The 55,579-nt window shown below is 74.5% G+C and carries 62 protein-coding genes and 1 pseudogene (2 of these 63 only partly in view); 33 read left to right on the top strand and 30 right to left on the bottom strand.

All coding sequences use genetic code 11. The annotated features are described in order from the left end of the window. The 7 genes from mshB to D0Z06_RS03705 form a co-directional block, all read right to left on the bottom strand. Positions 1-780: the 5' portion of an N-acetyl-1-D-myo-inositol-2-amino-2-deoxy-alpha-D-glucopyranoside deacetylase gene (gene mshB / locus D0Z06_RS03735; protein WP_117376007.1), read on the bottom strand. It extends 117 nt beyond the left edge of the window; 780 of the gene's 897 nt are visible here — the first part of the coding sequence; its start codon is at positions 778-780; the stop codon falls past the left edge of the window. A gap of 148 nt (positions 781-928) precedes the next feature. Next, complete coding sequence (locus D0Z06_RS03730; protein ID WP_304999743.1) at positions 929-2,029, bottom strand: ABC transporter ATP-binding protein; 1,101 nt, start codon at positions 2,027-2,029, stop codon at positions 929-931. Continuing rightward, on the bottom strand, positions 2,022-3,074 hold the full coding sequence (locus D0Z06_RS03725) for an ABC transporter ATP-binding protein (RefSeq protein WP_117376006.1): 1,053 nt from the start codon (positions 3,072-3,074) through the stop codon (positions 2,022-2,024). Before D0Z06_RS03725 ends, D0Z06_RS03730 begins: the two co-directional genes overlap by 8 nt. Continuing rightward, positions 3,071-4,048 carry an ABC transporter permease gene (locus D0Z06_RS03720; RefSeq protein ID WP_117376005.1) on the bottom strand — a complete coding sequence of 326 codons (978 nt, stop codon included), beginning with the start codon at positions 4,046-4,048 and terminating at the stop codon, positions 3,071-3,073. Before D0Z06_RS03720 ends, D0Z06_RS03725 begins: the two co-directional genes overlap by 4 nt. Then, the gene (locus tag D0Z06_RS03715; protein ID WP_117376004.1) at positions 4,041-4,964 is read right to left on the bottom strand and encodes an ABC transporter permease; all 924 of its coding nucleotides are present in this window, start codon (positions 4,962-4,964) and stop codon (positions 4,041-4,043) included. The genes D0Z06_RS03720 and D0Z06_RS03715 overlap by 8 nt, the downstream gene beginning before the upstream one ends. 137 nt (positions 4,965-5,101) lie before the next feature. After that, on the bottom strand, positions 5,102-6,757 hold the full coding sequence (locus D0Z06_RS03710; protein WP_199522109.1) for a peptide ABC transporter substrate-binding protein: 1,656 nt from the start codon (positions 6,755-6,757) through the stop codon (positions 5,102-5,104). A gap of 336 nt (positions 6,758-7,093) precedes the next feature. After that, positions 7,094-7,840 carry a (deoxy)nucleoside triphosphate pyrophosphohydrolase gene (locus tag D0Z06_RS03705; protein ID WP_199522108.1) on the bottom strand — a complete coding sequence of 249 codons (747 nt, stop codon included), beginning with the start codon at positions 7,838-7,840 and terminating at the stop codon, positions 7,094-7,096. A gap of 34 nt (positions 7,841-7,874) precedes the next feature. Here D0Z06_RS03705 and D0Z06_RS03700 point away from each other — a divergent pair, with 34 nt between their 5' ends. The 6 genes from D0Z06_RS03700 (at position 7,875) to D0Z06_RS03675 (ending at position 12,174) form a co-directional block, all read left to right on the top strand. Continuing rightward, positions 7,875-8,348, top strand: coding sequence for an RrF2 family transcriptional regulator (locus D0Z06_RS03700; RefSeq protein ID WP_117376003.1), 474 nt, complete (start codon positions 7,875-7,877; stop codon positions 8,346-8,348). A 59-nt stretch (positions 8,349-8,407) separates the two neighbouring features. Then, complete coding sequence (gene cysC / locus D0Z06_RS03695) at positions 8,408-8,986, top strand: adenylyl-sulfate kinase (RefSeq protein WP_117376002.1); 579 nt, start codon at positions 8,408-8,410, stop codon at positions 8,984-8,986. Positions 8,987-9,199: 213 nt separating this feature from the next. Further along, on the top strand, positions 9,200-10,888 hold the full coding sequence (locus tag D0Z06_RS03690; RefSeq protein ID WP_199522107.1) for a nitrite/sulfite reductase: 1,689 nt from the start codon (positions 9,200-9,202) through the stop codon (positions 10,886-10,888). Continuing rightward, a complete protein-coding gene (locus D0Z06_RS03685) occupies positions 10,885-11,055 on the top strand; it encodes an Insertion element protein (protein WP_117376001.1) in 171 nt (56 codons plus the stop codon). The genes D0Z06_RS03690 and D0Z06_RS03685 overlap by 4 nt, the downstream gene beginning before the upstream one ends. After that, on the top strand, positions 11,052-11,762 hold the full coding sequence (locus tag D0Z06_RS03680) for a phosphoadenylyl-sulfate reductase (protein ID WP_117376000.1): 711 nt from the start codon (positions 11,052-11,054) through the stop codon (positions 11,760-11,762). Before D0Z06_RS03685 ends, D0Z06_RS03680 begins: the two co-directional genes overlap by 4 nt. Positions 11,763-11,880: 118 nt before the next feature. Next, positions 11,881-12,174, top strand: a complete 294-nt coding sequence (locus tag D0Z06_RS03675; RefSeq protein ID WP_117375999.1) for a 4a-hydroxytetrahydrobiopterin dehydratase — start codon at positions 11,881-11,883, stop codon at positions 12,172-12,174. Positions 12,175-12,250: 76 nt separating this feature from the next. Here the strand turns inward: D0Z06_RS03675 and D0Z06_RS03670 are convergent, their stop codons facing one another. Next, a complete protein-coding gene (locus D0Z06_RS03670) occupies positions 12,251-12,643 on the bottom strand; it encodes a DUF3037 domain-containing protein (RefSeq protein WP_117375998.1) in 393 nt (130 codons plus the stop codon). Next, positions 12,640-13,494, bottom strand: coding sequence for a HipA family kinase (locus D0Z06_RS03665; protein ID WP_117375997.1), 855 nt, complete (start codon positions 13,492-13,494; stop codon positions 12,640-12,642). The genes D0Z06_RS03670 and D0Z06_RS03665 overlap by 4 nt, the downstream gene beginning before the upstream one ends. A 38-nt stretch (positions 13,495-13,532) precedes the next feature. Between D0Z06_RS03665 and D0Z06_RS03660 the strand changes: the two genes are divergently transcribed. Next, positions 13,533-14,081 carry a DUF1990 family protein gene (locus tag D0Z06_RS03660; RefSeq protein WP_117375996.1) on the top strand — a complete coding sequence of 183 codons (549 nt, stop codon included), beginning with the start codon at positions 13,533-13,535 and terminating at the stop codon, positions 14,079-14,081. Between the two features lie 6 nt (positions 14,082-14,087). On the opposite strand, the gene D0Z06_RS03655 is transcribed toward D0Z06_RS03660, so the two are convergent. Further along, positions 14,088-14,891: an SDR family oxidoreductase gene (locus D0Z06_RS03655; protein WP_117375995.1), complete on the bottom strand. Its 804-nt coding sequence runs from the start codon at positions 14,889-14,891 to the stop codon at positions 14,088-14,090. Between the two features lie 201 nt (positions 14,892-15,092). Between D0Z06_RS03655 and D0Z06_RS03650 the strand changes: the two genes are divergently transcribed. The 4 genes from D0Z06_RS03650 to D0Z06_RS03635 all read left to right on the top strand — a co-directional run bounded on the left by D0Z06_RS03650 (position 15,093) and on the right by D0Z06_RS03635 (position 18,843). Continuing rightward, positions 15,093-15,935 carry a mycofactocin-coupled SDR family oxidoreductase gene (locus tag D0Z06_RS03650; RefSeq protein WP_117375994.1) on the top strand — a complete coding sequence of 281 codons (843 nt, stop codon included), beginning with the start codon at positions 15,093-15,095 and terminating at the stop codon, positions 15,933-15,935. 27 nt (positions 15,936-15,962) lie between these two features. After that, entirely contained in the window at positions 15,963-17,153 is a 1,191-nt protein-coding gene (gene mftD, locus D0Z06_RS03645; protein ID WP_117375993.1) for a pre-mycofactocin synthase MftD, read from the top strand. 95 nt (positions 17,154-17,248) lie between these two features. Beyond that, positions 17,249-18,463 carry a serine hydrolase domain-containing protein gene (locus tag D0Z06_RS03640; RefSeq protein WP_117375992.1) on the top strand — a complete coding sequence of 405 codons (1,215 nt, stop codon included), beginning with the start codon at positions 17,249-17,251 and terminating at the stop codon, positions 18,461-18,463. Further along, positions 18,460-18,843, top strand: a complete 384-nt coding sequence (locus D0Z06_RS03635) for a DUF6958 family protein (protein ID WP_147331973.1) — start codon at positions 18,460-18,462, stop codon at positions 18,841-18,843. Before D0Z06_RS03640 ends, D0Z06_RS03635 begins: the two co-directional genes overlap by 4 nt. 7 nt (positions 18,844-18,850) lie before the next feature. On the opposite strand, the gene D0Z06_RS03630 is transcribed toward D0Z06_RS03635, so the two are convergent. Then, complete coding sequence (locus tag D0Z06_RS03630) at positions 18,851-19,663, bottom strand: formate/nitrite transporter family protein (protein ID WP_117375990.1); 813 nt, start codon at positions 19,661-19,663, stop codon at positions 18,851-18,853. A gap of 135 nt (positions 19,664-19,798) precedes the next feature. On the opposite strand from D0Z06_RS03630, the gene D0Z06_RS03625 reads away from it, so the two are divergent. Further along, on the top strand, positions 19,799-20,497 hold the full coding sequence (locus D0Z06_RS03625) for a monooxygenase (RefSeq protein ID WP_117376117.1): 699 nt from the start codon (positions 19,799-19,801) through the stop codon (positions 20,495-20,497). 40 nt (positions 20,498-20,537) lie between these two features. Here D0Z06_RS03625 and D0Z06_RS03620 read toward each other — a convergent pair whose 3' ends face one another. From D0Z06_RS03620 to D0Z06_RS03610, 3 genes are all read right to left on the bottom strand, one after another. Further along, positions 20,538-21,053: a GNAT family N-acetyltransferase gene (locus D0Z06_RS03620; protein ID WP_117375989.1), complete on the bottom strand. Its 516-nt coding sequence runs from the start codon at positions 21,051-21,053 to the stop codon at positions 20,538-20,540. Between the two features lie 55 nt (positions 21,054-21,108). Continuing rightward, positions 21,109-21,747 carry an FAD-binding oxidoreductase gene (locus D0Z06_RS03615; protein ID WP_117376116.1) on the bottom strand — a complete coding sequence of 213 codons (639 nt, stop codon included), beginning with the start codon at positions 21,745-21,747 and terminating at the stop codon, positions 21,109-21,111. A gap of 106 nt (positions 21,748-21,853) precedes the next feature. Further along, a complete protein-coding gene (locus D0Z06_RS03610) occupies positions 21,854-22,462 on the bottom strand; it encodes a molybdopterin-dependent oxidoreductase (protein WP_117375988.1) in 609 nt (202 codons plus the stop codon). A gap of 126 nt (positions 22,463-22,588) precedes the next feature. Between D0Z06_RS03610 and D0Z06_RS03605 the strand changes: the two genes are divergently transcribed. The 4 genes from D0Z06_RS03605 (at position 22,589) to D0Z06_RS03590 (ending at position 26,749) form a co-directional block, all read left to right on the top strand. Beyond that, entirely contained in the window at positions 22,589-23,293 is a 705-nt protein-coding gene (locus tag D0Z06_RS03605; RefSeq protein WP_233517425.1) for a succinate dehydrogenase cytochrome b subunit, read from the top strand. Positions 23,294-23,305: 12 nt separating this feature from the next. After that, complete coding sequence (locus D0Z06_RS03600) at positions 23,306-25,252, top strand: fumarate reductase/succinate dehydrogenase flavoprotein subunit (protein WP_117375986.1); 1,947 nt, start codon at positions 23,306-23,308, stop codon at positions 25,250-25,252. Further along, positions 25,249-26,064 carry a succinate dehydrogenase/fumarate reductase iron-sulfur subunit gene (locus D0Z06_RS03595; RefSeq protein WP_233517424.1) on the top strand — a complete coding sequence of 272 codons (816 nt, stop codon included), beginning with the start codon at positions 25,249-25,251 and terminating at the stop codon, positions 26,062-26,064. The genes D0Z06_RS03600 and D0Z06_RS03595 overlap by 4 nt, the downstream gene beginning before the upstream one ends. A gap of 133 nt (positions 26,065-26,197) precedes the next feature. Continuing rightward, positions 26,198-26,749: a PaaI family thioesterase gene (locus tag D0Z06_RS03590; RefSeq protein WP_233517423.1), complete on the top strand. Its 552-nt coding sequence runs from the start codon at positions 26,198-26,200 to the stop codon at positions 26,747-26,749. 17 nt (positions 26,750-26,766) lie between these two features. Here the strand turns inward: D0Z06_RS03590 and D0Z06_RS03585 are convergent, their stop codons facing one another. Next, positions 26,767-27,084, bottom strand: coding sequence for a hypothetical protein (locus D0Z06_RS03585; RefSeq protein ID WP_117375985.1), 318 nt, complete (start codon positions 27,082-27,084; stop codon positions 26,767-26,769). Between the two features lie 206 nt (positions 27,085-27,290). Between D0Z06_RS03585 and D0Z06_RS03580 the strand changes: the two genes are divergently transcribed. The 6 genes from D0Z06_RS03580 (at position 27,291) to D0Z06_RS03555 (ending at position 33,679) form a co-directional block, all read left to right on the top strand. After that, positions 27,291-29,591, top strand: coding sequence for a putative bifunctional diguanylate cyclase/phosphodiesterase (locus D0Z06_RS03580; RefSeq protein ID WP_117375984.1), 2,301 nt, complete (start codon positions 27,291-27,293; stop codon positions 29,589-29,591). 65 nt (positions 29,592-29,656) lie between these two features. Further along, the gene (locus tag D0Z06_RS03575) at positions 29,657-30,499 is read left to right on the top strand and encodes an acetoacetate decarboxylase family protein (protein ID WP_158579867.1); all 843 of its coding nucleotides are present in this window, start codon (positions 29,657-29,659) and stop codon (positions 30,497-30,499) included. A 194-nt stretch (positions 30,500-30,693) separates the two neighbouring features. Then, the gene (locus tag D0Z06_RS03570; RefSeq protein ID WP_233517422.1) at positions 30,694-30,882 is read left to right on the top strand and encodes an ANTAR domain-containing protein; all 189 of its coding nucleotides are present in this window, start codon (positions 30,694-30,696) and stop codon (positions 30,880-30,882) included. Between the two features lie 79 nt (positions 30,883-30,961). Continuing rightward, positions 30,962-32,332: a TrkH family potassium uptake protein gene (locus D0Z06_RS03565; protein ID WP_199522106.1), complete on the top strand. Its 1,371-nt coding sequence runs from the start codon at positions 30,962-30,964 to the stop codon at positions 32,330-32,332. After that, a complete protein-coding gene (locus D0Z06_RS26860) occupies positions 32,325-32,987 on the top strand; it encodes a potassium channel family protein (RefSeq protein WP_117375981.1) in 663 nt (220 codons plus the stop codon). Before D0Z06_RS03565 ends, D0Z06_RS26860 begins: the two co-directional genes overlap by 8 nt. A 68-nt stretch (positions 32,988-33,055) precedes the next feature. Then, positions 33,056-33,679, top strand: a complete 624-nt coding sequence (locus D0Z06_RS03555) for a dienelactone hydrolase family protein (RefSeq protein ID WP_117375980.1) — start codon at positions 33,056-33,058, stop codon at positions 33,677-33,679. Positions 33,680-33,697: 18 nt separating this feature from the next. On the opposite strand, the gene ppk2 is transcribed toward D0Z06_RS03555, so the two are convergent. From ppk2 to D0Z06_RS03540, 3 genes are all read right to left on the bottom strand, one after another. After that, positions 33,698-34,537, bottom strand: coding sequence for a polyphosphate kinase 2 (gene ppk2 / locus D0Z06_RS03550; RefSeq protein WP_117375979.1), 840 nt, complete (start codon positions 34,535-34,537; stop codon positions 33,698-33,700). A gap of 103 nt (positions 34,538-34,640) precedes the next feature. Further along, the gene (locus tag D0Z06_RS03545) at positions 34,641-36,077 is read right to left on the bottom strand and encodes a DUF2252 domain-containing protein (RefSeq protein ID WP_117375978.1); all 1,437 of its coding nucleotides are present in this window, start codon (positions 36,075-36,077) and stop codon (positions 34,641-34,643) included. Positions 36,078-36,151: 74 nt separating this feature from the next. Next, positions 36,152-37,192 carry an aldo/keto reductase gene (locus D0Z06_RS03540; protein ID WP_117375977.1) on the bottom strand — a complete coding sequence of 347 codons (1,041 nt, stop codon included), beginning with the start codon at positions 37,190-37,192 and terminating at the stop codon, positions 36,152-36,154. A 269-nt stretch (positions 37,193-37,461) separates the two neighbouring features. On the opposite strand from D0Z06_RS03540, the gene D0Z06_RS03535 reads away from it, so the two are divergent. From D0Z06_RS03535 to D0Z06_RS03525, 3 genes are read left to right on the top strand one after another with little or no spacing between them, the layout of a single operon-like run. Then, positions 37,462-38,292: a hypothetical protein gene (locus tag D0Z06_RS03535; RefSeq protein ID WP_117375976.1), complete on the top strand. Its 831-nt coding sequence runs from the start codon at positions 37,462-37,464 to the stop codon at positions 38,290-38,292. Between the two features lie 46 nt (positions 38,293-38,338). Continuing rightward, complete coding sequence (locus tag D0Z06_RS03530; protein WP_117375975.1) at positions 38,339-40,162, top strand: fumarate reductase/succinate dehydrogenase flavoprotein subunit; 1,824 nt, start codon at positions 38,339-38,341, stop codon at positions 40,160-40,162. Further along, positions 40,159-40,914 (top strand): succinate dehydrogenase/fumarate reductase iron-sulfur subunit, encoded by a 756-nt coding sequence (locus tag D0Z06_RS03525; protein ID WP_117375974.1) that lies wholly within the window; start codon positions 40,159-40,161, stop codon positions 40,912-40,914. Before D0Z06_RS03530 ends, D0Z06_RS03525 begins: the two co-directional genes overlap by 4 nt. Before the next feature lie 71 nt (positions 40,915-40,985). Here the strand turns inward: D0Z06_RS03525 and D0Z06_RS03520 are convergent, their stop codons facing one another. The 8 genes from D0Z06_RS03520 to D0Z06_RS03490 all read right to left on the bottom strand — a co-directional run bounded on the left by D0Z06_RS03520 (position 40,986) and on the right by D0Z06_RS03490 (position 46,646). Continuing rightward, positions 40,986-41,564, bottom strand: a complete 579-nt coding sequence (locus D0Z06_RS03520; protein WP_117375973.1) for a gamma carbonic anhydrase family protein — start codon at positions 41,562-41,564, stop codon at positions 40,986-40,988. Positions 41,565-41,705: 141 nt separating this feature from the next. Next, complete coding sequence (locus D0Z06_RS03515) at positions 41,706-42,212, bottom strand: SixA phosphatase family protein (RefSeq protein ID WP_117375972.1); 507 nt, start codon at positions 42,210-42,212, stop codon at positions 41,706-41,708. 10 nt (positions 42,213-42,222) lie between these two features. Next, complete coding sequence (locus D0Z06_RS03510; protein WP_117375971.1) at positions 42,223-43,623, bottom strand: nucleotidyl transferase family protein; 1,401 nt, start codon at positions 43,621-43,623, stop codon at positions 42,223-42,225. A gap of 38 nt (positions 43,624-43,661) precedes the next feature. Then, positions 43,662-43,868: a hypothetical protein gene (locus D0Z06_RS03505; RefSeq protein ID WP_117375970.1), complete on the bottom strand. Its 207-nt coding sequence runs from the start codon at positions 43,866-43,868 to the stop codon at positions 43,662-43,664. 108 nt (positions 43,869-43,976) lie between these two features. Continuing rightward, a complete protein-coding gene (locus D0Z06_RS03500; protein ID WP_117375969.1) occupies positions 43,977-44,729 on the bottom strand; it encodes a hypothetical protein in 753 nt (250 codons plus the stop codon). After that, positions 44,726-44,896 carry a hypothetical protein gene (locus tag D0Z06_RS25215; RefSeq protein WP_158579866.1) on the bottom strand — a complete coding sequence of 57 codons (171 nt, stop codon included), beginning with the start codon at positions 44,894-44,896 and terminating at the stop codon, positions 44,726-44,728. Before D0Z06_RS25215 ends, D0Z06_RS03500 begins: the two co-directional genes overlap by 4 nt. Before the next feature lie 141 nt (positions 44,897-45,037). Next, positions 45,038-45,529 carry a DUF4231 domain-containing protein gene (locus D0Z06_RS03495; RefSeq protein WP_199522105.1) on the bottom strand — a complete coding sequence of 164 codons (492 nt, stop codon included), beginning with the start codon at positions 45,527-45,529 and terminating at the stop codon, positions 45,038-45,040. Between the two features lie 91 nt (positions 45,530-45,620). Then, entirely contained in the window at positions 45,621-46,646 is a 1,026-nt protein-coding gene (locus D0Z06_RS03490; protein ID WP_117375968.1) for a toll/interleukin-1 receptor domain-containing protein, read from the bottom strand. Positions 46,647-46,890: 244 nt separating this feature from the next. On the opposite strand from D0Z06_RS03490, the pseudogene D0Z06_RS27065 reads away from it, so the two are divergent. The 8 genes and pseudogenes from D0Z06_RS27065 to D0Z06_RS03450 all read left to right on the top strand — a co-directional run. Further along, positions 46,891-47,112, top strand: a pseudogene (locus D0Z06_RS27065) (aminotransferase class V-fold PLP-dependent enzyme); the annotation flags it as partial. Between the two features lie 49 nt (positions 47,113-47,161). After that, positions 47,162-47,359 carry a hypothetical protein gene (locus D0Z06_RS03480; RefSeq protein WP_117375966.1) on the top strand — a complete coding sequence of 66 codons (198 nt, stop codon included), beginning with the start codon at positions 47,162-47,164 and terminating at the stop codon, positions 47,357-47,359. Beyond that, positions 47,356-47,943 (top strand): carboxymuconolactone decarboxylase family protein, encoded by a 588-nt coding sequence (locus D0Z06_RS03475; protein WP_117375965.1) that lies wholly within the window; start codon positions 47,356-47,358, stop codon positions 47,941-47,943. Before D0Z06_RS03480 ends, D0Z06_RS03475 begins: the two co-directional genes overlap by 4 nt. A gap of 10 nt (positions 47,944-47,953) precedes the next feature. After that, on the top strand, positions 47,954-48,835 hold the full coding sequence (locus tag D0Z06_RS03470) for an RNA polymerase sigma-70 factor (RefSeq protein ID WP_117375964.1): 882 nt from the start codon (positions 47,954-47,956) through the stop codon (positions 48,833-48,835). Positions 48,836-48,890: 55 nt separating this feature from the next. Beyond that, positions 48,891-50,075 (top strand): NAD(P)/FAD-dependent oxidoreductase, encoded by a 1,185-nt coding sequence (locus tag D0Z06_RS03465; RefSeq protein ID WP_117375963.1) that lies wholly within the window; start codon positions 48,891-48,893, stop codon positions 50,073-50,075. 52 nt (positions 50,076-50,127) lie between these two features. Continuing rightward, positions 50,128-50,424: an ArsR/SmtB family transcription factor gene (locus D0Z06_RS03460; protein WP_117375962.1), complete on the top strand. Its 297-nt coding sequence runs from the start codon at positions 50,128-50,130 to the stop codon at positions 50,422-50,424. Further along, positions 50,421-50,810: a VOC family protein gene (locus D0Z06_RS03455; RefSeq protein WP_117375961.1), complete on the top strand. Its 390-nt coding sequence runs from the start codon at positions 50,421-50,423 to the stop codon at positions 50,808-50,810. Before D0Z06_RS03460 ends, D0Z06_RS03455 begins: the two co-directional genes overlap by 4 nt. A 99-nt stretch (positions 50,811-50,909) precedes the next feature. Then, the gene (locus tag D0Z06_RS03450; protein ID WP_117375960.1) at positions 50,910-51,689 is read left to right on the top strand and encodes a hypothetical protein; all 780 of its coding nucleotides are present in this window, start codon (positions 50,910-50,912) and stop codon (positions 51,687-51,689) included. A 54-nt stretch (positions 51,690-51,743) separates the two neighbouring features. Here D0Z06_RS03450 and D0Z06_RS03445 read toward each other — a convergent pair whose 3' ends face one another. The 4 genes from D0Z06_RS03445 to D0Z06_RS03425 form a co-directional block, all read right to left on the bottom strand. Continuing rightward, the gene (locus D0Z06_RS03445; protein WP_199522104.1) at positions 51,744-52,322 is read right to left on the bottom strand and encodes an ATP-binding protein; all 579 of its coding nucleotides are present in this window, start codon (positions 52,320-52,322) and stop codon (positions 51,744-51,746) included. A gap of 264 nt (positions 52,323-52,586) precedes the next feature. Then, positions 52,587-53,768, bottom strand: coding sequence for a sulfotransferase family protein (locus tag D0Z06_RS03440; RefSeq protein WP_158579865.1), 1,182 nt, complete (start codon positions 53,766-53,768; stop codon positions 52,587-52,589). A gap of 368 nt (positions 53,769-54,136) precedes the next feature. Beyond that, on the bottom strand, positions 54,137-55,210 hold the full coding sequence (ychF, locus tag D0Z06_RS03430; protein WP_117375958.1) for a redox-regulated ATPase YchF: 1,074 nt from the start codon (positions 55,208-55,210) through the stop codon (positions 54,137-54,139). Between the two features lie 62 nt (positions 55,211-55,272). Further along, a protein-coding gene (locus D0Z06_RS03425; RefSeq protein ID WP_199522103.1) for an ASCH domain-containing protein crosses the window boundary here: on the bottom strand, positions 55,273-55,579 show its 3' portion. It continues 200 nt past the right edge of the window; 307 of the gene's 507 nt are visible here — the last part of the coding sequence; its start codon lies beyond the right edge, outside the window — the gene reads right to left on this strand; its stop codon occupies positions 55,273-55,275.

Below are 55,579 nucleotides of genomic sequence, written 5' to 3'. Positions count from 1 at the left end.
GTTGTTGGACAGCGCGAAGAACGGCCCGTCGACGGTGATCTGGGTGGCGTGCGCGCGCATGGCGGCGTCCTTGCGGCCTGCGTGGGCCCGGCCGTCGACGGCGGCGGTGACCACCTCGTCGGGGACGGCGAAGGGCACCTGGTCGATGTCGCCGAGCGAGTCGAACGGCGACTCCTCGCCGAGCGCGGCCATCGCCTCGACCCCCTCCCGCACCACCGAGCGGGGCATGCAGCACCAGTAGACCTTGGCGACGTCCCACGCCTCGCCGAGGTCGGGCCGGTAGGCCGGGTCGGCCGCCCGCTCGACCGCGGCCATCGCGACCCGGTGCGCCTGGATGTGGTCGGGGTGGCCGTAGCCGCCCTGCTCGTCGTAGGTGACGAGGACCTGGGGGCGCCGCTCCCGGACCACGGCGACGGCGTGCGCGACCGCCTCGTCGAGGTCGGCGCGCCAGAACGCGCGGGGCTTGTCGTTGGCCGGGGTCCCCATCATCCCGGAGTCCCGGTACCGCCCGGGCCCGCCGAGGAAGCGCCAGTCGGTGACGCCGAGCGCCTCCATCGCCGCCCGCAGCTCGGCGATCCGGTACCCGCCGAGCTGGTCGGCGTGCTCGGGGCCGAGCAGCTCCAGCTCGGGCACGAGCACCTCGCCCTCCTCGCCGAGGGTGCAGGTGAGCAGGGTGACCTGCACACCCTCGGCGACGTAGCGCGCCATGGTCGCGCCGTTGTTGATCGTCTCGTCGTCGGGGTGGGCGTGCACGAGCAGCAGGCGGCGGTCGGCGGTCACGGTGGGCCATTCTCCCCGGCCCCCCGAGAACGGGTGCCCTGCACCCCGCCGCCGCGTCGATCACGGGGTTGTTCCACGCGACACGGGCCGACACGCCGGGGATCCCTGCGGGATCCCCATGATCACGGCGGGTCCGGCCGGGAACACCTCACTCCGCGTCGACGGGGACGACCTCGCGGGCCTCGGCGAAGTGGCAGGACGACGGGTGCCCCTGGCCGCGGTCGACCAGCGCCGGCGGCTCCTGGGCGCAGATGTCCTGGGCCTTCCAGCAGCGGGTCCGGAACCGGCAGCCCGAGGGCGGGTCGGCCGGGCTGGGGACGTCGCCCTGGAGCAGGATGCGGTCCTTCTGCCCCCGCAGGTGCGGCTCGTGCAGCGGCACCGAGGAGAGCAGCGCCTGCGTGTAGGGGTGCGAGGGCGACCCGTACACCTGCTCGTCGGTGCCCTCCTCGACGATGCTGCCGAGGTACATGACCGCCACCCGGTCGGAGATGTGCCGGACGACGGACAGGTCGTGGGCGATGAACAGGTAGGAGAGCCCGAACTCCTCCTGCAGGTCCTCGAGCAGGTTGACCACCTGGGCCTGGACGGAGACGTCGAGGGCCGACACCGGCTCGTCGCAGACGATGATCTCCGGGCGCAGCGCCAGGGCGCGGGCGATCCCGATCCGCTGCCGCTGCCCGCCGGAGAACTGGTGCGGGTAGCGGTTGACGTAGTCGGGGTTGAGGCCGACCCGGTCGAGCAGCTCCTGGGTCCGCTGCAGGCGGCCCTTCTTGGGCGCCACGTCGTCGTGCACCGACCAGCCCTCGGCCACGATGTCGCCCACGGTCATCCGCGGGTTCAGCGAGGCGTACGGGTCCTGGAAGATGATCTGCACCTCGCGGCGGTACTCCTTGAGGGCCTTGCCGGAGAGCCCGGTGACGTCGCGGCCCTTGTAGACGATCGAGCCGGCGGTGGGCTTCTCCAGCGCGACGATCAGCTTCGACACCGTCGACTTGCCGCACCCGGACTCGCCGACCAGGCCCACCGTCTCCCCGCGCCGCAGGGTGAGGTTCACGCCGTCCACGGCGCGGACGTGCCCGATGGTGCGCTTGAAGACGACGCCCTGGGTCAGCGGGAAGTGCTTCTGCAGGTCCCGGATCTCCAGCAGCGCGTCACCGGCGGGCGGGGCGGAGGGGCGCCGGCCCCCCTTCGAGAGCGGGGCCCCCCCGGACGGGGACGCCGCGGTGCTCCCGGAGCTGTCGTCAGGCACCGAGGACCTCCTCGCTGTAGTGGCAGGCCGCCTCGCGGCCGGGCACGACCAGCCGCAGCGGCGGGACATCGGTGTCGCACACCCGGCCCGGCAGGGCGTCGGCCTCGAGCCGGCGGCGCGCGCAGCGGGGGTGGAAGGGGCAGCCGGGCGGGATCGCGGCCAGGTTCGGCGGCTGCCCGATGATGGGCAGCAGCCGGCCGCCCTTGTGCTCGACCTGCGGCACCGAGCTCATCAGGCCGTCGGTGTAGGGGTGCGCCGGGTTGTTGAAGACGTCGTCGACCGTGCCCCGCTCGACGATGCGCCCGGCGTACATGACGGCGACGTTGTCGGCGACCTCGTTGACCACGCCGAGGTCGTGGGTGATGAGGATCAGGCCCATGCCGGTGTCGCGCTGGAGGTCCTTGAGCAGGTCCATCACCTGGGCCTGCACCGTGACGTCGAGGGCGGTGGTCGGCTCGTCGGCGATGAGGACGCGCGGGTCGAGGGCGATGGCCATCGCGATCATGACCCGCTGGCGCATGCCCCCCGAGAACTGGTGCGGGTAGTCGTTCACCCGCGCGCGGGCCCCGGGGATGCGCACCCGGTCCATCAGCTCGATGGCGTGCTGCTTGGCCTCCTTGCGGGAGGTGCCGCGGTGCGCGCGGAACATCTCCCCGATCTGGAAGCCGACGCTGTAGACCGGGTTCAGCGAGGACAGGGCGTCCTGGAAGATCATCGAGATGCCCGGCCCGCGGACCTTGCGCTGCTCGTCCTCCGGCATCGTCAGCAGGTCGCGGCCCTGGAAGAAGATGCCGCCGCCGGTGATCCGCGCCGGCGGGGAGTCGAGGATCCCCATGATCGCCTGGGCGGACACGGACTTCCCGGACCCGGACTCGCCGAGGATGGCCAGGGTCTCGCCCTCGGCCAGGGAGTAGCTGACCCCGTTGACCGCGTTCACCACGCCGCCGCGGGTCCGGAACTCGACGTGCAGGTCGTCGACCTCCAGCACGGGGGTGCCGGTGGGGTCGGGCGCGGGGGCCGGCTCGGACAGGTCGGGGCGGGTCATGCGCGCTGCCTCGGGTCGAGGGCGTCGCGCAGGGCGTCACCCAGCATCACGAACGCCATCACGGTCAGGGTCAGGGCGAGGCTGGGGAAGAGCACCAGGTGCGGCGACACGCGCAGCAGGTTCTGCCCGGCGTCGATCTGCAGGCCCCAGGAGATCGCCGGCCGCTGCAGGCCCACGCCGAGGTAGGTCAGCGTGGCCTCCGCGGCGATGAGCACGCCGATGGTGATCGTCGTGTACACCAGCACCGGCGCGACCGCGTTCGGCAGGATGTGCCGGACCAGGATGCGCCCGTTGGACGCCCCCATGGCCCGGGCCGCCGCGACGTAGTCCGAGCTCTTCACCGCGATGACCTGGGACCGGACCAGCCGCATCGCGGTCATCCAGCCGAAGGCGGCCAGCGCGATCGCGACCGCCACGACCCCGCGGCCGAGGGTGCCGCTGCGCAGGACGACCAGCGCTCCGAGCACGAGCGGCAGGGCGTAGAAGATGTCGGTGATGCGGGAGAGCAGGCTGTCGACACCGCCGCCGAAGAACCCGGCGACCGCCCCGACGAGGATCCCCATCACGAGGACCACCGCCACGGCCAGCAGGCCGATGATCAGCGAGTTCCGCGCGCCGTAGACGACGTTGGCGAGGTAGTCGCAGCCCTGCTGGTCGAACCCGAACCAGTGCTCGGCCGACGGCTTGCCCTGGCTGTTGGCCAGGCTGCAGTCCCGCGGGTCGGCGCCCCGGGCGAACAGCGACGGGAACAGCGCCATCACCACGAACCCCAGGGCGAGCAACGAGCCGATCCAGAACAGCGGGTTGCGCTTGAGCTCGCCCCAGGCGTCGCTCCACAGGCTGTTCTGCCGGGCGTCGGTGACGTCGACGTCCGGCTCGTCCAGCCCGGTCTGCGTGCCGGCCTGGACCTCGTCGTGGCGCAGGTCGGCCTGCTGCTGGTCGACGGCGGTGCCCCGCCGGTTCCGGTCAGTCATAGCGGATCCTCGGGTCGAGGACGGCGTAGAGCACGTCGACCACCAGGTTGAAGAAGATGAAGAAGAAGACGAAGAGCGTGACGATGCCGACCACGACCGCGCCCTCCTGTGCCCGGATCGCGTCGTAGACCGCCCGCCCGAGGCCCGGCAGGTTGAACACCGACTCGGTGACGATCGCCCCGCCCATGAGCGTGCCGATGTCGGCGCCGATGAACGTGACCACCGGGATGAGGCTGTTGCGCAGCGTGTGGCGGACGATGACCGTCCGCTTCGGCAGGCCCTTGGCCCGCGCCGTCCGCACGTAGTCCCCGCGCAGGTTCTCCGCCACGCTGGTGCGGGTCAGCCGGGCCACGTAGGCCAGCGAGCCGGCGGCGAGCACCATGCCCGGGAGCAGGTAGCTGTACCAGCCGTCCCCGATCCCGGCGATGGGGAACCAGCCGAACTGCAGGCCGAAGACGAACTGCGCCACGAAGGCGAGCACCAGGATCGGGATGGAGACGATGATCGTGCTGCTGACCAGCACGAGGTTGTCCAGGAAACCGTTGCGGCGGATCCCGGCCAGGACCCCGGCGATGATCCCGATGACCGCCTCGATGGCGATCGCGACCACGGTCAGCCGGACGGTGACCGGCAGCCGCTGCTCGATCGTGTCGAGCACCTCGCGGCCGCGGAAGTCGGTGCCGAAGTCGCCCTGGACCAGGTCGCCGAGGTACTTGACGTACTGGATGACGAACGGGTCGTTGAGGTTGAACTCCTCGCGGAGCTCGGCCTGCACGGCCGGGGAGAGCGGGCGGTCACCGCCGAGCGCGCGGATGGGGTCGCCGGGCAGGGCGTACACCAGCGCGAAGATCAGGAAGGAGGCGCCGATCAGGACCGGGATGGTGAGCAAGAGGCGGCGCGCGACGTAGCGGCCCATGTCCCCCCTCGGGTGTGTGCGCCGGCCCGGGTCGGGGGCGCCGGTTCCATCGTGCTCTGTCGAGGGCACACGCGCCGCCGGGGGCGACCGTCCTGGCGTGGACGGCGCCCCCGGCGGGTGGTGCGGTGCCTACAGGGTCAGCCGACGACCTGCACGTCCGCGACGCGGACGCGGCCGAAGGCGTCGATGATGACGTTGTCGACGTTCTCCGAGTGCGCACCCTGGTTCAGCCGGTAGAACAGCGGCGCGGCCGGGAAGTCCTCGAGGAGGATGTCCTCGGCGTTCTGGTACGCCTCGATGGCCGCGTCGTTCGACTCGGCGGAGTTGCCTTCTGCGATCGCCTGGTCGAACTCCGGGTTGCTGTAGAAGGTCACGTTCGACCCGGCCGGCGGGATGGCGGCGGTGGAGTACAGCGGGCCGAGGAAGTTCTCGGCGACCGGGTAGTCCATGATCCAGCCGGACCGGAACGGGCCGGTCATGCCCTGGGCGTCCTGCAGCGGCAGGTACTCGGAGAAGTCCAGGTTGCCCTGCAGGTTGTAGTCGACGCCGAGGTTCTCCCGGATCTGGTTGCCGATGGCCTCCATCCAGGCGTCGTGGCCGGCGCCGGCGTTGAACCACAGGTCGACCGGCTGGCTGCGGTCGAAGCCGGCCTCGTCGAGCAGCCGGTTGGCCTCCTCGGCGTTCAGCTCGCAGACCTGGCAGGCGTCCTCGCGGAAGCCGTCGACGACCGGGCTGATGTAGGAGGTCGCCGGGGTGCGGGTGCCGTTGAAGATGGCGTCGCTGATCGCCTGCCGGTCGATCGCCATCGAGAACGCCTTGCGCACGTTCGGGTCGGCGAAGCGCTGGTCGTAGGTCGGGAAGCCCAGCGAGGTGATGTCGCCCTGCGCGGTCTCGAGGTACCGGTCGCCGAACTCCCCCTCCGCCGAGGCGATGACCTCCGGCGGCAGCTGGTCGACGATGTCGACGTTGCCGGCCTGCAGGTCGGTGTAGGCGGTGTTCTGCTCGGTGTAGATGCGGTACTCGACCGAGTCGGCGTTGCCCTCGGTCTCGCCGGCGTAGTCATCGTAGCGGGTCAGGGTGATGCCCTGACCGGGGACGAGGGCCTCCTCGGCCTGGAACGGGCCGTTGCCGATCGGCTGCTCGCCGAAGCCCTCCGGGTCCTCGAAGAACGCCTCGGGCAGCGGGGCGAACGCGGTGTACCCGGTGGTGGTCGGCCACTGCGCGTACGGCGAGGTGAGCTCGACCTCGAAGGTCCGGTCGTCGATGACGCGCAGGCCCGACATCTCGGTGGCGGCCGGCTCACCGGTGACGTTGCCGGCGTCGTCGGTCGGCGCCTGCAGCTGGTCGTAGCCCGCGATGTTCGAGAAGAAGTACGAGTTGCCCTGCGCGTTCGGGCTGTAGGCGGTGTAGTTCCACGCGTCGACGAACGACTGCGCGGTGACCGGCGTCCCGTCGTGGAAGGTCCAGCCCTCCTTGAGGTTGACCGTCCAGGTCTGCTGGTCCTCGGACTCGATCGACTCGGCGACCCCGGTGAAGACCGCCTCGTTGGTCTCCACGTCGTACTGGACCAGCCGGGTGAACAGCGAGTCGACGATCTGGCCACCCTCGGTCTCGTTGGTGTTGCCGGGGACCAGCGGGTTCTCCGGCTCACCGATGTAGACGCTGAAGGACCCGCCGTCGCCCCCGGCCGCGCCGGTGCCGCCGTCGTCGTCCCCGCCACCACAGGCGGACAGCACCATCGCGCCGGACAGGCCGGTCGCGACGAGCACCGCAGAACGCTTGCTCAACCTCACGTGCAATGCCTCCCTCGTCCCGCGGTGCGGGGGGAATGGTCTCGATTCCCCGGGGCCGGCCGCGCGGCCGGGCCGGCGGGATCGTGCGGACAGGTACCGGTCGGTCGGTACGTCGGGAAAACCTAGGCGCGTAGCGCACCGGCCGCCACGACCGACACCGAGTTGTGACCTCTGCTCACCGTCTCACACCGTGGAATCGTGCTTGCGGGCGGAGGGATGCTCCCACTCGGGAGGAGTTGCGGCCCGCGTCCGGTCCGGCCGCAAGGAGTCCGCCCCCTCGCGGTGCGCGCCACAGGGTCCACAGCGCCGGTTCAGCGGGCTCGGTCTGCGGGCTGGTCAGCGGCGCCCGTCGAGCAGCCCCCGGACCGCCGGCAGCAGGGGCCGGTCGGCGGGGATCCAGTCGAGGTCGTCGAGGTCGGCGGCGCCGACCCAGCGCAGCTCGGCGTGCTCGCGGGCGGTCGGGACCGCTCCCCCGGCGGCGGTGGCCGCCCACAGGCGCAGCGTGGACCCCCCGGGCGCTCCCCCGGCGACGACCCCGTCGAGCACCACCTCGCCGAGGAAGGCGCCGGGCACCACGGTGAGCCCGAGCTCCTCCTCGAGCTCGCGCACCAGCCCGGCGCGCTCGTCCTCGCCCGGTTCGACCTTGCCGCCGGGGAACTCCCAGCAGCCGTCGTAGAGGCCGCCGGAGCGCTGGGCGACGAGCACGCGGTCGCCGTCCACCAGGGCCGCGCCGACCACCTGGACGACGTCGCGCGCCCGCCGGGCGGCCACCGCGGCGTAGGCGCCCAGCCGCGCGGGCGCGACCCGGCCCAGCCGGCGGCCCCGCACCCGGTCGGTGACCCGGCCGAGGACGCCGGGCAGCCGGCCGGCCCACTCGAGCTCCTCCTCTACCCGCGTCCCGGCGTCGGTGGCGGCGAACCGGCGGGTGCGCCGCAGGCCGCCACGGGCGTGCACCACCCGGTCCGGGCGCACCGCCTCGACCTCCTCCAGCGGGGGCGACCAGGAGCCGTCGGGGCCACGGGCGACGTCGAAGGCCACCGTCAGCGGCGCCTCCACCAGGGTGGTGAACCGCAGTCGTGGCACCCGCCCAGGGTCGCAGACCGGGCAGGATGGGCCCGTGCGCATCACCGCCCGGGTCGACTACGCCGTCCGCGCGGCCGTGGAACTGGCGGCGGCCGCGCCCGGCGCGCTCACCTGCGACCGGATCGCGACCGCCCAGCAGATCCCCTCGCGCTTCCTGCAGTCCATCCTCGGCGACCTCCAGCACGCCCGGCTGGTCACCAGCCAGCGCGGCCGCGAGGGCGGCTACCGGCTGGCCCTGCCGCCCGAGGAGGTCTCGATCGCCCGGGTGATGCGGGTGGAGCAGGGCTTCCTCGCCGAGGTGCACGGCCAGCGCCCCGAGGACGTCGAGTACCCGGGCAGCGCCGGGCCGCTCGCCTCGGTGTGGGTCGCCGCCCGGGAGGCCTACCGGCGGGTGCTCGAGGAGGTGACCCTGGCCGACGTGGTGGCCGGGGAGCTGCCGGGCGCGGCGGCCGAGCTGGCCGCGCTCGAGGAGGCGTGGCGCTCCTTCTCCGCCGACCTGCCGCGCTGACCCGCCCGGCGGGACGCCCGACCGCCCGCCACCGGGGGCGGCTGGGCCAGGATGGCGGCATGAGCGCGCCGCACCGGGGTGTCACCGTGTTCCTCACCGGCCTGTCCGGGGCCGGGAAGTCGACGATCGCCGACGCGCTGATCGCCGGGCTGGAGGCCGAGGGCCGGCCGGTGACGGTCCTCGACGGCGACGTCGTCCGCACCCACCTCTCCAGCGAGCTGACCTTCTCCCGGGAGCACCGCGACCTCAACATCCGCCGGATCGGCTTCGTCGCCGGCGAGGTGGTCAAGCACGGGGGGACGGTGGTCGTCGCGGCCATCGCCCCCTACGAGGCCGCCCGCGAGGAGGCCCGGGAGCTCGTCGAGCGGCACGGCCGGTTCGTGCTCGTGCACCTGGCCACCCCGCTGGAGGTCTGCGAGGAGCGCGACGTCAAGGGGCTGTACGCCCGGGCCCGCGCCGGGGAGATCCCGGTCTTCACGGGGGTGAGCGACCCCTACGAGCCCCCGGTGCGCCCCGAGCTGGTGATCGACACGTCGGTGACCCCGCTGGCGCGGTCGGTGGCCCTCGTCCGCGCCGCGATGGAGGGCGACGGGGCCCCGCCCCGGGCCCGCGGCGAGGCCGGTGCCCCGGCCCGCTGATCCCCGGTCGTGTGCGACCATGGCCGGGTGACCGGTCGTGGCGTGCTGCTCGTCGAGCGCCGTCACATCGACCTCGCGCTGGTGAGCAGCGCGGTCTGTCGCCCGGAGCGCTGACACCGGTCCCCGCGCGCAGCGTCCGCTGCGCCCCCTCGATCCGGCAGCGCCCTCGTGCCCGGGTGCGGTCCCGGCGGAGGGGCGCAGGAAGAAGACGACGTGACCACCCCCCGCACCAGCAACCGGCCGCAGCGTCGCGACACAGCACAGCGCGGCCAGGGCCAGTGGGCGCTCGGCTACCGCGAGCCGCTCAACCCGAACGAGCGGATGAAGAAGGACTCCGACGGCCTCGAGGTCCGCCAGCGGATCCTCGACATCTACCAGCACACCGGATTCGACGGCATCGACCCCTCCGACCTGCGCGGGCGGATGCGCTGGATGGGCCTCTACACCCAGCGCGCCCAGGGCATCCCCGGCGGCAAGACCGCCGTGCTGGAGCCCGAGGAGCTCGAGGACTCCTACTTCATGCTGCGCGTGCGCATCGACGGCGGGCAGCTCACGGCTGCGCAGCTGCGCGTCATCGGCGGCATCAGCACCGGGTTCGGCCGGGACGTCGCCGACGTCACCGACCGCCAGAACGTGCAGCTGCACTGGATCCGCATCGAGGACGTGCCCGAGATCTGGCGGCGGCTCGAGGCGGTCGGCCTCTCCACGATGGAGGCCTGCGGCGACACCCCGCGCGTGATGCTCAACTGCCCGCTGGCCGGCGTCCTCGAGGACGAGGTCGTCGACGCGACCGACGTGGTCGCCGAGACGGTGGCCAGGTACGTCGGCAGCCCGGAGTTCAGCAACCTGCCGCGCAAGTGGAAGACGTCGATGTCCGGGTGCGCCGACCACTGCACCGGGCACGAGATCAACGACGTCTCCTTCGTCGGGGTCCTCGACGACTACGGCACGCCGGGCTACGACCTGTGGGTCGGCGGCGGGCTGTCGACCAACCCCAAGCTGGCCCAGCGGATCGGCGTATTCGTCCGGCCCGAGGAGGTCACCGAGGTCTGGGCCGCCTGCACGGCGGTCTTCCGCGACTACGGCTACCGCCGGCAGCGCAACCACGCCCGGATCAAGTTCCTCATGGCCGACTGGGGCCCCGAGCGGTTCCGCCAGGTGCTCGAGGACGAGTACCTGCACCGGCAGCTGCCCGACGGCCCCGCGCCCGCGCCGCCGAGGCACGACCAGCGCGACCACGTCGGCGTCATGCGGCAGAAGGACGGCCGCAACGCCGTCGGCTTCGCCCTGCGCACCGGCCGCATCAGCGGCACGCTGCTGGCCCGCGTGGCCGACCTGGCCGAGGAGTACGGCGAGGGCCGCATCCGGACGACGGCCCAGCAGAAGCTCGTCGTCCTCGACGTCCCCGACGACCGGGTGGAGGGCCTCGTCGCCGCCCTCGCCGAGCACGACCTGCAGGTCCGGCCCTCGGCCTTCCGCCGCGGGACCATGGCCTGCACGGGCCTGGAGTTCTGCAAGCTGGCCATCGTCGAGACCAAGGGCCACGCGCAGGACCTGTACACCGAGCTGGAGAAGCGGCTGCCGGACTTCGACGAGCCCGTCTCGATCAACGTCAACGGCTGCCCCAACAGCTGCGCCCGCTTCCAGACCGCCGACATCGGGTTCAAGGGCTCGATGGTCCGCGACGACTCCGGCGAGATGGTCGAGGGCTTCCAGGTGCACCTGGGCGGGCACCTCGGCATCGAGGCCGCGTTCGGCCGGAAGTTCCGCGGCCACAAGGTGACCAAGGCCGAGACGGCCGACTACTGCGAGCGGGTGCTGCGCGGCTACCTCGAGCGCCGGGAGCCGGGCGAGCGGTTCGCCGCCTACGTCGCCCGGGCCGAGGAAGCGTGGCTCGTGTGACCGAGGACACCCCCTCGGGCCGGACGCGGCAGCTGCCGCTCTTCTGTTGCCCGTACTGCGGGGACGAGGAGCTCACCCCGCACGGGGACCGGGGCGAGTGGCACTGCGCCGCCTGCCTGCGGACCTTCACCGTCCGGCTGACCGGGACAGGAGTGCAGCACCCATGACGACCGCCGTGGCGCCGACCCCCGAGCTGGCCGCCGAGGCCGACGCCCGTTTCGAGGGCATCGCCGACCCGGTGGAGCAGGCCCTGGCGGTGCTGCGCTGGGCCGGGGAGACCTTCGGCGAGGGCTTCGCGATCACGTCGTCCATGGCCGACGGGCTGCTGGCGCACCTGGCCTCGCGCGCCGTCGCGGGCGTGCACGTCGTCTTCCTGGACACCGGCTACCACTTCGCCGAGACGATCGGCACCCGCGACTGGATCAGCGGTGTCCTGCCGATCACGCTGGTGAACGCGACCCCGGAGCGGACGGTCGCCGAGCAGGACGCCGAGCACGGCCCGCGGCTGCACGACCGGGACCCGGACCTGTGCTGCGCGCTGCGCAAGGTGCAGCCGCTGGCCCGGGCGCTGGCCGGGTACGTGGCCTGGGGCTCCGGGGTGCGCCGCGACGAGTCGCCGACGCGGGCCGGCACCCGCCTGGTGGACTGGGACGCCGGGCGCGGCATGGTGAAGGTCAACCCGATCGCCGCCTGGACCCAGGACGACGTGGACGCCTACCTGGCCGAGCACCAGGTGCCGGTCAACCCGCTGCACGAGGTCGGCTACGCCTCGATCGGCTGCGCGCCGTGCACCCGGCCGGTGGCCCCGGGCGAGGACCCCCGGGCCGGGCGCTGGGCCGGGCGCGGCAAGACCGAGTGCGGCCTGCACGCCTGACAGGACCTCCGGAAGGACCTCGCGGTGGGGCCCGGGGACGAGGCCGGCGCCGCGGACCCCTGGGACGAGGCCGTCGAACCCCCTGGGGCGAGGCCGTCCGGGGCGGCACACTGACGCCATGGCCCGACCGCCGCGCCTGTCCCCCGACGAGCTCTCCGCCGCCCTCGCCGGGCTGCCGCTCTGGTCGGGCGACGGGGACGGGATCCGGCGCTCGATCGAGCTCCCCGGCTTCCCGGACGCCGTCGCCGCCCTGGTCCGGATCGCCTTCGTCGCCGAGCAGCTGGACCACCACCCCGACGCCGACCTGCGCTGGCGGACCCTGCACCTCTCGCTGGTCAGCCACTCGGCCGGCGGGGTGAGCGAGCTGGACCTGGAGCTGGCCCGCCGCATCGACGGGCTCTTCCCCGCCTGAACCCGACGACCACGCCGCTGTGACCGCGGGACCGGCGACCCGGGGTACGGGCCGGACGCCCGGGGCCCGGGGGGAGTCAGCCGGCGACGGGCAGCACCAGCAGCCGCAGCAACCGGTCGGCCTCGGCGTCCGGGTCGTCGGTCAGCCCGGTGTGCACCGGCCCGGGCTGGACGACGGTGCTGCGCGGCGCGGTCAGCCAGCGGAACCGCGAGCCCAGCGCCTCGCGGCCGGCGGCGCCGGAGGCCGGGTCGGCGCTGCACACGTCGGCGGCGGCCTGCAGCGCCCGGCCGATCGCCTCCGGGTCGGCGGTCGGGTCCAGCGCCCGCAGCCGGTCGACGTCGAGCCGCACCCGCGAGCCGAGGTAGTCGCGCTGCCGGCAGTACACGAGGACGCCGGCGTTGATGGCCTCCCCGCGCTCCACCCGGGGCACGACGCGCAGGACGGCGTACTCGAAGGTGTCCCGGCTCACCGCTGGCTCACCCCCGGCGGCGGGGGCGGGCCGAGCCAGGCCGGCCGGTTCTCCCCCCGCGGGGCCCGGCGACGGGGGCGGCCGGCGCGGGCGGCCTCGACGAGCGGGGGCAGCCAGGCGTCCCGGGCACCGAGCCGGGCCAGCAGCTGGTCGGCGTAGCGCCCGCGGACGGCCTCCGGCGGGTCCTCCGGGGAGGGCCCGTCCAGCCACTCGTCGGGCACCTGGGCCAGCACGCCCGCGAGCAGCTCCCGGGTCACCCGGGGGGCGAGCGCGGTGTCGGCCGCGCGGACGTCCGGCGCGCACTCCACCAGGGCGTGCTGGCCGGCGTCGTAGGGCCGGCGCACCGCGGCGGCCGCCCCCGGCCACGAGTGGTGGAAGGTCAGCGCCGCCCCGTGGTCGATCAGCTGCAGCCGGCCGTGCCAGAACAGCATGTTGGGGTTGCGCCACGACCGGTCGACGTTGCCCACGAGCGCGTCGAACCACAGCACCCGGCCGGCCAGCTCCGGGCCCACCGTGGCGACCCCGGCCTCGAAGTCCAGCGCGCCCGGCAGGTAGTCCAGCCCGAGGTTGCGCCCCGCGGAGCGCTGCAGCAGCTCCTGCACCTCGGGGTCGGGCTCCCCCACCGCCAGCTCGGGGACGACGTCGACGGTCACCAGGGCCGGCACCGGCAGCGACAGCGCCCGCGCGAGCTCCCCGCACACCACCTCGGCGACCAGCACCTTCACGCCCTGGCCGGCGGCGCGCCACTTGACCACGTAGGTGCCGAGGTCGTCGGCCTCCATCAGCCCGGGCAGCGAGCCCCCCTCGCGCAGCGGGGTGACGTAGCGGGTGGCGGTGACGGCGGGCAGCACAGTGGCCGCGACCCTACCGGCGCCGGACACTGGCCGGCGTGGGCCTGTTCCGCGCGCTGACCCCCGCCGACCTCGCCGGCGTCCCGCTGACCTACCCGGAGGTCGGCGCGACCCGCGACGGCCGGTGGCCGCCCCCGGGCTACCGCAGCGACGAGCGCACGGCGGTCGTCGGCTCCGGGCCCGCGGCGTTCGAGCGGGCCGCCGCCGCGGTCTTCGGCTGGCGCATGCAGCGCAGCGTGGGCCTGCGGGTGCGCGCCGACGGGCCGCCGACCGAGCCGGGGACGGTCGTCGTCCTCACCGCGGGGTTCGCCCGGCCCGGCTACGACATCCCCTGCCGGGTGGTCTGGGCGCAGCCGGACGGCGACGAGCGCGGGTTCGGCTACGGCACCCTCCCCGGGCACCCGGAGACCGGCGAGGAGGCCTTCCTCGTCCGGCTGCGACCGGACGGCGCCGTGGAGTTCCGGCTTCGGGTGTTCTCCCGGCTGGCCACCCCGGCGGCGCGCCTGGCCGGGCCGGCGTCCTGGGCGGTGCAGCGGCTGGCCACGGCCCGCTACCTCTCGGCGGTCCGCCGGGCCGCCGACGGGTGAGGCCGGTCAGCCGGTGAACCCGGCGTCGACCGGGAGCGCGGCCCCGGTCGTCGCCGAGGACACCGGCGAGCACAGCCACCGGACGGTCTCGGCGACCTCGGCCGGCTCGACCAGCCGGCCGAGCCGCTGCTGGGCGGCGAACTCCTCCACCGAGCCCAGCCCGTAGGCCCGGGCGGTCCGCTCCAGCAGGCGCGTGCGGGTGCTCCCGGGCAGCACCGCGTTGGCGGTGACCCCGTGCGGCGCGAGGTCGGTGGCCAGCGCCCGCACGTAGCCCAGGGCGCCGTGCTTGGCGGCCACGTAGGAGGCCAGCCGGGGCAGCCCCCGCACGCCCCCCGCGGAGACCACGGCCACGAACCGGCCGAGCGCGGGTTCCCCGGTGGCGAGCAGCCGCGGGACCGCGGCCCGCGCCAGGTGCGCCACCCCGTGCAGGTCCACCGCGAGGTCCCGGTCGAGATCGGCCGCCGACTGCTCCCAGGCCGGCCCGTCGGCGCCCATCACCCCCGCCACCGCCACCGCCGCCCGCAGCCGCCCCGCGCCGGCCCGCGCCACCAGGTGCTGCACCGCTTCCTCGTCGCGCACGTCGCACGCGGCGGTCGCCACCGCGGCGCCGGCGGCCCCGCAGCGCTCGGCGACGTCGGCGAGCTCCTCGGCGCCGGCCAGCGGGTAGTCGAGCCCGGGCACGGCGTCGGGACGTGGGACGTCACCGAGCACGAGGTCCCAGCCGTCCCGGGCGAGGGCCTCGGCCACCGCCGCGCCGATGCCCCGGGCGGCACCGGTGACGACGGCGACCGGACGCGGCTGCTCTGCCATGCCGACCGGCTACCCGGCGCGGCGCCGTGACCACGTATCGGCACGTTTCGGTTCCGTGACGGGTGGCCGGGTGGGGTGCCCCCTCGTCGGCGGGGGGTAGCCAGCCAGTGCCTCGAACCCATGGAGCAGCGCGTGGGACGGGGGTCCGGCGCCCGGCGCCCGACCTCCGACCGAGCACGACGACGACACCTGGAGGCAGTCATGGCAGGACGAGTCGAGGGCAAGGTCGCCTTCATCACCGGTGCCGCACGCGGCCAGGGCCGCAGCCACGCGGTCCGCCTCGCCCAAGAGGGCGCGGACATCATCGCGGTCGACCTGTGCGAGGACGTCGCGTCGGTGACCGAGGACCATTACCCGATGCCGAGCGAGGAGGACCTCGCCCGGACGGCGAAGGAAGTCGAGGCGCTCGACCGCCGGATCGTCACCCGCAAGGCCGACGTCCGGGACTTCGACGCGCTCAAGGCGGCGCTCGACGAGGGCGTCGAACAGCTCGGGCACGTCGACATCGTGTCGGCCAACGCCGGCATCTTCACCTTCGGCCCGACGCTGGACGTCACCGACCGCAAGTGGGGCGACGTCATCGACATCAACCTGACCGGCGTCTTCCACACCTGCAAGGCCGCGATCCCGCACATGATCGAGCAGGGCACCGGCGGGTCGATCATCCTGACCAGCTCCACCGCGGGGCTCAAGGGCTTCCCCAACGTGGCCGCCTACACCGCCGCCAAGCACGGCGTCGTCGGGCTGATGCGGACCCTGGGCATGGAATTCGCCCAGCACAACATCCGGGTCAACACGGTGCACCCGACCGGCGTGGCCACCGACATGATCTTCAACGAGTCGGCGTACAAGCTCTACCTCCCCGAGGCCGAGCACCCCACCAAGGAGGAGGCGGCCCCGGCGTTCCAGGAGACGAACGCCCTGCCCGTCCCCTGGGTGGAGCCGATCGACGTCAGCAACGCCCTGCTCTTCCTCGCCTCCGACGAGGCGCGCTACGTCACCGGGACGGAGCTGAAGGTCGACGCCGGGTTCACCCTCCAGTGACGCCCTGGACCCGAGGAGGGGACGACGATGTCTGACGAGTGGTTCGAGACCGTCACCGAGGCGCGGCGGCTGGCGAAGAAGCGGCTGCCCAGGTCGGTGTACCTGGCCTGCGTCGCCGGGTCCGAGGAGGGGCTGACCCTCAAGGACAACTGCGACGCCTTCAGCGAGCTGGGGTTCGCCCCGCACGTCGCGGGGCTGTCCGCGGAGCGCGACCTGTCCACCTCGGTGATGGGGCAGCCGATCTCGATGCCGGTGATGATCTCGCCGGTCGGCGTCCAGGCGGTGCACCCCGAGGGGGAGGTCGCCGTCGCCCGCGCCGCGCACGCCAAGGGCACCGCGATGGGCCTGTCCTCCTTCGGCAGCCGGCCCGTCGAGCAGGTGGTCGAGGCCAACCCGCAGACGTTCATCCAGACCTACTGGGTGGGCGACCGGGAGGCCATGGCCCGGCGGCTGGAGCGGCACCGCAAGGCCGGGGCCAAGGGGCTCATCCTCACCCTCGACTGGTCGTTCGCCACCGGCCGGGACTGGGGCAGCCCCGACATCCCCGAGCAGCTCGACCTCCCGACGATGGTGAAGTTCGCCCCCGAGGCCGCGCTGCGCCCGCGCTGGCTGCTGCGGTACGCCCGGCGGCTGCAGCTGCCCCGCCTGGCGGTGCCGAACATGGCCGTCGACGGCGAGGAGCCGCCCACGTTCTTCCAGGCCTACGGCGAGTGGATGCAGTCCAAGCGGCCGGACTGGGCGGACGTGGCCTGGCTGCGCGAGCAGTGGGACGGCCCGTTCATGCTCAAGGGCGTGACCCGGGTCGACGACGCCAGGTGCGCGGTGGACGCCGGGGTGACCGCCATCTCGGTGTCCAACCACGGGGGCAACAACCTCGACGGGACCCCGGCCACCATCCGGGCGCTGCCCGCCGTGGCCGAGGCCGTCGGGGACCGGGTAGAGGTCGTGCTCGACGGCGGCGTCCGCCGCGGCAGCGACGTGGTCAAGGCCCTCGCCCTGGGTGCCCGAGCGGTGATGATCGGCCGCGCCTACCTGTGGGGGCTGGCCGCCAACGGGCAGGCCGGGGTCGAGAACGTGCTCGACGTCCTGCGGAGCGGGGTCGACTCGGCGCTGCTCGGGATGGGCCACTCGACGGTCACCGAGCTGGGCCGCGAGGACGTCGTGGTCCCGCCCGGGTTCGCCCGCCGGCTCGGCGTGGAGGGCGCGGCGGTCCGCTGACCGAGGGGGTCGCGGCCCCGCCGGCGGGTCCCCGCCGATGAGTTCGCGGCCGCCGCCCGGTCGGATCCGGCGGGACCCGATGCGAGGAGGCGGCCGTGGGGCTGGCGGAGGACGTCGCGGCGGTGGTGGGCGACCACGTCGCGGCCGGGGCGGTGCCCGGGGCGGCGTGGTGGGCGCACCGGGACGGCGAGGTCGCCCGCGGCGCGGCCGGGGTGCACACCCCCGGCGGGGAGGACCCGGTGCGGCCGGACACCGTCTTCCGCGTCGCGTCGGTCACCAAGCCGGTGGTGGCGGTGGCGGCGCTGTCCCTGCTCGAGGAGGGGTTGATCGGCCTCGACGACCCGGTCGACGGCATCCTCCCCGAGCTGGCCGACCGGCGGGTGCTGGCCGACCCCACCGACCCGGCGGCGGGCACCGTGCCGGCGGAGCGGCCGATCACGGTGCGCGACGTCCTCACCTGCCGGCTGGGCCTGGGCATCGACTTCACGGTGCCGTGGCCGTCCCCGACCGTGGCCGCGGCCCTGGCCGCGGGGCTCCCCGTGGGCCCGCCCGCCCCGCAGGCCGCGCCGGCACCGGACGAGTGGCTGCGCCGCCTGGCCACCCTCCCGCTGGCGCACCAGCCCGGCCGGCGCTGGCTGTACCACACCGGCGCCAGCGTGCTCGGGGTCCTCGTCGCGCGGGTGGCCGGGCGGCCGCTGCCCGAGGTCCTGGCCGAGCGGGTGCTCGGGCCGGTGGGGATGACGAGCACCGGGTTCGGCGTGCCCGAAGGCGCCCGCGACCGGCTGGGCCCGCACTGGGGCCCGCCGGGCGCGGACGGGCGGCGGGAGCTCTACGACCCCGCGGACGGCCAGTGGGCACGCCCACCGGCCTTCCCCGACGGCGGCGACGGGCTGGTCTCGACCGTCGACGACCTCGCCGCCCTCGCGGGGGTGCTCGCCGCCGGGGGCCGCACGCCGGACGGGACGACGGTGCTCCAGGCCGGGACGGTGCGCGCCATGCTCACCGAGCAGGCCGGCCCGGTCGACGACGAGGGCGGCGGCTGGGGGCTGGGGACCGGCGTCCGGCGGGCGGACGAGCCCGGTGGGCGGCACGCGGGCTCGTGGGGCTGGGACGGCGGGCTGGGGTCCTCCTGGTGGACCGATCCGGTCACCGGCGCCACCGCGGTGCTGCTCACCAACCAGATGTGGTCCTCCCCGCAGCCGCCGGCCGTGTTCGGCGACCTCCGGGCGGCCGTCTTCGGGCCCTGGCCGGGAGGCCGCGCGGGGAGGCGGGGCCGGACGGGCCGGCAGCGGGCACAGTGGGGCCCGTGAGCGATCCCCACTCCGCCCCCGTCCCCGACAGCGCCTGGGCGGCGGACGCCGAAGCCCGCGCCCGGGGCCGCGTGGAGGTGTTCAACGCGACCCGGCCGGATGGCCTCGACGGCTGGACCATGGACCTGCGCCAGTACGAGGTGCTGCGCGCGCACGTCCTCGACGCGATCGACGAGCTGGCCGGCCCGGACGGGACCGCGCTGCTGCGCGACGTCGTGGCGCTCGGGCAGGACCGGTACGGCCGGCACGAGCTCTTCCCGGGCGGGCGGCTGCGCAACTACGTGACCTACACGAAGGTCGACCTCGAGGCGCGCGGGGAGATCGAGCGGGTACCGGGGTCGAGCCCGCAGCGCATCCGCCGGCGGGCCCCGGAGGGCTGACGCCCCGTCACGACCGTGCCGACGCGCGCTCCCGCTCGATGAGCTCCTTGCTGCGGACCAGGCGCAGGGCGGTCACCACCAGCAGCCCGCCGACCAGGTTGAGCAGCGCGACGTACCAGAACCAGGCCAGCCAGGCGCCGTAGCCGAACGGCGCACCGGCGTGCAGGGCGGCGAAGATGATCAGCGAGTCCAGGACGGAGTGGAACAGCACGAGGCCGGCCAGCAGGAAGCCGCCGATCACCGAGGCCACCATCTTGCCCGCCTCCGAGTCCGCGCCGTGCTGCATCCGCGTCATGAGCGTGATGACGATGCCGGCGAGCAGGGCGAGGCAGACCGCGCGCAGGTCGAGGGGGGCGTCGACGAAGTCGGCCGAGGACTCGACCGCGGTGCCGCCGAGCTCGGGCAGTGCGCGCACGACCAGCCACATCACCGCCCAGCCGCCGACGAGGTTGGCGACCAGGGTGCCCGCCCAGAGCTTGGCCAGCATGGGACCGCTGGCCCGGCCGGCGACCACCGCGGTCACGGGCACGAGGAAGCCCTCCGTGAACAGCTCGCTGCGCGCCAGCGCGAGGGCGATGAAGCCGATGCTGAAGGCCAGCCCGGCCAGCAGGTGGCTACCGGTCTCGGCGTAGACGGCCAGCAGCGCGACGACCCCGGTGGCGATCTCGATGCCGCCCGCCAGGCCCGTGGCCAGGACCTCCCGCCACGAGCGGTGCAGCCGCTGGGCCCCCTCGTCGACGATGCGGTCGAACGCCTCGGCGACCTCGTCCTCGGCCGGGGCGTCGGTCTCCCCCAGTTCCTCCCGGGTGTCCTCGGCCACGTGCCCTCCTCGATGACGGCCGACCGGGCTCCCGGTGGAGGTGCCCGCGGTGACGGCGGTGGGGACTACCCGCTGCGCGCCCACCGGCACACCCGGGCACGGCGGCGGGTGACCCCCGTCGGGGAGGATCGGTGGGTGACCTCCCGACGGATCGCGACCCTGCACGTCTGGGGCGTGCCGACCCGGGCGGTGCCGGGCGCGCTGCTGCGCATGGCCGCCGACCGCCGGGCGCTGCGCCGCACCCCGGGGCTGCGGTTCGCCAAGCTGCTCGGCACCGGCAGCGGGCGCACCTTCACCCTCTCCGACGCCGACCCCCGCCGCTGGGCGCTGCTCGCCGTCTGGGACGACGCCCGGGCGGCCGAGCAGTTCTCCCGCGGCGCCGTCCCCGGGCGGTGGCGCCGGCTGGCCGACGAGGAGTGGTCGGTCCGGCTGCGCCCGCTGACCGCCCGCGGGCTGTGGTCGCGGCAGGAGCCCTTCGGCCGGCCGTGGCCCCAGCGCTGGGACGGCCCGGTCGCCGCGGTCACCCGCGCCCGGCTGGTCCCCCGCAGGGCGCTGTCGTTCTGGCGGGCCGTCCCGCCGGTCTCGGCCGACCTGCACGCCAGCCCGGGGCTGCGGCTGGCGATCGGCATCGGGGAGGCGCCGCTGGGCCTGCAGGGCACGTTCAGCCTGTGGGACTCGGCCGCGGCCCTCGGCGCCTTCGCCCACCGCCGGGCCCCGCACCGGGAGGTCGTCGCCCGCACCGCCCGGGAGGGCTGGTACGCCGAGGAGCTGTTCGCCCGGCTCGGGGTCCTCGACGCCGAGGGCACGATCGGTGGCCGCGACCCGCTCGCGTGACGGGCGGCTCGGCCGAGGTCGCGCAGGGACCGGCCCGCGCTCAGAGCCGGCAGGTGAGGTGCAGCTCGTCGCGGTCGTCACCGGGCGCGACCCGGATCGCGCCGGCCATCCGGCCGAACTCCCGGTAACCGAGCCGCTCGTAGAAGGACTCGATCCCGGTGCCGCCGCGCACGGTCAGGTGCAGGAACTCCAGCCCGCGCGCCCGGGCGAGGTCGTGCACGCCCGCGAGCAGGACGCGGCCCAGCCCCTCGCCCTGGAGGTCCGGGTGCACCTGCACCCGCAGCACGGTCGCCCAGTGCTGCCGCAGCGGGCTCTGGGAGAGCGAGAGGACCGCGAAGCCGGCCCGCGCGCCGTCCACCTCGAGCACGGCGAGCACCTCGCGCCCCTGCTCGACCCGGCCGATGAGCGCGTCCAGGACCGGGGCGACCTCGTCGGGCGTCACCGGGGGGACGAAGCCGACCGCCCCGCCCGCGTTGCTGACGTCGGTCCAGCAGGCGAGCAGCCAGCGGCGGAGCTCCTCGTCGACGGCCGACACCGCGCTCACCCGGGCGTTCATGCGGCCGATTCTCCCGCTGGCCCCGCGGCGGCCTGGACGCGGGGACGGCGGCCGGTCAGCCGTTGGGGCCGAAGCGCTCCACCCGGATCGACGTCGCCGGCACCCCCAGGCCGAGCAGCAGCTGGGAGGCCGCCTCGGCGAAGGCCGCCGACCCGCAGACGTAGCAGGTCTGCCCCGGCTCCCACAGCGGCACCAGGTCGGCCGGGGCGAGCCGGCCGGCGGGCCGGATGCCGTGCGGCTCGCGAGTGGTGACGACGAGGGCACCGGCAGCGGCCAGCTCGTCGGCGTAGGCGAGCTCGGCCAGCGTCCGCGTGGAGACGGCCACGCGCAGGAGGTCGGTGCGGCCGAGCTCGGCGGCGGTGCGCACCATCGACACGAACGGCACGACGCCGACTCCCCCGGCGACCAGCAGCGCCGGCGTCGCGCCGTCCCACACGAACCAGCCGCCGATCGGGCCGCGCACCTCCAGCTCGTCGCCGGGCTCGACGACGTCGGCGAGGTGGGTGGACACCTCGCCGTCGTCGAGCCGCTCGACGAACAGCTCGACCAGCGGATCACCCGGCGCGGAGGCGACGGAGTAGGAGCGCTGCGCGGTGTAGCCGTCCGGGGCGGTGAGGCGGACGACGTAGTGCTGGCCGGGCAGGTGGTCGACCCGGTCGGCGACGTCGAGGCGCAGCTGCACCGAGCGGGGCACCGGACGGCGGACCCCGGCCACCGTCGCCGTCCGCCAGGACGTGATCCCCCTGGTCCCGTCCCGAGGCCCGCCCCGAGCCTGCGAGGGGTGAGGAGGACGGGGTCCTTCAATCACCCTGGTAGCGCTGCTGGCGCCAGGGGTCGCCGAGGTCGTGGTAGCCGTTCTGCTCCCAGAACCCCGGCTGGTCGCGGGTCAGCAGGGTCAGCCGGGTGACCCACTTCGCGCTCTTCCAGAAGTACAGGTGCGGGACGAGCAGCCGCACCGGCCCACCGTGCTCGACCGGCAGCGGCCGGCCGTCGTGCTCCCAGACCAGCCACGCCTTCCCGCCGAGGACGTGCTCGAGCGGCAGGTTGGTGGTGTAACCCGTCTTCGACGTGGCCACCACGAACCGCGCCTCGTCGGTCGGCCGGGCCGCCTCCAGCAAGGTGTCGACGGAGACGCCCGCGAACCAGGTGTCGAACCTCGACCAGGTGGTGACGCAGTGGATGGCGCCCCGGTACTCCGAGCGCGGCAGCCGGTGCACCTCCGCCCAGGTCCACGTGGTCGGCGACCCCACCCGGCCGTCGACGGTCACGCTCCAGGTCTCGGGGACGATCCGCGGCGTCGGCTCGGCGGTGAGCACCGGCCAGTCCGCGCCGACGTCGTACTGACCGGGGGGGAGACGGGGATCCCGGTCGCGGCGTCGGCCCAGGAAGCCCCGCGTGGGTCCGGCCATGTCGTCCTCCCTCGGATGGGTCTCGTGGCCGCTGCATACCACGGACGGGTTAGGACAGCCTTACGAGAGCTTTTTCACCGGGCGTCTACGTGGCCGACAACACGGTCGCGGCCTAACTTTGTGCACGTGGTGACGGTGACGCAGCCGGGTCAGCGCAGGACCCCCAAGGCAGCGAAGACGAACTCGGTCGCGAAGAAGGCGATCATGGCGGTCAGCGGCATCGTGATGGTGCTGTACCTGATCGTGCACATGATCGGGAACCTCAAGGCGTTCTCGGGAGCCGAGGCCTTCAACTCCTACTCCGGCTGGATCCGCACCGTCGGCAATCCCGCCCTCCCCGGCGCGACGACGCTGTGGGTCATCCGGATCGTGCTGCTGGTGGCGGTGGTCGCGCACTTCTGGGCGGCGATCTCCCTGTGGCGCCAGGCCAAGCGCGCCCGCCCACAGGGCTACGTGACCAAGAAGCCCGTGGCCCAGAGCTACGCCTCGCGGACCATGCGCTGGGGCGGGGTGATCGTCGGGCTGTTCATCGTCTACCACGTCCTCGACCTCACCCTGGGTGTGGCGAACCCCGAGGGCTACGACAGCACGCCGTACGAGCGGCTGGTGGCCAGCTTCTCCAACCCCTTCGCCACCGCGTTCTACATCATCGCGCTGGTCCTGCTGGGCATGCACCTGCGCCACGGCATCTGGAGCGCCACGCAGACCCTCGGCCAGAGCAACAAGCGGCGCGAGCGGACCGTCAACGCCTTCGCCCTCGTCTTCTCCGTGGTGCTGATCGGCGGTTTCCTGCTCACCCCCTTCGCCGTCCTGTTCGGCGTCATCGACTGACCGGAGGCAACGATGCCCCTCGAGCTGTTCACCGTCGGCGACCCGATCGCGGACACCAAGGCGCCCATGGACGTGCCGATCGCCGAGCGCTGGAGCACCCGGCGCTTCCGCGCCCGGCTGGTCAACCCCGCCAACCGGCGCAAGATGACCGTCATCGTCGTGGGCACCGGCCTGGCCGGTGGCTCCGCGGCCGCGACGCTGGGTGAGGCCGGCTACCAGGTCAAGTCCTTCTGGTACCAGGACAGCCCGCGCCGGGCGCACAGCGTGGCGGCCCAGGGCGGGATCAACGCGGCGAAGAACTACCGCAACGACGGCGACAGCGTGCACCGGCTGTTCTACGACACCGTCAAGGGCGGCGACTTCCGCTCCCGCGAGAACAACGTGCACCGGCTGGCCGAGGTCAGCGTCAACATCATCGACCAGTGCGTGGCCCAGGGCGTCCCGTTCGCCCGCGAGTACGGCGGCCTGCTGGACAACCGCTCCTTCGGCGGCGCGCAGGTGTCGCGGACCTTCTACGCCCGCGGCCAGACCGGCCAGCAGCTGCTCTACGGCGCCTACCAGGCCCTGGAGCGGCAGATGGCGGCCGGCAACGTCGAGCAGCACGCTCGCACCGAGATGCTGGACGTGATCGTCGTCGACGGCCGGGCCCGCGGCATCGTCGCGCGCGACCTGGTCAGCGGCGAGATCAGCACCCACTTCGCCGACGCCGTCGTCCTGGCCACCGGCGGGTACGGGAACGTCTTCTACCTCTCCACCAACGCCAAGGGCTCCAACGCCACGGCGATCTGGCGGGCCCACAAGCGGGGCGCGCACTTCGCCAACCCCTGCTACACGCAGATCCACCCGACCTGCATCCCGGTCAGCGGCGACTACCAGTCGAAGCTGACGCTGATGAGCGAGTCGCTGCGCAACGACGGCCGCGTGTGGGTGCCCAAGGAGCGCGGGGACACCCGCGACCCGCGGGACATCCCCGAGGAGGACCGCGACTACTACCTGGAGCGGATCTACCCGTCCTTCGGCAACCTGGTGCCCCGCGACATCGCCTCGCGGCAGGCCAAGAACGTCTGCGACGAGGGCCGCGGCGTCGGGCCCAACGGCCTGGGCGTCTACCTCGACTTCGGCGACGCGATCCAGCGGCTCGGCCGCTCGGCGGTCGAGGCCAAGTACGGCAACCTCTTCGACATGTACAACCGCATCACCGGGGAGAACGCCTACGAGACCCCGATGCGGATCTACCCGGCCGTGCACTACACGATGGGCGGGCTGTGGGTCGACTACGACCTGCAGTCGACCATCCCGGGCATGTTCGTGATCGGTGAGGCCAACTTCTCCGACCACGGCGCCAACCGGCTCGGCGCGTCGGCGCTCATGCAGGGCCTGGCCGACGGCTACTTCGTCCTGCCCAACACCATCGCCGACTACCTCGCCGACGCCCCGTTCGAGAAGATCGACGACAGCCACCCGGCCGCCGCCGAGGCCCTCACCGGGGTCCGCGAGCAGATCGACCGGCTGCTGGCCATCCAGGGCACCCGCACCCCGGCGTCCTTCCACCGGGAGCTCGGCCGGCTGATGTGGGACCTCTGCGGCATGGAGCGCTCGGAGGAGAGCCTGCGCAAGGCCCTGGACCGGATCCCCGAGATCCGCCAGGAGTTCTGGACCAACGTCAAGGTCTCCGGGGACTGGTCGGGCTTCAACCAGACCCTGGAGCACGCCGGCCGGGTCGCCGACTTCATCGAGCTCGCCGAGCTGATGTGCATCGACGCCCTGCACCGCAACGAGAGCTGCGGCGGCCACTTCCGCGCGGAGAGCCAGACCCCCGAGGGCGAGGCGCTGCGCGACGACGAGACCTACGCCTACGTCGCCGCCTGGGAGTGGACGCCGGAAGGCGCCCCGCCGGTGCTGCACCGTGAGGCCCTCGAGTACGAGTACGTCCACCTCGCCCAGCGGAGCTACAAGTGACAGCCACACGTGAGGACGCCACCCACGTCGGGTCGACCGTCGAGCCCGGCCGGGGGATGCACCTGACCCTGCGGGTCTGGCGGCAGCCGAACCCCTCGGTCAAGGGCAAGATGGTGACCTACGAGCTCGACGACATCTCGCCGGACATGTCCTTCCTGGAGATGCTCGACGTGCTCAACGAGCACATCATCATGGAGGGCGGCGACCCCGTCTCCTTCGACCACGACTGCCGCGAGGGCATCTGCGGCATGTGCGGCGTCATGATCAACGGCATGGCGCACGGGCCGGAGCAGACGACCACGTGCCAGCTGCACATGCGGTCGTTCAAGGACGGCGACACGATCGACATCGAGCCGTGGCGGGCCACCGCCTTCCCGGTCATCAAGGACCTCGCCGTCGACCGGCGGGCGTTCGACCGGATCATCCAGGCCGGTGGCTACATCAGCGCCCCGACCGGGACCGCCCCCGAGGCCCACTCGGTCCCGGTGCCCAAGAAGGACGCCGACGCGGCCTTCGACGCGGCCACCTGCATCGGCTGCGGCGCCTGCGTGGCGGCCTGCCCGAACGCCTCCTCGATGCTGTTCACCGCGGCCAAGGTCTCGCACCTGGGCCTGCTGCCCCAGGGCCAGCCCGAGCGCAACGACCGGGTGGTCAACATGGTGGCCCAGCAGGACCGCGAGGGGTTCGGCGGCTGCACCAACATCGGCGAGTGCTCCGCGGCCTGCCCCAAGGGCATCTCGATGGAGACGATCTCCCGGCTCAACCACGACCTGCTCGGCGCCCTGCGCGCCGGCGCGCGGCCGAAGAGCTGAGCACCCCGGCCCCCGACCGGGGGCCCACCGGTGCCGATGGACGATCACGGCGCCGGGACCACCGCGGTCCCGGCGCCGTGATCGTCCCGGCGCCCGCTGGACCAGCCTGGGTTCGGTGTGCGAACCTAGCTGGGTGACGACCTCCGAGGCCCTCCCCGAGTCCCTGCCCGAGCCCGGCCCGGCCGCCTGGGGCGAGCCGCGCTCCCGCACGGTGACCTGGCACGACCCGATGCTGGTGGCCGCCGGCGCCCTGGAGCGCAGCGGTCTGGAGGCGCTGCGCGCGATCGCCGACGGCACCCTGCCCCCGCCGCCCATCGCCCGGCTGTTCGCGATGGACGTCGTCGCCGTCGAGGAGGGCCGCGTCGAGTTCTCCTGCGCCCTCGACGAGTCGGCCTACAACCCGATCGGCGTCGTCCACGGCGGGCTGGTGTGCACGCTGCTGGACACGGTCGCCGGCTGCGCGGTGCACACCACGCTGCCGCGCGGCACCGGGTACACCTCCATCGAGATCAAGGTGAACTACCTGCGGGCGGTGCACGCCTCCAGCGGGCCGCTGACCGCGGTCGGGCGGGTCACCAAGCCCGGCCGGCGCGTCGCCTTCGCCGAGGGCGAGGTCACCGACGCCGCGGGCCGCACGGTGGCGACGGCGTCGAGCTCGCTGCTGGTCTTCCCCCTGGCGGGGTGACGCGCCCGCGCCCCGGCTCAGCGCCGGGGCGGGCCCGCCCCGACCCGTCCCGGGTCCCGCAGGCGGCCCCAGACGGCCGCCCCGGCCAGCGGCACCAGGACGACGAAGGCGCCGAGCACGAACGGCGCCGCCGAGCCGGTCCGGTCCAGCCCGGCCGCGCCGGCCGCGGCCGCGAGCACCGCCAGGACGGCCAGGACCAACCCGGCCGTGCCGCGGGAGTCCGTGGACTCGTCCGCGGCGTCGTCGCGGGGCACCCGGGACCGGGCCATCAGCACCCCCGCGCCGGCCGCGAGCGCAGCGGCCACGACGAGCAGGAGCACGGCGAGGGGGACCACGACCCCACGGTCGCGCGGCCCGGGACCGCGGCGCCAGGGCCGCAACGGGACCTCAACGGACTGTTCACGGCCCGGTCGTGGAACCCGGCCGCGGGCGGGATCCCCCGCGCGGGTGAGCCCGCGGCGCCCCGCCGTCCAGCGCGGGCACCGGCCTGCCGTCCCCTGCAGCAGCCGCCCCGCCCGGGCGCGGCTGCGCGGGTGGAGAGGTGGCGAGCACCGTGCTGCGGACGTCGTTGCGCCGGGTGCGCCGGCACCTGGCCCGGCCGACCGAGCTGGTCGGGCGCACCCGGTGGCTGTTCCACCTGCTGGCCGTCCTGTCCCTGCTGCTCACCGTGCCGGCGGCGATCCCCGTGGTGGGCCGGGTGGGCCCGGCGGGCCCGGTGCTGCTCGCCTGGGCCCTGGTGGCCCAGATCGGACCGTGGACCCGCCGCTACGCCACCGGCCGCGTCACCCCGGCGCTCGACGCCCTCGAGGTGACGGGGCTGGCCGCGCTGGCCGCCGTCTGCCCCGGGCCGTCGGTCGCCCTGGCGACCGCCTTCCCGGCGCTGTGGTCGCGGGCCGTGTACGGCTCCGGCCGCCAGCTCGCCGGCTACGTCACCGGGGTCTGCGCCGCCCTGGTGACCGCGATGCTGGCCGGCCCGGCGTTGCCGGAGCACGCGCCCCTGGAGACCTCGGTGCTCGGCGCGCTGCCGATCGTGGTCATCACCACGGTGGGCGCGCGGCACCTGGCCCGGGTGCTGTTCACCGCCGAGCGGACCCGCGAGCGGGACGCGGCGCTGGCCACGCTGGGCGCCGGGTTGATCGGGGTCACCGACGCGGTGGAGATCCGGCAGCGTGCGTGGGCGGCGACCCGGGAGATCTGCCGGATGACCCCCGGCCTGCGCGCCCTGGTCGTCGTGGATGCCGGCCCCGGTTCCCTGCAGGTCACCGGCTGCGCGGGTGGCTTCGCCGAGGAGCCGGCCGACCTGCCGCGCACCGTCCTGCCCGTCGGCCCGGACGACGGCCTGCCGCGGGTCGTCCCCGACCCCGCGTCGCTGACCGAGGCCGCCGGGTTCGGCGCGGACTGGCTCTGCCTGGCGATGCCCGCGTCGCCGGGCCGGTGGATGCTGCTCGGCGCCCCCGAGGGCGTGCCCGCCGACGCGGTCACGGCGATCCGGTCCATGAACAACCAGGCAGCCCTCGCGCTGCGGGTCAGCGCCGCCCACCGCGACCTCGCCGACCTCGCGCTCACCGACCCGCTCACCGGGCTGGCCAACCGCACCGCCTTCACCTCCGCGCTCGACGACGCCGCCCGCACCGCCGGGCCCGGGACGTGGGTGCTCTTCCTCGACCTCGACGACTTCAAGCGGGTCAACGACGAGCTCGGGCACGCCGCCGGCGACCAGCTGCTACGCCGCGTGGCCGCCCGCGTGGTCGGTGCGCTGCGGGCGCAGGACCTGTGCGCCCGGCTCGGCGGGGACGAGTTCGGCGTGCTGCTGCGCGACGCCGACGAGGACGAGGCCGCGGCGATCGGGCACCGCCTGGTGGAGCTGCTCAGCGCCCCCGTCCGGCTGGACGGGCAGGTCGTGCGCGTCGGCGCCAGCGTCGGGCTGGCCGCCCTGACCGCCGGGACGTCCGGGAGCGACGCCGTCCGGGCCGCCGACCTGGCGATGTACGCGGCCAAGGGCGCCGGCAAGAACCAGGTGCAGGCCTTCACGCCCGACCTGCTCGACACCCCCGCACCGGCACCGCCGGCCGCCGAGCTGCGCGCGGCGCTCGACGACGGCGATGTCGTCGTCCACTACCAGCCGGTGGTGGCCGCCCACGGGGGCCGCTGCACGGCGGTGGAGGCGCTGGTCCGCTGGTCGCACCCGGTGCGCGGCCTGTTGAGCCCGGGCGCCTTCCTCGACCTGGCCGAGCGAACCGGCCTCGTGGTCCCCCTGGGCGAGCAGGTGCTGCGGCAGGCCTGCGCCGACGTCGCCGCCTGGTCCGACGGCGGGCTGCCGGTGGCGGTGCACGTCAACGCCTCCCCCTCCCAGCTCGCCTCGCCCCGGTTCGTACCGCTGGTGCGGGCCTGCCTCGCCGAGCACGACCTGGCGCCGGAGCGGCTGGTCGTGGAGATCACCGAGTCGACGGTGCTCGACTCGGCGGCCGCGCGGTCGACCCTCACCACCCTCGACGCGCTCGGCGTCGGCCTGGCGGTCGACGACTTCGGCACCGGCTGGTCGGCTCTGACGACCCTGCGCACCTACCCCGTGGACGTGGTGAAGATCGACCGGTCCTTCGTCGTGGGCGCGGTCTCCGAGGCCGCCGACCTCGCGGTGCTGGAGGCGGTGACGCAGATGGCCCGCCGGCTCGGGCTCACCACGGTGGCCGAGGGCGTCGAGGACCCCGCCCAGCTCCGCGTCGTGCAGCAGGCCGGCGTGGACGCCGTCCAGGGCTACCTGCACCTGCCCGCGGTGCCCGCCGACGAGCTGACCGCCTGGCTGGCCCGGCGCCGGGTGCCCGCCGTCCCGCTGCCCCGGTAGCCGCCCCCTCCCCCGCGGCCCCGCCGGCGGGCATGCTGGACGGGGGCCGGCGAGGGGAGACCACCGTGCAGCGATCCGCCGTCCCGGCACCGCCGCTGCGCTACGCCGGGACGGCCTGCCTGGCCGCCGTGCACGCCGCGTCCCTCCCCGCCGTGGCGGCGCTGCTGCCCAGCGACCGGCTGCGGCCGGTCCGCTGGACCGGTGGCCGCGGCCTGCTCTCGATCGTCGCCTTCCGCTACGGCGCCGTGGCGTCGGCCGACGACCCGCCGCGCTGGCTCACCCCGTACGGGGAGGTGTCGGTGGGCGTCGTCGTCACCCGCGGGCCGGCACCTCCGGTGCTCCCCGTGCTCCGTCCGCTGTCGCTGTTCGTGCTGCACCTGCCGGTCACCACCGCCGAGGCGCGCGACGCCGGCCGGCAGCTGTGGGGGTTCCCGAAGTTCGTCGCCGACGTGGCCTTCACGGAGGGACCCCGGGTACGGCGGGCCGAGCTGTCCGAGGGGGGCCGCCGCGTGCTGACGCTGGCCGGCCGGGGCCGCGGCCCGGTGCTGACCGACCGGCGATCCGCGGTGATGTACAGCGAGCTCGACGGGCAGCTGGTGGAGACGGTGGTGCCCATGTCCGGGCAGCTGCGCCTCGGCCGGGGCGCCCGGGCCGGACGGCTTGAGCTGGGCGACCACCCGGTGGCCGACGAGCTGCGCGGCCTGGGGGTCGACCCGGTACCGCTGGCGATCTTCGACTACCTCACCCACAGCAGCGTGCTGCCGGCCGGACGCCCGGTGGGGCCGGCGCGCCCCTGGCCCGGTCACGCGGGGGACGCGACCGCGGGCCGCTGCACCGTGCGGTGGCCGGGGCTGCCGCCGCTGGACCTCGCCCCCGTCCCTCAGCCGGCGGCGGCCGGCGACCGGTAGAGCTCCAGGTGGGCGAGCGCCGGCGGCGGCGGGCGCCCGGGGGGACGACGCCCGTGACCGCCCGGTCTCCGCGCCGTTGCGGCCGCCCAGCTCCCGGCGCTCGCCCCCCGGTAGGGTCGTCCGCAGGACCAGGGTCGAACGGGCTCGCACCGAGGTCGACCGGCTGCAGGCCAACCTGGCCCGAGGCCGGCGAGGTGGTGCGTGACCTCTGCACGGCCCTGGTCAGCAACCGGCGCACCGGCATGGCCATCGGCATCCTGATGGCCTCGCGCCGGATCAGCGAGCAGGCGGCCTCCGACCTGCTGCGGCAGGCCAGCCAGAGCCGCAACGTCGAGCTGCAGGAACTCGCCGAGGAGGTCACCTGGACCGGCACGCTGCGGTGAGCGGGCCCGCGCCCCGGAGGCCGGTGGCCGCACCCGGCACCGCGCCTGCGACGCTCTGCTCCGTGCAGGTGGGGGCGCGGTGAGCCGGGGGATCCGGGCCCGGGCCCGGCGGTCCGCACCGTCGGCGGGCTTCACCCGGCCCGGCCGGGTGATCGCCACCGCCTTCGCCGGGGCGGTCGCCGTCGGCACCGGCCTGCTGTCGCTGCCGGTGGCGACGGCCGGACCGGGGCGGGCGAGCCTGCTGGACGCGCTGTTCACCGCCACCTCGGCGGTGTGCGTGACCGGGCTGGTCACGGTCGACACCGGCACCTACTGGTCGGCCGCCGGCCAGGTCGTCGTCCTGCTGCTCATCCAGGTCGGCGGGCTGGGCATCATGACGCTGGCCAGCCTGTTGGCCCTGCTGCTCTCCCGGCGCCTCGGGCTGCGGGCCCGGCTGGTGGCGCAGGCGGAGACGAAGTCCCTGTCGGCGGCGGACGTGCGCCGCGTCGTGCGCACCGTGGTGGTCTTCAGCCTCACGGCCGAGGCCCTGGTCGCGGCCGTGCTCTCCGCGCGGTTCGCGCTCGGCTACGACCGGGCGCCGGCCGACGCGCTCTGGTACGGGGTCTTCCACGCGGTGTCGTCGTTCAACAACGCCGGCTTCGGGCTGGACGCGGCCAGCATCATCCCCTACGTCGCCGACCCCTGGATCTCGCTCACCCTCTGCGCGGCGGTCGTGGTGGGCGGCCTCGGCTTCCCGGTGGTCTTCGAGCTGGCCCGCTCCTGGCGCCGCCCGCGCTCCTGGTCGGTGCTCACCCGCATCACCGTGCTCGTCACCGCCGTCCTGCTCGTGGTCGGCACCGCCGGCTACCTGCTCACCGAGGGCGGCAACCCGGGGACGCTGCGCCCCCTCGGCGCGGGGGCGACGGTGCTCGCCGCCGTCACCGCCTCGGTCATGGCGCGCACCGCCGGGTTCAACAACGTCGACTTCGGCGCGGCGCAGCCGGAGACGCTGCTGCTCACCGACGCGCTGATGTTCATCGGCGGCGGCAGCGCCGGGACGGCGGGCGGCATCAAGGTGACCACCTTCGGGCTGCTCGCGGCGGTCCTCTGGGCGGAGGTGCGGGGGGACCCCGACGTGGAGGTGGGCCGTCGCCGGGTCCCGGCGGGCAACCAGCGGCAGGCCCTGGCGGTCGCGCTGCTGGGCATCGCCCTGGTGGCCGTGGGCACCTTCGTGCTCCTGGCCCTCACCGACGTGGCCTTCGACCGGGTGCTGTTCGAGACGGTCTCGGCGTTCGCGACCGTGGGGCTGTCCACCGGCATCACCGCCGACCTGCCGCCGTCGGCCCAGGTGGTGCTCGTCGTCCTGATGTTCGTGGGCCGGATCGGCCCGCTCACCCTGGCGTCGGGGCTGGCCCTGCGCGAGCGGGCCCGGCGCCACCAGCTCCCCGACGAGAGGACCATCGTTGGCTAGGCACACCGAGCCCGTCGCCGTCATCGGCCTGGGCCGCTTCGGCACGGCGCTGGCCCTGGAACTGGCCCGCGAGGGCACCGAGGTGCTCGCCGTCGACCGCCGTCCGGAGATCGTGCAGCGGATGTCCGGCCGGCTGGGCCAGGTGGTGGTCGCCGACTCCACCGACCTCGAGGCGCTGCGCGAGATCGGGCTGGCCGACTTCCAGCGGGTGGTGGTCGCGATCGGCACCGACCTCGAGGCGAGCATCCTCACCACGGCGCTGCTGGCCGAGCTCGGGGTGCCCGACGTCTGGGTGAAGGCGCTGACCAGCCAGCACGCCCGCATCCTGGAGCGGATCGGCGCCCACCACGTCGTGTTCCCCGGGCTCGAGATGGGCGAGCGGGTCGCGCACCTGGTGTCGGGCCGGCTGCTGGACTGGGTCGAGGTCGACGAGGAGTGGGTGTTCGCCCGGACGAAGCCGCCGCGCGAGCTGGTCGGCGTGCCGCTGGGCCGCTCGGGCGTGCGGGCCCGGCACCGGGTGACCGTGGTGTCGGTGAAGCCGCAGGGCTCCGACCGCTGGACGCACGCGGACACCGAGACCGTGCTCAGCTACGGCTGCGAGATCGTCCTCGCCGGCCGGCCGGCCGACGTCGAGCGGTTCGTCGACCGCCCCTGAGCGCGGCCGGTCCGGAGGTTCCCGGTGGCGCCCCGGTGCCTGGCGCGGAGAGGGAGGAGAATGGGGGGGTGACCCTCGATGACCCGGTGATGACCCTCGGCACTGAGGCCGCACCGGGAGTCCTGCTCCTGCACCCCTGGTGGGGCGTGACGCCCGCCGTCCGGCTCTGGGCCGAGCACCTGGTGGCGGTGGGCCGCCGGGTGCTGGTCCCCGACCTCTTCGGCGGCCGCCGCACCTGCGCGGTGCACGAGGCCGAGCAGCTGGCGCAGGCCGCGATCGCGGACCCGGAGGTGCAGGCGCTGGTCGACCGCTGCGCCGACCGGCTGGCCGCCGGCGGCCGCCCCTGGGTGGCCATGGGCTTCTCGCTCGGCGCGTTCCTCGCCTGCCGGCTGGCCGCGCGGGGGGCGACGGCGCCCGCGGAGCTCGAGCTGCTCTACGGCGGCCAGCCCCCGACGGGCCCCGACGTCGGCACCCGCCACGTCGAGCTGCACGTCGTCCCCGACGACCCGTGGTTCCCCGAGGACGAGCTGACCCCGGTCGAGGCGGGCTTCCGGGCCGCCGGGGCCGAGGTCGTCGTGCACCGCTACCCCGGCTGCGGGCACTGGTTCGCCGAGGAGGGGTCCACCGGGTACGACGCGGTGGCCGCGGCCGCGGTGCGCGACCGGGTGCTCGACCGGCTCCGGGTGGGCTGACCCGCCCGCCGCGCCGGGTCAGGGGACGACGTCGGGGACGGTGTTCTGGCTCTCCTTGGGCGGGCGGACGTAGTCGTCGGTGATCGGGGGGCGCGGCGGCAGCTGGGGGACCTGGGGCGTGAGGTCGAGGTAGGGCACCTGGGCCAGCAGGTGGTGGATCACGTTGAGCCGGGCGCGCTTCTTCACCTCGGCCTCGACCACCCACCACGGCGCCTCGGGGATGTCGGTCGCGGCGAACATGGCGTCCTTCGCCCGGGAGAACTCGACCCACCGGTTGCGGGCCTCGAGGTCCATCGGGCTGAGCTTCCAGCGCTTGGTGGGGTCCTTCAGGCGGGACTGGAAGCGCTTCTCCTGCTCGGTGTCGCTGACCGAGAACCAGTACTTGATCAGCTTGATGCCGCTGCGGACGAGCATGCGCTCGAACTCGGGACACGAGCGGAGGAAGTCCTCGTACTCCTCGTCGGTGCAGAAGCCCATCACCCGCTCGACACCGGCGCGGTTGTACCAGGAGCGGTCGAACAGGACCATCTCGCCCCGGGCGGGCAGGTGCTCGACGTAGCGCTGGAAGTACCACTGCCCCTTCTGCCGCTCGGTGGGGGCGGGCAGGGCGACGATGTGGGCGTAGCGGGGGTTGAGCGACTCGGTGATCCGCTGGATGGCGCCGCCCTTGCCGGCGGCGTCGCGGCCCTCGAAGACGACGACGACCTTCAGGCCGTGCGCGCGGATGTACTCCTGCTGCTTGACCAGCTCGATCTGGAGGCGGGCGAGCTCCTTCTCGTAGTAGGCGTTGTCCACCTTCGCGGTCGACTGGGGCGCCTCCTCGACGGAGGCCCCCGACCGGCGCCGTGCTGCGGCCATGCCGGGAGGATCGACCCCCGCGGCGGCCGCGGCAACCCGGGCGGCCACGGTTCCGCTGCCGATCCGGCCGATCCCGCCGGCGGGCGCCGGGCCGCGGGCCCGGTCAGGCGCCGGGCTCCGAGGGCAGGCGGCCGCGGGCGACGGCGGCGACGAGGTGCTGGTGGTCGCGCTCGGTCTGGTCGGCGTAGGCGCGGGCGAACCGGCGCAGCGCCCGGTCGAGCTTGTCGTTGCCGCCCACGTAGCCGGCGATCATCGACGCCCCGCTGGTGCGCGCGTGGCCCTTGGCCAGCAGCCGGCCGCAGATCCCCGCGTAGTCGGTCAGCGCCGGGGCGTCCAGCGAGTCGACGGCGATGGTGCCCTTCATGTTGCGGAACTGCCGGACGTAGAACTGCCGGCCCGCGACGGTGGTCCAGCCGAGCAGCGGGTCGCTGACGGTCTGCAGCGCCTGCTGGTACTCCACCACCCGCTGCCCCTGGTGGGCGTGCCACGCGGACTCGCCGTGCACGTGCCGTGCCAGCACCGACCGGCGGGCCTGCTTGAGCTGCAGGAACAGCACGTCGTCCGCGCTGCTGCCCTCGAGCAGCGCCACGTAGGCGCGCAGGCCGACGCTGCCGACGCCGACGACCTTGTGCGCGACGTCCACGAGCGTGTAGCCGCCGAGCAGGCGGCGCCAGTGGCCGCGCAGCGTCCCGAGGTAGTCGTCCAGGGCGGTGCCGACCTGGTCGGCCTCCGCCGCGCCGAGCCGGGTGATCAGCGGCGGCTCCTCGACGATCCGGCGCCCCCGCTCGGACTCCTCGGTGAACCGGGGCAGCGCCCGGTCGCTGACCCGCCGGCGGGCCCGCCGCGCGGCCCGCTCGATGGCCGAGCGCAGGGACCGGTCGCTCGCCGTCGTGCGCAGCCCGGTGACGTCGAGCCGCTCGAACGACCGCAGGAAGAGGGGCTCGCCGGCCAGCCACCGCACGTGCTCGCGGTACCGCCGGGCCATGGACGCGACCGCGTCGCCGCACTGGTCCTCGGTGGCGGAGTTCTGCCGGCCGGCGACCCAGATGCTGGCGGCCAGCCGGCGCAGGTCCCACTCCCAGCCACCCGGGTGCGCCTCGTCGAAGTCGTTGAGGTCGATGACGAGGTCCCGCTCCGGGGAGGCGTAGAACCCGAAGTTGCCCAGGTGCGCGTCACCGCAGACGACGGGCCGGATGCCGGTGGCCGGGAGGGCGGCGAGGTCCGCGGCCATGACCACCGCGGTGCCGCGCAGGAACCCGTAGGGGGAGGCGGCCATCCGGGCGACGCGCACCGGTACCAGCCGGTCCACCCGGCCGGCGTGCGAGTCCACGACCTGGTCGACCACGTCGGCCCGGTCCGCCGGAGGGGTCCAGTCGCCCAGCGCGGACCGGGGCACCTGCTGCCGCAGCCGCCGCCCCAGCGCGTACCGCTCCGCCCGGGGCGTCGGGCGGCGCCGCAGCGACGCGTAGGCCCCGCCGTCGGCCGCCTCGAGGACCACGTGACCGTCCGCTCCCGCCGCTGCACCGCCCACCGCCGCCATGCGCTGCTCCAGACACCCGTCGGACGCCGTCCGCCCGCTCCGGGCATCGTCGCAGGCCCCGCCCGGCCCGGCGGTCACCGGTGGCGGGGGACGGGCAGGGCCCGGCTGCGCTGCTCCGCACCGACCTCGCCGTAGGGGTAGTCGGCCGCGCCCGGGTCGCTGACCGCGTCGAGGCGGGCGGTCTCCTCCGGGGTGAGCACCAGGTCGGCGGCGCCGAGGTTGCCGCGCAGCTGGTCGGTGGTCCGCGCACCGAGGACGACCGAGGTGACGGCGGGGCGGGCGGCCAGCCAGGCCAGGGCGACCTGGGCCATCGACGCCCCGCGGGCCCCGGCCACGTCCTGCACCGCCTCGAGGACGTCCCAGGTCCGCTGCCGCGCGCCGACCCGGTCGTAGGCCTCCATGCCGCGCCCGGGGTCCTCGCCGAGCCGGGTGGCGCCCTCGGGGCGCTGGTCGCGGGTGTACTTGCCCGACAGCCACCCACCCCCGAGCGGCCCCCACGGCAGCAGGCCGAGCCCGTTGTGCAGGCAGGCGGGCACGATCTCGTACTCGGTCTCGCGGGTGAGCAGGCTGTAGCTCGGCTGCAGGGTGACCGGGACCGCCAGGTGCTCGCGCTCGGCGAGGTCGACGGCCTTCTGCACCTGCCAGCCGGTGAAGTTGGACAGCCCCGGGTAGCCGACCTTCCCGGCGCGGACGGCGTCGTCGAGGAAGCGGAGGGTCTCCTCGAGCGGGGTGAGCGGATCCCAGGCGTGCAGCTGGTACAGGTCGACGTGCTCGACCCCGAGCCGGCGCAGCGAGTCGTCGAGCGCCCGTCGCAGGTGGCGGCGGGAGTTGCCGACGGCGTTGGGCTCCTCCCCCATGGGCATGCGGCCCTTGGTGGCCAGGACGACCCGGTCGCGGACGTCGGCCGGCCGGGCGGCCAGCCACCGGCCGACGATCTCCTCCGCCGCGCCGGCCGAGTAGACGTCCGCGGTGTCGACCAGCGTGCCGCCGGACCCGACGAACAGGTCGAGCTGCTCGTGCGCGCCGGCCTCGTCGGTCTCGGCGCCGAAGGTCATCGTGCCCAGGCAGTAGGCCGAGACCGCGCACCCGCTGCGGCCGAGGGTCCGGTGCTCCATGCGCGCGCTCCTGTCCCGGGGGTGTCCGGGCAGGACCATCCCCCGGCGGCGGGCCGGCCAACCCTCCCGGCCCGCCCCGTGCGTGGGTCGACGTGACCGCTCCGGTCGAGCGCGGCGCGCCGGAGGCCCTTCCACGCACGCCGACGTCCGTGGTCGACTGCGCTCACCCCCCACGGCGGCGTTCCGGCTCGGCTGGAGGCAACGATGTCGGTGACCCAGGAGCCGGCGGCTCCCCCACCCCTCCCCGTCGCGCCGGGCCGCGGGTCACGATGACCGCCACCGCGCCGCGCGGCACCGGATCGGTCGACCCGCGCGGCGGTGACGGGGCGGCCCGCCCGGGCCGGGCGGCCATCCCCGCCCGGACGCTGCGGACCGACCGGTGGTGGGTGCAACCCCTGGTCACCGTCGCCGTCCTGGTGCTGTTCATCGCGTACGCGACGTTCCGGGCGTTCCAGAACGCCTACTACTACGAGTCGCCCTACATCTCGCCGTTCTACTCGCCCTGCATCACGACCCGGTGCGAGGGCGACAGCTTCCCCGAGTTCTTCACCGGCCCGGCCTGGATCTCCCCGGCGATCTACATCCTGGTGCTGCCCCTGGGCATCCGGCTGACCTGCTACTACTACCGGAAGGCCTACTACCGGTCGTTCTGGCTGTCCCCGCCGGCCTGCGCGGTGGCCGAGCCGCACCGCCGGTACACCGGGGAGACGCGGCTGCCGCTGGTCGGGCAGAACGTGCACCGCTACTTCCTCTACGCGGCGCTGCTGTTCAACGTCATCCTCTTCTACGAGGCATTCCGCGGCTTCCGCGACGCGACCGGCGAGTGGGGCCACATGGGCCTGGGCACGCTGGTCCTGCTGGTCAACGCCGTCCTGCTGTTCCTGTACTCGGTCTCCTGCCACTCCTGCCGGCACATCGTCGGCGGCCGGTTGAACACCTTCTCGAAGCACCCCCTGCAGTACCGGGCGTGGACGGCGGTGTCGAGGCTGAACGCGCGGCACATGCAGTACGCCTGGGTCTCGCTGTTCAGCGTCGCGTTCGCCGACTTCTACGTCTTCCTGCTGGCCACCGGCACGATCACCGATCCGCAGTTCTTCTGACGACCCGCCCCCCTGGTGAGGCAGCCCCTCGGACAACGGAGCCCTGATGGTGGAGCTCGAACGGCACGAGTACGACGTCGTGGTGGTGGGCGCCGGGGGCGCCGGCCTGCGGGCCGCGATCGCCGCCCACGAGAGCGGGGCGCGCACGGCCGTGGTGTGCAAGTCCCTGCTCGGCAAGGCGCACACGGTGATGGCCGAGGGCGGGATCGCCGCGGCCATGGCCAACCTCTACCCCGAGGACAACTGGCGGGTGCACTTCCGGGACACCATGCGCGGCGGGAAGATGCTCAACCACTGGCGCATGGCGCAGCTGCACGCGCAGGAGGCACCGGACCGGGTCCGCGAGCTGGAGGACTGGGGCGCGCTGTTCGACCGCACCCCCGACGGCCTGATCAGCCAGCGCGACTTCGGCGGGCACCGCTACGCCCGGCTGGCGCACGTCGGTGACCGCACCGGGCTGGAGCTCATCCGCACCCTGCAGCAGCGCACCGTGGCGCTCGGCATCGACGTCTACATGGAGTGCACCGTCACCCGGCTGCTGACCGGGGCGGAGGGTGCGGACGGCGCCGGGTCGGTCACCGGCGCGTTCGGCTACTGGCGGGAGTCGGGGCGGTTCATCGCCTGGCGGGCACCGTCGGTCGTGCTGGCCACCGGGGGCATCGGCAAGTCCTACAAGGTCACGTCCAACTCCTGGGAGTACACCGGCGACGGCCACTCGCTGGCGCTCCGGGCCGGGGCCGGCCTGGTCAACATGGAGTTCGTCCAGTTCCACCCGACCGGGATGGTCTGGCCGCCGTCGGTGCGCGGCATCCTGGTCACCGAGAGCGTCCGCGGGGACGGCGGCGTCCTGCGGAACTCCGCGGGCAACCGCTTCATGTTCGACTACATCCCCGACTTCTTCCGCAAGGAGACCGCCGAGACCGAGGCCGAGGCCGACCGGTGGTACGACGACAAGCGCAACAACCGGCGCCCGCCGGAGCTGCTGCCCCGCGACGAGGTGGCCCGCGCGATCAACAGCGAGGTGAAGGCGGGCCGGGGGTCGCCGCACGGCGGGGTGTTCCTCGACATCGCCACCCGCCGCGACGCCGAGTACGTCCGCCGGCGGCTGCCGTCGATGTACCACCAGTTCAAGGAGCTGGCCGAGGTCGACATCACGGCCGAGGCCATGGAGGTCGGCCCCACCTGCCACTACGTGATGGGCGGCGTGGAGGTCGACCCGGACACCCAGGCCTCCCGGGTGCCGGGCCTGTTCGCGGCGGGCGAGGTCGCCGGCGGCATGCACGGCTCGAACCGGCTGGGCGGCAACTCGCTGTCGGACCTGCTGGTGTTCGGCCGCCGCGCCGGCCTGGCGGCGGCCGAGCACGCCCTGGCCCGCGGGGCGGACCGGGCGGAGCTGTCCGAGGAGGAGCTGGCCGGTGCGGCGCGGGCGGCCCTGGCGCCGTTCGAGCGCGAGGGCGGGGAGAACCCCTACGCGGTGCAGCAGGAGCTGCAGCAGACGATGCACGACCTGGTCGGCATCATCCGGACCGCGCCGGAGGTGGAACAGGCGCTCGAGCGGATCGCCGTCCTCCGGGAGCGCGTCGCCGCCCTCTCGGTGGAGGGGCACCGGCAGTACAACCCGGGCTGGCACCTGGCCCTGGACCTGCCGCACATGCTGCTGGTGAGCGAGTGCATCGCGCGCGCGGCCCTCGAGCGGCAGGAGAGCCGGGGCGGGCACACCCGCGACGACTTCCCGGCCACCGACCCCGAGTGGGGCCGGACCAACCTCGTGTGCTCCCGCGCGCCGGACGGGTCGGTGGCCCTGACCCGCCAGCCGCTGCCGCAGATGCCGTCCGAGCTGGCCGAGGTCTTCGAGGAGGTGCCGGCGTGAGCCACCAGGCGACGTTCCGGGTCTGGCGCGGGGACGCCTCCGGCGGCGAGCTGCGGACCTACACGGTGGAGGTGAACGAGGGCGAGGTCGTCCTCGACGTCATCCACCGGCTGCAGGCCACCCAGGCCGGCGACCTCGCCGTCCGCTGGAACTGCAAGGCCGGCAAGTGCGGGTCGTGCAGCGCGGAGATCAACGGCCGCCCGCGGCTGATGTGCATGACCCGGATGAGCACGTTCGGCGAGCACGACACGGTGACGGTCACCCCGCTGCGGACCTTCCCCGTCGTCCGCGACCTCGTCACCGACGTCTCCTACAACTACGAGAAGGCGGCACGGGTCCCGGCGTTCACCCCCCGGCCGCGCGACCCCGACGGCCACCACCGGATGCAGCAGGTGGACGTCGAGCGGTCGCAGGAGTTCCGCAAGTGCATCGAGTGCTGGCTGTGCCAGGACACCTGCCACGTCATCCGGGACCACGAGGAGAACAAGCGGGCCTTCGCCGGTCCGCGGTTCCTCATCCGGCTGGCCGAGCTCGACATGCACCCGCTCGACGTCGCCGACCGCCGCGCCGCGGCGCAGGACGAGTTCGGCCTCGGGTACTGCAACATCACCAAGTGCTGCAGCGAGGTGTGCCCGGAGGGGATCCACCTCACCGACAACGGGATCATCCCGCTGAAGGAGCGGGTGGTGGACCGCAGGTTCGACCCGCTCACCTGGCTCGGGTCGAGGATCCGGCGGCGCGCCGGCTCGTGAGCGGGGGTCCGGGACGGATCAGCCGTCCCGGTCGGCGGCGTCCGGCGCTCGGGGGCGGGGGTCGACCGGCGTCACGGCATGCCGTCGCCGACGACGGTCCCGGCCGGCGGCAGCGGGCGGCGGACCACCGGGCGGACCCGGCGGGCGGCCGGCAGCCGGGTCGTGTAGCTCTCGGCGTTGCCGCGGATGTGCGCGAGGTCGTCGTCCGTGGCCTCGCGGACCACCTTGGCGGGCACCCCGGCCACCACCGACCGCGGGGGCACGGACATGCCGGGCGGCACCACCGCGCCGGCGGCCACGATCGACCCCGCGCCGATGTGCGCGCCGTTCATGACGACGCTGCCCATGCCGACGAGGACGTCGTCGTCGACCCGGGCGCCGTGCAGCACGACCCGGTGCCCGACGGTGACCCCGCGGCCCACCAGCAGGGGGAAGCCCGGGTCGGAGTGCAGCGTGCAACCGTCCTGGACGTTGGTGTCCGGCCCGAGGACGATCACCTCCTCGTCGGCCCGGGCCACGGCGCCGTACCAGATGCTCGACCGCGCCTCCATGGTCACCGCGCCGACGACCACCGCCGTCGGCGCGACGAAGGCCTCGTCGTCGATCTTCGGTGCACCGAAGTGCAGTTCCGCGATGTAGTTGTCGCCCACCCCGCGCCTCCATCCGGCTGCTCGCGGTGCGCCGGACCGGGACCTGCGACCCCGCCGACGCCCTCGCCGCCGAGTGTCCCGGATCGGGGCGGGCTGGACGAGGGGCTGCGCCCCGCCGTCCGCGCCGGCGGCCGCGGGGGCTCAGCGACCCGGGACGGCGACCTCGTGCAGCGTCGCCCCACCCGGCCCGGTCGCGGCGAAGGAGGCGCCGACCTCGAGCACCGCCACGGTCCCGGTCGGGAAGCCGGCCGCGGCGTCCTGCCGCGCCGCGGGGTCGCCCCGGCCGTCGTCGAGGACCCGCACCAACTCCCCCACCGACGGGTTGTGGCCGACGACGGCCAGCGTGCGCACGTCGTCGCCGGTCTCCCGGACCGCCCCGAGCAGCGCCTCGACGGTGTTGTCGTGGACCCGCCCGTCGACGGTGGGCGGCGCACCGGCCGGCAGCGCCGCCGCGGCCCGCTCCCACGTCTGCAGCGCCCGGCGCGCCGGGGAGACCAGCACCCGGTCGGGGACCAGCCCGGCCGCGGCGAGCCAGCTGCCGATCGCCGCGGCCTGCCGTTCGCCCCGCGGGGTCAGCGGCCGGTCGGCGTCGACCGGGGCGGAGGCGGCCTCCGCGTGGCGGACCAGCAGGAGGCGGCGGGGCTGCACGGCGCGGCCGTCAGCGGACCCGCTGGTGACCGAAGAAGCCGCGCTTCTTGATCACCTCGCAGACCTCGGCCGGCACCATCGACTCCCAGCTGTCGTCGTCCGCGGCGATCCGGCGGAGCACGTCGCGGCTGAGGATCGGCAGGTAGTCGGGCTTGTAGTCGGCCAGCCCGACGAAGCTGCCGCGGCGGTAGAGGTAGTCGTAGAGCGGCCGCAGCTCGTCGCGCACCTCGACGGTGTCGACGGTGACGACCTCGCCGTCGCGGAGCATGGGGTAGACGAACAGCCGCAGGTCGTTCTTGAACAGCCGGCCGAAGCTCTCGAGGATGCCGCCGGGCAGGTCGGCGTGGGTCGCCTCGTCGAACAGGTCGACCAGGCTCGGGACGCCCATGACCATCCCGATCCGGCCGTCGGTGCGCCAGGCGAGGTAGGCGGCCAGCCGGTGGTAGGCCAGGTAGTCGGAGATGAGCACCGTCATCCCGCACGCGGCCAGCAGGTCGGCGCGGGCGAGGAAGTCCTTGCGGTCCACGACGTCCCCACCGGCCCGCAGGTTGGCCATGGTGAGCTCGGTGAGCAGCAGGACCTCCCGGCCGGCGACGGCCGGGTCCTGCTCGAAGGCCGCGCGGGCGGCCTCGAGCATGTCGATGTTGACCACGGTGGGCGGCCGGAAGCTGCCGCGCTCCACCAGGATCGCCTTCTTGCGCAGCACCTCGCTGGGCTGCAGCACCTGGCGGTCGGGGCCGAACATGGCCGCGCCGCTCAGGCCGAGCTGGACCAGCTTGAGCGCCATCAGCCGGTTGTCGACCGCCCGGAACTCGATGCCGGTGAGCTCGATCATGTCGATCTCGACGCGACCGGTGGTGAGCCGGTCGAGCAGGCTCTCGACCAGGCGGTCGGGCTCGTGGTGGTGGAAGAACGCCGCGTGCAGCAGGTTCACCCCGACCACCCCGAGGGCCTCCTGCTGCTGCTGCGCCTCGTCGTCGAGCATCCGCACGTGCAGGACCACCTGGCTCGGCTCGTCGCGGGGGTGGGACTGGAACTCCACGCCCATCCAGCCGTGGCACTCGTTACCGCCGCGGAAGCTGCGGGCCACGACGGTGTCGGCGAAGGCGAAGAAGGCGGTCTCGTCGCCCCGGTCGTCCCCGAGCCGGTCCAGGTTGAGCTGGTACTCGCGGTCGAGCATCGCCTGGAGGCGGCCCTTGGAGACGTAGCGGTCGGACTTGCCGTAGATGGCGTCGCTGACGGCCATGTCGTAGGCCGACATCGTCTTGGCGACGGTGCCGGCCGCCCCGCCGGCCCGGAAGAACCAGCGGGCGACCTCCTGCCCGGCGCCGATCTCGGCGATGGTGCCGTACCAGCGGGGGTCCAGGTTGATCTGGAGGGCCTTCTGCAGGGTGTCCGCGCCGGCGTCCACGAGCGCTCCCTCCGGCTGCGCGGCTGGGTGGGGCGAGCCTAGTGCCGCCGGGTGAGCAGCCGCGCGAGGAACCACGCGAGGACGACGGCGAGCAGGACGCGGACCAGCACCCGGGCCGCGTCGAACCCGCCCTCGAGGACCTCGTGGACGGCGATGGCGGCGGTGAGCCAGGCCAGCACGACGGCGAACACCCACGGCCGGGGGTGGCGCCCCGGCCGGTGCGCCGGCGGGTGCCCGGTGGCCACGGCCCCATGGTGCTCCTCCCCCGCACCGCCCGCCGCCCCCGCGCACCCGGGCAGCCGGCCCGGGCACCACGGGACCCGGCTGCGCCGAGCCCGGGCCGGGAGCGCGGCCTACGGACCGGGACCCGCGCCGCTCCCCTGACCGCCCGGCGGCTCGGGGCGTCGGGTGCCCGGTGGCGGCGGCACGGCCTGGGTGACGAGCCGGACGAGGATCACCTGCCACACCACGAAGCAGGTCAGCGCGCCCAGCCCGAGGACCGGGCCGAACTCGGTGCGGACCGTGCCCGGCACCACCGCGACGGAGCACAGGACGAGGACGCCCGCCAGCCACACCTCCACGGCCCACCTGCGGCACGCGAGCCCGGGGTCGGGCCGCACCGCGATGCCCAGGGCGGAGAGGTCGTCCGGCGGGTGCCGCTGCAGCATGCCGCGGCGGGAGCGGTAGACCTGCACCCGCGGGTAGCGGTCGCGCAGGAGGCGCTCGTACCGCTCCCGCCGCCGCGGCCGGAGCCGGGTCCCCAGGGGGAGCGTGACGGCCTCGACGCGCGCGGCGGCGGCGCGGAACCCGTGGTCGGCGAGGATGACGCGGCCGCGGGCGGCGACCACCGCGGTCACGTTCCCCCAGCCCGAGCCGGACCCGGTGAAGCTGGGGTGGTACCAGCCGTACAGCCCGCACCCGCACCCCCACACCGGTGGCGCGTGGGTGTCGTCGGCCAGGCACCGGGCGTGCTCGACCTCCCCGCTCCACGCCCCGGCGGTCACCTGCACCGGGGGGCGGAGGCCCTCCTCGGTGAGGCGGAAGCGCCGGAAGCCCCGCACCTCACCGGCGACCAGGGCCGGGGCCTGCTCGGCCGGCGGCGTCACGCCGGAACGGGTCTCGCCGGGACGGGCGGGGACGGCGCGGCGGGGGCCGGGTCGGCCACCGGCTCGCACTCGACCTCCCGGCGCTCGCGGCCGATGTTGCCGGCCACGCACGGCCGCGCCCGCGGCACGGGGGTGGTCGACGCCGGTGCAACGGTCAGCACGTCCATGTGCCACTCCTGAGCCGGTCGGGTCAGCCGAGGCGGTCGGTCGCGGCTCCCGCGGTCACGGGACCGCCCTCGCCCGCCTACCGCCAGTGAAGCAGCACCCGTCCCGCCGGGTAAGGCGTTCCGGCGCGGCCCCCGGCCGGGTCACCGGGCGCGGTCGCCGGCGGCGGCGTCCCACCCCCCGGTGGCGTGCTGCCGGCCCTCGGTCCACCTGGCGTGCTCCTGGGACACCAGCCCCTCGATGCGCTCGGCCAGGACGCGGTGGCGATCCGGCCCGGTGTACGGCCCGGCCTGCGCCTCGTACAGGTAGCGCTCGTGCTTCAGCGCCTCCGCGGTGGCCCGGTAGAGCACCCAGTTGGTCTGCCACTGGTACAGCTGCTGGATGCCCTCGAGGACGACGACGAGGCCACCCAGCACGGCGGTCAGGACGCCGGGTGCGGCGCTCGCGACCGCGACGGGGACGCCCGCTGCCAGGACCAGCTGGGCGACCTTGACCCGCTTGAACGCCCGCTGCGCCGCCTGGCTCCTGCGGTCGTACCAGCCGAGCTGGTCCTCCAGCCGGCGCCAGGTGGGATCCGTGTCCGCCGGCACCGGGGACGCGGGTGCCACCGGCCGCTCGCCGTCCACGACGCTCACCCGGCCCGTGCGCCGGCCCGGCGCATGCGGGGGTGCGGCCACCGGCGGGGTGGACGATCCGGGCTCGCAGTGCTCACGGCGCTCGGCCTCCTCAGCAGCTGCCCGGTTCGAGGGTCGGTTCCGTGACGTCGATCCGGTCCGCGTCGTTCTCCAGCCTGAGCTGGATGTAGCCGGCCGGCTCGCAGGTCACGTCGAAGCCGACGAGGGCCTCGCCCACCGTCTCGGGATCCACGAACTCGGGTGAGGGTGAGAAGCACGTCGGGGCGAACGACCGCCGGCCGACGACGAGGGAGTCGTAGCGCCAGTCGCCGTGGTAGGCGCCGGAGGGCAGGGCGGCCTCCATGGTCGTGGCGAGGACCACGTGCCACGCCGTCCCCTGCGGGCGCCAGCGGGTGGCCTCGACGGCGAAGTGCAGCGAACCACCCTCGACCTGCTCTCCCCCGGTCGGGTCCGCGCTGAGCTGGATGTCCCGCCAGCCGTCACCCACGGGTGGCGCGCAGGAGGCGATCCCCGCCTCCTCGTCGGCGCCCTCCCCGCCGCTGGTGCCGCCGGTGCCGTCGCCGCCGCCAGGACCCCACAGCACCCACGCACCCGCGCCGAGCGCGACCAGCGGGACCGCGACCGCGAGGACGGCCAGCCCGCGGCGACGCCCGGCCGGCGCGGCCGGCTCGCCGCGGAGCGCCAGCAGCAGCCCGTCGACGTCCTGGTGCCACGTCTCGTCGTGCAGCACCACGGCCTGCCGCTGGGCCAGTCGCCGGAGCTGCTCCGGCAGGTCGGCGGCGGCGGGCAGCGAGGCGCCGCCGACGAGCACCGGCACGACCCGCACGCCCCGGTCCAGGGCGCGGGCGATCTCCAGGCGGACGTAGTCGTCCCCGGCGAACAGGCGTGGGGCCCCCTGCGGGGTCGCGGCGGTGAGCCAGCCCGGGCCGATGACGGCCAGCAGGACGTCGCTGTCGTCGAGGGCTCGGTCGATCACCGCCGCGTAGTCCTGCCCGGGGGCGATCGCGCGGACGTCCTGGAACAGGTTCCTCGCACCGATGCGCTCGTGCAGCGCATCGGCCAGCCGTCCGGCGTACCCGCCGACGTCACCGCGCCGGTAGCTGAGGAACACCCGCATCGCACGCCCACACCTTCGCGCGCTCCCGCGACGCCCGGCCGTCCGGCAGGGCGACCCATCGTAGGCCCGTCGCGACGTCGGGAACCCGTTCCGCGCAGCGCTCGGCACCCCGGGGCGGGGAGGATGACCGGGCGGGGCGCGGGGCGGGCGACCGCTTCCGGTGTCCGGTCACCCGGGAGGTGTCCGACGGGCACGCTCGCCGTTCTGGGGGATCGGGGCGCACGCTCCGGACGAGGAGGGCCCGATGACCACCGACCGGCTCCGCGGGGACGTGGCGTCCCGGCCGCTCGGCCGCCTGGTGGGCGACGACGTCGAGGTCCTCGTGGGCGGTGTCGGCCACACGATGCACGCACCGTCCGGTGCGGGGGCGCTCGTCCTGCCGCGCCGGCTGCTCGCGGACGGTGAGCCCTTCCTCGTCGGCGGCGGCGCCGTGCGGGCGGTGTCCCACGAGGAGGTCCTCTGGGCCGAATCCCCCCGACCGGGACGACGCCGGCTCCCCCGACGTCGTCGGTGCGGTGACCCTCGCCGCCGCCGAGGAGCTGGCCGCCGGCGCCGCGACCCGGCGGTGCCGGGAGGCGGCGCTCGTCCGCGCGCTGGACGACGAGCTGGCCACCGTCCCCGGCCGGCGGCCGACGCGGGCCCGGGGATGTCACACCGCAGGCGCGGGCGGTGTCTCCATGCCGACACCACCGCACACCCTGGAGGAGACATGACCAGCAGCACGCGGGTACCCCCGACCGAGATCACCGGCCTCTACGGGACCCTGGTCACGACGATGAGCCGCAGGATGCTGGGCCAGGTACCGGAGAGCCTCGGGGTGATGTGGCACCACCCGGCCGTGCTGAAGGACCTGATGCGGCTGGGGCGGAGGGCCGAGTCGTGGAACCGGCTCGACCCCCAGCTCGCCTCCCTCGCGACCATGGCCGCGGCCGGTGCGATCGGGTGCGGCTTCTGCCTCGACCTGCACTACTTCCTGGCCCGCGACCGCGGGCTCGACGAGGCCAAGGCGCGAGAGGTGCCGCGGTGGCGGGAGTCCACCGCCTTCACCCCGCTGGAGCGGCGGGTCATGGAGTACGCGGAGGCGATGTGCGCGACCCCGCCGGCGGTCACCGACGAGATGTCGGCCGCCCTCCTCGAGGAGCTGGGGGCGCCGGCGCTCGTCGAGCTGACCGCCAGGGTCGGTCTCATGAACGCCACCGCCCGGAGCAACGTCGCACTCGGCACCCGGTCGCAGGGGTTCGCGGCGTCCTGCGGCCTGCCGCCGCTGGCCGCCCCGGGCGGCGTGCCCTCGGCGTGACGGCCCCGACGTGACCGACGACGCCGTCCTCGACGCCTTCACCGCCCACCGCAGCCTGCTGTTCACCGTCGCCTACGAGCTGCTCGGCTCGGCCGCCGACGCCGACGACGTGGTGCAGGAGACCTGGCTGCGGTGGGCGGAGGTCGACCACGCGGAGGTGCGCGACCCGCGGGCGTACCTGGTGCGGATCGCCACCCGGCAGGCGCTCAACCGGCTGCGCACCCTGGCCCGCCGCCGCGAGGACTACGTCGGCGAGTGGCTGCCCGAACCGCTGCTGACCAGCCCGGACGTCGCCGAGGACGTGGAGCTGGCCGAGAGCGTCTCCATCGCGATGCTCACCGTGCTGGAGACCCTGGCCCCGACGGAGCGCGCCGTCCTCGTGCTGCACGAGGTGTTCGACGTGCCGTACGAGGAGATCGCCGAGGCGGTGGGCCGGTCGGGCGCCGCGGTGCGGCAGATCGCGCACCGGGCCCGCCGGCACGTGGCCGCCCGCCGCCCGCGGACGGCGGTCAGCCGCACCGAGCAGCAGCGGGTGGTGGACCGGTTCCTCGCCGCGGTCACCGCCGGGGACGTGCAGGGGCTGCTGGACGTGCTGGCGCCCGACGTCGTCGTGGTCGCCGACAGCGGCGGTCTGGCGCCGGCCGCCCGGCGTCCGGTCGCGGGCCGGGAGCGGGTGGCCCGGGCCCTGGTCCGGTTCGCGGAGTTCGCGCCCGGTGTGCGGATCACCACGCCGCTGGTCAACGGCACGGTCGCCGCGCGGATCGACCCGGGGGGCGGGTTCGACACCGCGCTCACCTTCGTCGTGGCCGACGGCCGGATCACCCGCATGTACGCGATGCGCAACCCGCGCAAACTCGGCAGGCTCGACACCGTGGCCGAGCTGCGGCGGTGACGGAGGTCCGCGGCCTGACTCCGGGAGCGACGTGGGACCTGTCCTCGGGAACGACGTGGAACGCAGCGAGACCCTGGTCGTCGGCGGCGGCAACGCCGGCATCTCCCTGGCGGCGCGGCTGCTCCGCGACGGCGCCCGGGACGTCACCGTCGTGGCCCCGCAGCCGGTGCACCGGTACAAGCCGCTGCTCAACTACGTCGCCGCCGGGGAGGCGGCGATGCCGGACCTGGAGCGCCCGATGGCCGACGTCCTCCCCGAGGAGTGCGCGTGGGTCCGCGACGCCGTCGAGGCGGTCGACCCGGCGGCCATGACCGTGCGGACGCGCGGCGGGCGCACGCTGCACTGCACGACCCTGGTCCTCTGCCCCGGCCTGGTGGAGGACTGGGCGGCCACCCCCGGGCTGCAGTCGGCGTACACCGACGGGTGGGCCGCCTCCTCCTACGTGCCGGGGAGCGCACCGCTGGTGTGGCCGAGGCTGACGTCGCTGCGCAGCGGCTCGGTGGTCTTCACCGTGCCGCCGGAGCCGGCCTCGTGCGGGCCGACCGCGCTCAAGCCGCTGCTCATGGCGTGCGACCACTGGCGGCGCGCGGGCGTGCTGGCGGACCTCGAGGTGCGGCTGGTCCTGCCCGAGGCGACCGCGACGGGCGTCGCGGAGGCCGACGAGGTCCTCGAGCGCGCGTTCGCCGGCTACGGGGTGGAGGTGCTGCGGGAGGCGCGGGTGGAGCGGGTGGGGTGGGACACCCACGCGGTCACCGTCGGGACGCCGGCCGGCCGGATCGTGGTCGACGACGTGACCTTCGCCCACGCCGTCCCGCACTACCGGGCGCCGCGGTGGATCGCCGATGCCGGCCTCGCCGCCGACCCGTCGCCGGGGCTGGTCGACATCGACCCCGGGACGCTGCGGTCCCGCCGCCACGGGTCGATCTGGGCGATCGGCGACGCCGCGGCCGTGGCCACCCGCCCCTCGGGGGGCGCGCTGCGCAAGCAGGTCGACGTCCTGGCCCGGAACATCGCCGGCGCCGCGCGCGGGAAACCGCTGAAGCGGTACGACGGGTACACGGTCATGCCCATCACCGTGAGCCGGCGGATGCTGTCGCTCAACGAGGTCGACCGGGACGGGCACGCGAGCCCGTCGGTGCCCTTCCTGGACCCCTTCACGCCCCGTCGCGCGACCTGGCTGTTCGACCGCTACGGCCTCCCGCAGGTCTACTGGCGCCGCATCCTCCGGGGACGGGTCTGACCCGCACGGGAAGCCTTGACAGGCAAGCGGGCACTTGCCTATAACGGTCCCCGTGGAGGCGGACGCCGACCTGTTCCGGGCCCTCGGCGATGCGACGCGGCGCACGATCCTGGACGAGCTGACCGAGAGGGACGGCCAGACGCTGTTCGAGATCTGCGGCCGGCTGACCGTGCGGCACGGTCTGTCCTCCTCGCGCCAGGCGATCTCCCAGCACCTCGCCGTGCTGGAGCAGGCCGGCCTGGTGCGCACCCGGCGCCAGGGCCGGTACAAGTTCCACCACATCGACACGAGCCCGCTGCGCTCGATCGTCGAGCGGTGGCCCGTCCACGGAGAGGACCCGAACCCGTGATCCGCATCAACGTCACCAGCGTGCTCGTCGACGACCAGGCCAAGGCGCTCGCCTTCTACACCGAGAAGCTGGGCTTCACCAAGAAGACCGACGTGCCCGCCGGCGAGGCCCGCTGGCTGACCGTGGTCTCCCCCGCCGACCCGGACGGCGTCGAGCTGCTGCTGGAACCGGACGGGCACCCGGCGGCCGGCGCGTTCAAGCAGGCCCTGGTCGCCGACGGCATCCCCTTCACCCAGTTCGCCGTCGACGACGTGCACGCCGAGGTCGAGCGGCTCAAGGGGCTGGGCGTCGAGTTCACCCAGGACGCGACCGACCTGGGCCCGGTGGTCACCGCCGTCCTCGACGACACCTGCGGCAACCTCATCCAGCTCGCCACGATGAAGTAGCGGCGCCCGCTGCCGGTCCCCGCCGGCCACGCGACGGGCTCCCGTTCCCGCGGGATGCCTGGCATCCTGCGTGCCTCGTCAGCGGACAGGGGGATCGACGTGGACGGCGGTTTCAGCTTCTCGAAGCCCGAGTTCGACCTCGAGTCGACGGTCGAGCGCGCCATGGCCGTGGTCGACCGGACCCTCCAACCCTCCGTCGAGGAGGCCCGGGAGGTCGTCGACAAGGTGCGCGGGAGCAGGCCCCTGGTCGCGCCGGGGGACCTCGTCGCCCAGGTGACCCGGGGGAACCGGCTCAGGGCAGCGCGGGCGGTCTCCTACTCCCTGCCGTCGATCCTGCCGGGGTACGGGACGGTGCTCTCGGCCGCCGGGCTCCCGGTCGCGCTGCGGGAGGCCCTGAAGGAGGCGGTCAGTGCGACCGTCCGGGTCGGCCTGCTGCACGGCAGGGACCTCGACGACCCGCAACTCACCCGCACCGCCGTCCTGCTGGTCCTCACCGAGGGGGCGGTCGAGCTCGACAAGACCGGGAGGATCCGGCCCGAGGCGGTCCTCGGACCCCACGCGGCGCTGGTGGGGCGACCCGCGGCGTACGACGCCCTGGTGGCGCTGACGGCCGCGGAGCGGCAGGAGATCGCCGCCTCGCAGTCGGAGATCCTCCGGGCCTGGGCGCTGGCGGTCGGGCCGCCCCTCCTGGCCGGGTTGCTGCCCTTCGGCCTCGGTCCCATGGCCGCCGCGAACTACGTGCAGCACGTCCTCAAGGGCGCGATCGCGGCTGCGACCACGGTCTTCGGGCACGCCGACCCGGTGTCGGTGACCGTCGACGACCTGCCCGGACGCGAGACCCGGGAGGACGGCCCGGGGGTTCGAGAACCGGAACGCTGACTGGCGCTCCCGAGCGCATGCGCGCGCCGATGAGCAGGTGCGGGGGCCCTGGTGTCAGGAGATCGCCGGCGGCCAGCGATGCCTGCGCCAGTCGTCCCATGTCGCGAATCCTGCCGGCGGGTCATCGATCGGTTCACTGCCGTCGAGTTCCCCGGGCGTCGGGATGCTGATGCTCGCTGCCCACCTGGTCAGTTCTTCGTCGGACATCTGCCACGTCGTGTGCGGCTCCTCGGCCTGGCGCCGGTCGAGTCGTCCTCGCTGCTCGGCCGGCGTGACTTCGAAGTAGCGCATCTCCACCGCCGCACCGAGATCGGCTGCCGCTTGCCGTAGGGCGGAGCGCTCATCTCGGCCCCAGAGGCCGAAGTCGACGACGACGTCGATCCCCAGTGCGAGAGCACGCAGCCCGATCCCGATGAGCCTCCCCTCGATCACGGCGGCGGCCGACGACGGGTTCTCGAGCCCGTAGAGGGCCTTCATCCACTCGTCCTTCGTAAGACGCAGCGCTCGTTTCTCGGCCTCTATCCGCCGCGCCTCCGTGGTCTTGCCCGTGCCCGGTAGGCCCACGGTCAGGAACAGCGTTGGTCTCGTCATCGGCACGTCCCTCCGCCGCGCGGCCGCTTCCTCATCGCTCACGGAGTCCCAGAGCTCGATGTCGAACCCCTGCTTTCGCGCCTCTGTCGTGTGCTCTGGAGTGCTCAACACCGGCCGCACGTCCGCCGCCCGTTCGTGGCCGCTGCGGTCGTCAGCGCGGTAGGGATCTTGTCCTCTTCGTCACAGGGGCCGATTGCCCTCACATCGTGAGTGACGCCGCAGAGGCGCGTTCGGGCGGCGGCCGTCGCTGCCCGCCTACGCCGGGGGGACGGCGTGAACTGCGATCCACGCATCCCCACGCGGCCGTCACCCGTCGAAGGGCGTTCGATACCGGGCGGTGAGCCGATCCACGGTTGCGGCGTCGAGCCCGTACTGCTCCAGCCCGTACCGGTGGGCACCGTGTTTGCCCTGCGGGTTGTCCGCCAGCCAGCGACGCATGCGCTCGATGGAGGCCGGCGGCAGCGGGTGGCCGATCCGCTCGTGGATCATGCGTACCGCGCCCACCGGGTCGGTCAGCAGCTCGCGATAGCCGACGTCGATGATGCGATCATCGCCCAGCGCGGCCCGCGTGCGTTCGACCCGCTCCAGCGTCCGCAGCGTCCGCGCCAACACCTCCCGGCCCACCGCAGACAGATCGGGCTCCTCCGCCAGCAGGGCATGATTGCGGGCGACCAGGCTCGAGAGAGACGCCACCACCGTGGCCGGACTGCGGTGCGGCAGCACCACGGACGCGTCGGGATACACGGTCAGCAGAGCCTCCAGGGCGGGCAGATGAGCGGGGGCCTTCAGCACCCAGTGCCCGCGACGCCCATCGGCCTGCAAGGTCTGCAGCTGCATCCGATGCAGCTCATAGGCAGAGACCAGCGCGCGGCCGTCCTGCTCCCACAACCAGCGCTCGTACGACGGCACGTGGACCATGTTCGGAAACGCAAAGCACACGAAACTGCGCGCCAGCAGCCGCAGACATTCCACGGGACCCGCGTTGTAGTCGTGGAGCCTTCTCCGGCCGGGCCCCAGGTAGTACATACCGCGCACCGACGCCCAGTAGCGCAGCCCCCGGGTGTCGTACGCAGCACCGCGCAGCACCGGCGGAACGGGCTGGACCACGTCGCGGGCCAGCAGCGGGCGACTGCCGTCGGCCTGGGCCAGCAGGTTGTGCAACAGCGTCGTGCCGGTGCGCGGCAGGCCCACGACGAAGAGCGGGCGTCGTACCGGGGCGACCGCGAGGTCCGGCCGTTGCCGCAATGCCTCCACCACCTGCAGCCGCCGGGCGAGGTGGCTGCGAACGAGGCGACCTACGACGAGGCGCCCCAGGGTGGTCAGCCGCGCTTCCCGATCGACTGCGTCGACCAGCAGCCGGTAGGCCTGGTCCGTGTCAGGACCGAGATCGGCCAGGCCGGTGCGGCGCCGCGCATCCCACAGCATCTCCTCCGCATCCAGCCGGTCACGATGCCCCGCCCGCCGACCCACCGCATTCAGCAGGCGCACTGGCGCGGGAGGTGGCGGGGGCCTGTCCATCACCACATCGGGCCTCCTGCTCCTCGACGCGACCGCGCTAGCCTCGCAGGCTGGTACGGAACACGTGAAGTGACTCCTGGCAGGCGGACGCCTCGTCATGTGTCGTCCGCTCCTCGAGCAGCTCGGGGCTGAGGGCGCGGCCGGCTGCGACGTCGTCACCGTGCAGCGGGCCCCCGGGCACGCTTCCGCCACCACGACGCTGAACACGTTCAGCCACCTGTGGCCGAGCGCCGAGGACCGCACACTGGCCGCCGCGCAGGCCTCGCTCGCAGTCTCTCGTGGACTGAGTGTGGATCGGAAGGGATCAACAAGCCACTGACCTGCGGTTTCATGCCGATCTACACGTTGAAGCGGAACTCCACGACGTCGCCGTCCTGCATGACGTAGTCCTTGCCCTCCATGCGCACCCAGCCGCGGGACCGGGCCTCCTGCATCGACCCGGCTTCCACCAGCTGGTCGTAGGAGACGATCTCGGCCTTGATGAAGCCGCGCTGGAAGTCGGTGTGGATGACCCCGGCCGCCTGCGGGGCGGTCGCGCCCACCGGGATGGTCCAGGCGCGGGCCTCCTTGGGCCCGGCGGTGAGGTAGGTCTGCAGGCCGAGGGTGCGGAACCCGACCGCGGCGAGCTGGTCGAGGCCCGGCTCGTCCTGCCCGACGGCGGCCAGCAGCTCGGCGGCCTCCTCGGCGGGCAGCTCGATGAGCTCGGACTCGATCTTCGCGTCGAGCAGGATCGCCTCGGCCGGCGCGACCAGCTCGCGCAGCTCGGCGACCAGCGACTCGTCGGTCAGCTCCTCCTCGTCGACGTTGAAGACGTAGAGGAACGGCTTGGTGGTCAGCAGGGTCAGCTCGCGCAGGGGGGCGGGGTCGACGCCGGCGGAGAACAGGGTCCGCCCCTCGTCGAGCACCTTCTGGGCCTCCTGGGCCGCGGCGAGGAGGGCGGCGCGCTCCTTGTCCTTGCGCGCCTCCTTCTCCAGCCGCGGGACCGCCTTCTCCAGCGTCTGCAGGTCGGCCAGCACCAGCTCGGTGTTGATCGTCTCGATGTCGTCGTGCGGGGAGACCTTGCCGTCGACGTGCACCACGTCGGGGTCGGAGAACACCCGGATGACCTGGCAGATCGCGTCGCTCTCGCGGATGTTGGCGAGGAACTTGTTGCCCAGCCCCTGCCCCTCGCTGGCGCCCCGCACGATGCCGGCGATGTCCACGAACGACACCGTCGCCGGGATGATCTTCTGCGAACCGAAGATCCCGGCCAGCTCCGCCAGCCGCGGGTCGGGGACCCCCACGACACCGACGTTGGGCTCGATGGTGGCGAAGGGGTAGTTCGCCGCCAGGACGTCGTTCTTGGTCAACGCGTTGAACAGCGTCGACTTGCCGACGTTGGGCAGCCCGACGATGCCGATGGTGAGACTCACGGGTGTCCAGGGTACGGCGCGCGCCCGGGACGGCCGCGGCTCCGTGGCCGGGCCGCTCCGAGCTACGTCGGTCGGTCCGCGACGTCGGGGGGCCAGACGAGCCGGAAGCGCTCGAAGACGACCTCGTGCTGCTCGGTCCACGTCTCCCCGCGGGCCGCGCAGACCCGGCGGAAGTAGCGGGTGTGGTCGCGCAGCCAGCTCTCCCGCGTCCGGTCGCCCTCCCCCTCGTCGTGCGCGAACGCGTCGTCGACGCTGTCGAGGGGGCCGATGCGCAGCTCGACCGTGCGCAGCACCGCACGTGGGGTGCCGGCCCCGTCGCAGGCCACCCAGTGCGAGCCGATCCGGGGTAGCGGCCGGCCCTCCGCGGCG

The organism is Geodermatophilus marinus, assembly GCF_003428645.1.
Taxonomy (GTDB): domain Bacteria; phylum Actinomycetota; class Actinomycetes; order Mycobacteriales; family Geodermatophilaceae; genus Geodermatophilus.
The sequence above is the reverse complement of the archived record's forward strand: the minus strand, read 5'-3'. Positions and strand labels throughout refer to the sequence as shown.

Coding starts and splice junctions, on each gene's coding strand:
- D0Z06_RS03725 (WP_117376006.1), bottom strand. CDS start 3,074: ATGACCCGCCCCGACCTGTCCGAGCCGGCCCCCGCGCCCGACCCCACC.
- D0Z06_RS03720 (WP_117376005.1), bottom strand. CDS start 4,048: ATGACTGACCGGAACCGGCGGGGCACCGCCGTCGACCAGCAGCAGGCC.
- D0Z06_RS03715 (WP_117376004.1), bottom strand. CDS start 4,964: ATGGGCCGCTACGTCGCGCGCCGCCTCTTGCTCACCATCCCGGTCCTG.
- cysC (WP_117376002.1), top strand. CDS start 8,408: ATGAGCGCGCCGCACCGGGGTGTCACCGTGTTCCTCACCGGCCTGTCC.
- D0Z06_RS03680 (WP_117376000.1), top strand. CDS start 11,052: ATGACGACCGCCGTGGCGCCGACCCCCGAGCTGGCCGCCGAGGCCGAC.
- D0Z06_RS03675 (WP_117375999.1), top strand. CDS start 11,881: ATGGCCCGACCGCCGCGCCTGTCCCCCGACGAGCTCTCCGCCGCCCTC.
- D0Z06_RS03655 (WP_117375995.1), bottom strand. CDS start 14,891: ATGGCAGAGCAGCCGCGTCCGGTCGCCGTCGTCACCGGTGCCGCCCGG.
- D0Z06_RS03650 (WP_117375994.1), top strand. CDS start 15,093: ATGGCAGGACGAGTCGAGGGCAAGGTCGCCTTCATCACCGGTGCCGCA.
- mftD (WP_117375993.1), top strand. CDS start 15,963: ATGTCTGACGAGTGGTTCGAGACCGTCACCGAGGCGCGGCGGCTGGCG.
- D0Z06_RS03620 (WP_117375989.1), bottom strand. CDS start 21,053: ATGAACGCCCGGGTGAGCGCGGTGTCGGCCGTCGACGAGGAGCTCCGC.
- D0Z06_RS03610 (WP_117375988.1), bottom strand. CDS start 22,462: ATGGCCGGACCCACGCGGGGCTTCCTGGGCCGACGCCGCGACCGGGAT.
- D0Z06_RS03600 (WP_117375986.1), top strand. CDS start 23,306: ATGCCCCTCGAGCTGTTCACCGTCGGCGACCCGATCGCGGACACCAAG.
- ppk2 (WP_117375979.1), bottom strand. CDS start 34,537: ATGGCCGCAGCACGGCGCCGGTCGGGGGCCTCCGTCGAGGAGGCGCCC.
- D0Z06_RS03545 (WP_117375978.1), bottom strand. CDS start 36,077: ATGGCGGCGGTGGGCGGTGCAGCGGCGGGAGCGGACGGTCACGTGGTC.
- D0Z06_RS03540 (WP_117375977.1), bottom strand. CDS start 37,192: ATGGAGCACCGGACCCTCGGCCGCAGCGGGTGCGCGGTCTCGGCCTAC.
- D0Z06_RS03535 (WP_117375976.1), top strand. CDS start 37,462: ATGACCGCCACCGCGCCGCGCGGCACCGGATCGGTCGACCCGCGCGGC.
- D0Z06_RS03530 (WP_117375975.1), top strand. CDS start 38,339: ATGGTGGAGCTCGAACGGCACGAGTACGACGTCGTGGTGGTGGGCGCC.
- D0Z06_RS25215 (WP_158579866.1), bottom strand. CDS start 44,896: ATGGACGTGCTGACCGTTGCACCGGCGTCGACCACCCCCGTGCCGCGG.
- D0Z06_RS03490 (WP_117375968.1), bottom strand. CDS start 46,646: ATGCGGGTGTTCCTCAGCTACCGGCGCGGTGACGTCGGCGGGTACGCC.
- D0Z06_RS03475 (WP_117375965.1), top strand. CDS start 47,356: ATGACCAGCAGCACGCGGGTACCCCCGACCGAGATCACCGGCCTCTAC.